This is a genomic window from Marinobacter sp. LM1 (assembly GCF_042763285.1).
GTDB lineage: Bacteria > Pseudomonadota > Gammaproteobacteria > Pseudomonadales > Oleiphilaceae > Marinobacter > Marinobacter nauticus.
Genome location: NZ_CP114373.1, coordinates 2814838 through 2872118, shown reverse-complemented (window position 1 = coordinate 2872118; position 57281 = coordinate 2814838). Strand labels below are relative to the sequence as shown.

The window sequence follows — 57281 nt, the reverse complement described above, 5'->3', positions numbered from 1 at the left end:
AGGTATTGTTGGAGTTTGCGGGGATCATCCGCCAATACCTGGAAAGGGGTGTGATGATTTTCCGTATGGATGCCGTGGCCTTTCTCTGGAAAGAGCCGGGCACGCCGTGTATTCACCTGCAGCAAACCCACGAGCTGATCAAAATTCTGCGCTTGCTGATTGAACATCACACGCCGGACGCGGTGGTGATTACCGAAACCAACGTGCCTAACCGGGAGAACCTGACTTATTTTGGCAATGCCAACGAAGCCCATGCGATCTATAACTTTTCGTTGCCGCCCCTGCTGATCAATACGCTGGTGACCGGCAATTGCCGACATCTGAAAACCTGGCTGATGAGTATGCCCCCGGCGCAGCTGGGCACCACCTATCTGAACTTTATCGCTTCCCACGACGGCGTTGGTCTGCGGCCCACAGATGGCCTGCTGACCGAAGATGAAAAGCAACGCCTGATCAACACCATGGAGTCGTTTGGGGGTAAGGTGTCCTACCGCCGGACGGCCGACGGGCGGGATCAACCCTATGAGATGAACATTGCGCTCTGGGATGCCCTCAAAGGAACCGCAGAAGGCGGTGCTGACCACTGGCAGCTCGCGAGATTCCTGTGTGCGCATACCATCATGCTGGCTCTCGAGGGCATTCCCGCCTTTTATATTCACAGCTTGCTGGCCACGGAGAACGATCAGGCGCGGGTGGAGCATACCGGGCGCCTGCGCTCCATTAACCGCAGTCAATGGCAGTTGTCGCAACTGGAGGAAACCCTCGCAGATCCACTGACCCACCACAGCAAGGCATTCCGGGAGCTGAAGCGTTTGATTGCCATACGCCGCGCTCAACCTGCGTTCCATCCGAACGCCACGCAGTTCACCTTGCACCTGGGGTTGCAGTTGTTCGGGTTCTGGCGCCAGAGCATGCGACGGGAGCAGTCGGTGTTCTGTATCCATAACATCAGTCCCGAGGTGCAGCAGGTGGCGCTCAGTGATATCAATCTGATCGGAACGGATCGCTGGGTAGACTTGATCTCCGGAATGGGGGTGGATGATCTGGCTGGGTCAATCACCCTGAAGCCGTATCAGAGTGTGTGGTTGTCCAACCAGCAGAGACGCTGAGCGTTACAGCGAATGCCTCAGGAATGAGGCATGGTTGGTTTGTATTCTGTAAGTCGGTGGTTATAATCGGGACTGCTCAGGATGAGTCAGTTCAACATAATCTTCAGGGATCGAAGTCATGCCCCAGGCAAGCGGATTGCAGTTCACCGCCCGTGTAGGCGAATTCCCCTCGGACCACTTTGTCGTTGTCGGCTTCGCGCTGACCGAACGGCTGTCCGATCTGTTCCATGGCCGGTTGCAGCTGGCCAGCACCGACCCGGATGTGGCCGCCGCCGATGTACTGGAACAGCCGGTAGACCTGGTGGTGTGGCAGGACGGCCAGCCCCTGCGCCGGTTCACCGGCGTGGTGAACGAATTTATGCGGGGTGACACCGGCCACCGCCGCACCCGCTACGAAGTCGTCATCCAGCCGCCGTTATGGCGCCTGGGCCTGATGCACAACAGCCGCATCTTCCAGACCCAGGCCACCGACGCCATCGTGCGCACCCTGCTCGAAGAGCGGGGCATCATTGATGTGGTCTTTGACTTCAAACGCCCACCGGAAGAACGGGAATACTGCGTCCAGCACCGGGAAACCGACCTGCAGTTCCTGGAACGCCTGGCCGCCGAAGAAGGCTGGCACTACCGCTACCAGCACGGCAGCGTGGATGGTGAAGAACAACCGGCACTGATTCTTGCCGACCACCACGGCGACGCCCCGAAACTGGACCCGGTCACCTGCAACACCAAAGCCGGTGGTAGCACCCAACAGGCCTGCGTATTCCAGTTCGCCTACGAAGAGCGGGTCAAAGCCGCCTCCGTGGCCATGAAGGACTACACCTTCAAGAACCCCGCCTACGCCCTGATGCATGAGCAAAGTGCCGGCGGTGTTAACCACCGGGAAGACTACCAGCACTACGACTACCCCGGCCGCTACAAAGCCGACGCCAGCGGCCAGCCGTTCACCCAGAACAAACTGGAGGCTCTCAGAAACGACGCCACCGTGGCCAACGGCAAAAGCAACCGCCCGGACTTCACCCCCGGCGCCAAAGTGGAACTGCAGGACCACGACAGCCAGACCCTGAACCGGGAATGGCTGCTCACCGCCATCACCCACACCGGCAAACAGCCCCAGGCCCTGGAAGAAGAGGGCGGTAGCGAACCCACCAGCTACCACAACGATTTCAGCGCCATCCCGGCCGACAAAACCTGGCGCCCCCTGTGCAACCACAAACCCGTGATGGACGGCCCCCAGATGGCCATTGTCACCGGCCCGGAAGGGGAAGAAATCCACTGCGACCAGTACGGCCGAGTAAAAGTCCGTTTCCCCTGGGATCGCTACTCCAAGAACGACGAACACTCAAGTGCCTGGCTGCGCGTGGCCCAGGGCTGGGCCGGCGGCCAATACGGCTTTATGGCCTTGCCCAGAATTGGTCACGAGGTCATCGTCAGCTTCCTGGACGGCGACCCGGACCAGCCCATCATCACCGGAAGAACCTACCACGCCACCAACACACCGCCGTACGCGCTGCCGGAACACAAAACCCGGACCACCCTGAAGACCAAAACCCACAAGGGCGAGGGCAGCAACGAACTGCGGTTTGAGGATGAAGCGGGCGAAGAGCAGATCTACGTGCACGCCCAGAAAGACCTGGACCTGCTGACGGAAAACAACCGTACCGAAGTCATCAAGAATGACAGCCACCTGACGGTGGAGAACCACCAGTTCAGCCACATCAAAGCGGCGGACCATTGCGCCACCGACGGCGAAAACCGGCTGTCCGTTGGCGCAGATTGCAGCCAGACCGTGGGCGGCACCTACCACCAGAAAACCGCCCGCACCATGGCCTCGGAAGCCGGCACCGAAGTGCATCACAAGGCCGGTGCCAAGGTGGTGCTGGATGCCGGGGCAGAGCTGACGATTTCCGGGGGTGGTAGCTTTATCAAGCTGGACCCGAGTGGGGTTACGTTGAGTGGGCCGGGGATCAAGATAAATTCCGGGGGCAGTCCGGGGAGTGGTTCGGGGCTGGGAGCGAGTGGGCCAGCGTTGCCGCAGGACGTGGAAAAGAATGTTCACGAGATGGTTGAACCGGTCTTCCTGCCAACCGGCTTTGCGGAATCCGAAGGGCAGGCAATAGCCATTAAACAGGCCGCTGTGAACGGAAAGCCCTTTTGCAAAATCTGCTCTGAGCGCATGACACAAAGGGGCCGCGTATGAAATGGCCGTTTTCCAGTGGCCAGCGGGCTTTCGTTGTTGTAGATGCGGCGTTACCGGGGTTAAGGGCCAAGTGGTACGAACTGGCGGGAAACAGCGACAGCATTCCCCTGTACAACGGAACACCCTTTGCACACCTCTTAGAGGTGTCCCCGATACTGGCCGAGATTAACCCCGACCATAAATTCCTGAGCTGGGCGCACCAGTCCTCCCCATCAAACAACTGGGGGGTATTGCTGACTGCCGATGCAAACTTGTCGGAGCTGGCAGCCCATTTAAGACAGTCTCTCACCGTTATTGATGAAAATGACAGCGAGGTGCTGTGCCGTTTTTACGATCCGGACATCCTGCCTGTCTTTTGGCAATCGCTGAGTGTGTCCGAGCAGCAGACCTTTGCCGGTCCCGTAACCCAGTGGGCCGCCCGACAACTGGGTGAAGAGGCCTGTTGGCTCAGTGAGCCTGTTGAACGGGGGGCGCAGTCGACTTGGCAAACGCTTAAGCCTTTATGGCTTCGGTTAACTGAGCAACACATCCAGGCCATGAGACCGATCTACCATCGCCACCGGGTGCAACAGGCGGTGGTGCAATTAAACCAGTCAATGACCTGGCGGCTTATGCATCTGGCGAATGAGATTGTCGTTCAACGGATTGACGAGACCGTACAGTCGATCTATCGATGGCATGAGGCGCCAAGTCCCCAGGAAACACTCACTTTCTGCCAACTGTGCTTAGAGCGCTGTTCCCACTTCTATCGGGCAGCCCGGGCAGAGGAGCTCCTGGCATCAGCGAATCTGGCGCAGGCCTTGGTTGACATCGAACGCGACCTGGCCGAACAGCCGGACCACTACGCCCCCCACCACGACCCGGATTGGATGCCGTCGTATGACGAAACGGCCCTGATCAGCAAGCGCCGTGAACAACGTTGGAGTGATCAAGGATGACAGCCACCGAGCAATGCCCGATCTGTAACGACATAACGCCCAAACTGGCGTTTATTTGCAGCTTCGTCTGCTTTTGCAGCGTCAACCCCATGCAGTCCCAGACCGGCCGCAACATGAAGCAGATGTGTGTCGATGCTTCCCTGGATGCGGTGAATCAGGTCTCGGATACCGGCATCCGGCCGCAGGTTGGGTATTACATGCCAGAGGATCAAATGATAGCGCCGCAGCCGCTCATGTTGAAAGATGCTGCTAGGCAGGAGACTACCGAACCGATCCGTAACTTCGGGCATATGATCAATCGGATTCGAAACCTAAAGACTCCGGCCGATGCGTTGCTCAAAGATGAGATTGAGCAATACAGTAAAGGCGAGCTTCGTATACCAGATGCCGTAGTTTTGCGAGACCCTGCCGGGTTGCCAACTCAGGACAACCTTTTGGGGGTGGTGGAGGTCAAGTTCCGGGGCGATCGTTGGGGTATTGGGCAGGAAAAAGCCTATGAGCGAATTGCTGGCCCAGATAGCGGATTACATGAATTGAACGAGGACACTTGCAAATGTGACGGCACAGAGCAGCAATTGGTACCTGAAGACTCCCTGCAGCCTGCGCGGGATTTGTATGAGCAGGAAGAAGAGCATGGGCTGGGTGATTCGTTGTTGCTCGGGTTGGAAGTGTTGGCCATCGGCGTTGCGATGACAGCGCTGGTGCTGGATGATGCCACCGGGATCGGAACGGCGGATGATGTTCTGCTGGCACCGCTGGGGGCGAGGGCAGCGCTCCAGAGCGCCCGTTTTTACCGGGGAACCTCTACTGTGGTTCGTGGAAGCAGTGAAGCCGCCAAACTCGTTGCGCAGAGGATGTCATCATTGCGTCCAAGCTTGGAGCGCATCGGAGCTGCATTTTAAGTTTCAGGACAGGGGAAGACTTACCGTGGATGAACTGAAAGAACTGATGACAGTGGAAGACGCCGATGGTGTCATGCTTAAGCTTAGCCTGAACGTGGAAATTTACTTCCGTAATGCTTGGCGTACGGATGTCCGGGAGGCGGTGCTGGCGGTCTTCAATGAATACCGGGAGTACTTCGGCCAGGAATTCAATTGGACTACCAACCCAAATACCGGCCGTTGGAAAAGTCTGAAGAAGACACCTTACCCGTACCCGGACGAGTGGCTGTTGGATGTGCCACAGGACGAGGAGTGGGAGTTTGTTTTTCATGGTGGCGAAAAGAAGACAGATGCTTCGGACATAGACTTCGTCTCATTGGGAGGCGGGAAGGCAAGAACCATAGAAGACCATCCTCTCTCCAACCAACGATCGTTGTCATATCTCTATTGCCATTTTCCGATAGATTTCTTTATCGACCGCGACGAAAAACTACCAGATATTTTTAAACGTTGGTGTAGCTTGTTAAACGCTGAGCAAGCATATGCGGGATTTGGATTAGCTATATCTCACGGTTATGAAACTCGTGTAGACCCTTTGGTCTATCAGTTGGGGCAGCGTTTCCCTGGCCTTAATGTCGGCAAAGGAACAACACACTCTCTGTATTTGCTGAGCAGCATCAAATCGCCGGCATGGCTCACTGCCATCTGCCAGCCCTATGTGAATCAACTTGGTGGAGAGGCTGCGTTGCAGGAGGCGTTACCGGATGGTTGGGTGTCACCGTATGACGGCGGTGTGATTATCCAGGCTGGACCCAAGCCCCTGCTGGGTGACCGGGAGCTGGGTCTGGATGTCGCCCCCTATCGACAAGCCGCCCAGGCCTTACGTCCGATTCGTTCAACCAAGCATGGTGGAATAGCCAAGGGCCGCGTGGACGGTCAGACTGTGTTCCATACTCAGGAATTCCGCGAATGGCTGTCCCGCTTCGATGGAGAACCGGAGGTGAGTCATGACTGACACCCTGGCAATGGATCTGATGCCAGCACAGTGGTTTCCAGACATAGAACTGTCCGAGCTTGCCGTAGGCGAGAGCAGCATTGACATCGTTGGTGCCGGCGAGTGGGCCTTGCAGGGAGATCTGGTGCTGTTTGAGGGCAAAGGCACCCTGCGTCTTTCGTTGACAGAAGCTCCAAGAGTTGAAATCTGGAATGGCGAAACCTGGCAGGTGCTCCCCGAGGATTTTCTGGAACATGCGACGACCGTCACTCACCTCCAATACGACCGGACGAGTGATAAGGTGGTGGTCAATGCCCGGGCTGGGGACAAGCAGGCCAAGATTCGGCTGGCGGGTGTTCTCACCGGTGTGGAGTGGTTGCCGGCGTCGTAGACCGGAATCAAAAGGGGCATGGGTTACATGGATGTGAGCAATGACATCAGGGTAGAAGACGCAGACGGCGTCATGCTCAAGCTCTGCCTGAACGTGGAAATTTACTTCCGTAATGCCTGGCGTACGGATGTCCGGGAGGCGGTACTGGCGGTTTTCAATGAATACCGGGAGTATTTCGGCCAGGAATTCAAATGGACCACCAACCCGAACACTGGCCGTTGGAAAAGCCTGAAGAAAACGCCTTACCCATACCCGGATGAGTGGCTGTTGGATGTACCACAGGACGAGCAGTGGGAATTTGTCTTCCATGGTGGAGACAAGAAGACCGATGCCTCGGACGTGGATGTGGGAGCCTATGGGGAGTGGATTCATGAAGGGAACGAGGCTCCAGCATCAGACGACAACTCATTGTCTTTTATCAAGATGAATTTCCCCATGGACTTTTTTGTGGACCGGGATGAGAAGCTACCATCTATCTTCGGCCGCTGGTGCAGCATGTTGATGGCTGACCAAGCTTATGCAGGTTTTGGTCTGGCCCTATCCCATGGGTATGAAACACGCGTCGACCCCCTAGTCTATCAATTAGCGCAACGTTTTCCGGGCCTAAATGTTGGCTCGGAGACTACACATTCTCTTCGCTTGTTAACTCGTACCAAAACACCCAACTGGCTCACCGCTATCTGCGAGCCTTATGTGAGCCAACTCGGTGGCGGGACTGTATTGCAGGCGGCGTTACCGGATGGTTGGGTGTCGCCCTATGACGGCGGCGTGATTATCCAGGCTGGACCTAAACCTTTGCTCGGAGATCGGGAGCAAGGATTAGATGTAGCTCCTTATCGTCAGGCGGCTCGTGTTCTGCGATCAATTCGTTCAACCGATCATAGTGGTATCGCAATGGGGAGAGTCGATGGTCAGACCGTGTTCCACACTCAGGAATACCGCGAGTGGCTGTCCCGTTTTGATGGCGAACCGGAGGTGAGCCATGACTGATACCCTGGCGATAGATCTGATGCCTGCGCAGTGGTTTCCGGACATTGAATTGACTGAGCTTGCCGTGGGAGAGCGCTGCATTGACATCGCCGGTGCTGGCGAGTGGGCCTTGCAGGGAGATCTGGTGCTGTTTGAGGGCAAAGGAACCCTGCGTCTTTCGTTGACGGAAGCTCCAAGAGTTGAAATCTGGAATGGCGAAACCTGGCAGGTGCTCCCCGAGGATTTTCTGGAACATGCGACGACCGTCACTCACCTCCAATACGACCGGACGAGTGATAAGGTGGTGGTCAATGCCCGGGCTGGGGACAAGCAGGCCAAGATTCGGCTGGCGGGTGTTCTCACCGGTGTGGAGTGGTTGCCGGCTTCACAGGGGGCAGCTTAGAAAGCTGCAATCTGCAGTAGATCAGAAAAAACTCTACAAAATCCTAAAGCAATCAGAACGCCAGACGCTTCTTGAGAGCGCAGAGAATCATCTGAACAAATCGCTGCTAACGCGGTTAAGGACACTATCTCGTCAGGGCGAGCCCTCCACTAGTCAACACCTGAAACGGCCGGGTCTATAAGGCATCAGTGCGACTGCCCAATCGACTTGAACATTGATTTAAAATGAATCCTGAGGGATTCAAAAATCCAAGGAAAGGAATAAAACGATGAAATTCATTGGTGCGCTGATCTGCGCTCTCATTCTGGCTGTTGCCGGCTATTTCTGGTTCTCTGAAACGCCTCCGGCGATTAACAAGGAAGCCCTGCTGTTTAATCCCCCGGTGGGAGATGTTCGATATTTTGCGGTTGATCAGACCACAGAAATTGGGGTGTCTGGCAGAGGTGGGTCGGTTAACAGGATGACCAGCGTTCTGCGCAGCGAAGTGCTTGGTGCGGATGCTGGGTTGGTTGAGCTCCAGTCCGGCGCCCTGAAAGTTGCAGAACGAGGACGTGGGCGGACACTTGTAGACACCGAGTCGGGCGAGCCACAAAGCAGTGGTGAAAAACTTCTGGCCGATTTTTTGCGGTCTGGAGTTGTTGAGCAGGTAAGTGTTCATGGCGTGATCAAAGAAAGTACTTACCAGAATCCGGATGCCCTGAAGAGCATTAGTGATCGGCCAGAAGTCCTGCAGACTCTACTTCTTCGCAGCCTGAGTATTTTTCCTTGGTATCCTGGCCAGTTTCCGAATGAAGATCTGGCGATTGGATTATCGTGGCAGACTGAGAATCAAGAATGGAGTGGCGCAACCCTTCAGGGAATGCAGTTCGAAGTTACTCGGTTGGATAGTCAGACGGTGACCCTGGAATTTGCACCCGTCGGAGAGCAAGACCTGCCGGCCGATGAAGATTCAACCCCAAATAGCTTTAGTGCTGCTGGCTACCTCGAACTTGAACGTGCAACAGGCTGGCCGAGGCAGGCTAGTGTTCAGATCAGTACTGAAGAAGAGCATCAAGGGGTAACCTTTCAGATTACCAGTCACTTGAAGGTCAGGCAGTCAGAGGTTGATCCAGGGCCAGACACCGACAGACTGATGTCTATGGCGAAAATATCGATGCAGGCTCGCCCCATCGATACCTCGAACACCGTCTTTAATGACTACTTCACACCCCCCTTCAGCCCGGAACCGGTGGAGACCTCCCTCAATGAGATCCAGCAAACCCTGCTTTGGTTTGGTACGGAACCGGTTGATTACCGCTATGGACGAGCCGTTGGGGTTGAGTCAAAGCTGAATTCCTCCAATCTTCAAACCGCAACGATTCATCCGGTTAACCGTGTTCGGTTGCTGGATGCTGATGGCGAGCCGGTAGTGGAAAACACAATACCGAATCCGGATTTCAGAGTCCTCAAACCTTCGATCGGTGGCAACGCTGCCAGCGCGAGAATGCCCTTCCTTCGTATGGGACTGACGGATGAACAGTTGAGGTCGATTGATGTGATTGAATTCGACGCTCAAGTAACCGTACCAGACCAAGAGTACTCGGTCCTTCTTGACAAGAAAGATAAGGCGATTGAACTGGAGAACGCCGGGCTCAAACTGATTATCGAAGAGTGGGGTGCTGAGGTAGTTCGCATTCGGGTATCCGAGACCGGCGGAACACCACCAGGGGCTCGCCCCATGATCATGGGCTATCCGGTCGACGAATCGGGAGAGCCGGTAGCTCAGTTTGGTCTGCGCATGACCCATTCCGCTTTCGAGACCGTTCTGGGTGCCATGAAGAACCCGCCCCGCGGCGCAAAAGCGATGGCAGCTGAACTAATGCAGGGTCTCGACGCAATGCCTCCCCACGAGAGAAACGGCGATTTTATCTTTGAGTTCAGTCGCACATCAGCTCCTTTGCCAGACCGGTTCAGATTCAATTACATGAGCACTCGCACCAAAGCTATGACATTCATTGCGCCCGCAGCCAGAAAAAACACGGTTGGTGACGATGTCGAGAGCAGTTGAGGGGATGGAGGAGTCTCCGTTGCTCCCTGAGCCTAGAAACAACAGGCGACGTCTCGGCCAAGATTTGCAGCCAGTAGGTGACTACGCAGGTATTCAACCTTATTACCGCGTTTGTGAGGATGTGCAAGCTGTTCACCACCAGGACAAATGTGGCCCAGAGGCATTTCAGTCCGGTGATTGGTGGTGGAGTCAGGGTCGAATTCGTTTTCTGAACGGCAAGGCATTCATTGGTCTTTCAGCCGCACAGCTGCTAATCCCTTATCTTTGGGGCGGGCTTGTCTTGGTTGGTGGAGGGATGATGCTCTTACATTATGCTTCCAAGGTTGAGCTCCCTGACGAACTAAAATCACTTTTAGGCCTCGGAGTGGTTTTGGGTTGGATAGCTCTATCTATGTTTCTAATCATAAAAACCTTACCTTGGGTTATGAGCGCCGCTGCCTTTCTGTTAAAACCGTTCGAAAAAGGCCTTTCTAGGATAACGGATCGCAGCCTTAAAGCGGGCGAAAGCTACTTCAGCCGAGAAACCGGCCAGGTAAGTTTTGCTATGCCGGGCGGCAAGAAACTGACAGCGCCCTTTGAGGAATTCGATGCCTATGTTGAGCGGGTGATAGAAGCCGGCGGGATCTTCTATCGCTTGATGTTCGTGCATCGTTACACCGCCAAACAATTCAGCCAGACGTCCCTGAGCCGGGTCGAACCCACGAAAGAAGAGGTAATGGCGCTGTGGGACATGCTTCAACGCTACATGGATACCTCTCAGCCCTTGCCGGACGTGCCAAGGCTCGAGCCGTTCCGCCATCTGGATCCCGTTACCGCTGAGCATGACGGGCGTATCGGCCGCAACCCACGCTTCTGGCGCGATCTGGATTTGGAAGCTTGGAAGCAAGGGGAGGGCAAGGAATGGCTGAAGCGGCAGATGGAATACCCATGGGATAAACGCAAATGCAGGCTCACACCGCAGTTGGGCAAGATCTCGATGGCGGAGTACCGAAAGCTGCGCCCGGCCGATGCCTGGCCGATTTGAAATGCTTGATAGTATCGGCGCAGCCACATGTCGCTCAGCAACTTCGTTTTTTGTGTTGCTTGAGGGATCTGCGTGACTGAACTGCTGCAAGGCACTGTTTTATCGAACACCGCCTTTCGGGCGATGGAGATTGTTCCACTGCCGAAAGCTCCCAACGAGCGATCGCGCATCGGCGAGGAACTCCAGCCTATCGGTACCTATGCCGGCATTATTCCCTATTTCGGGACAATGGAAGATGTTGAAGTGCTCCAGGAGCACGAACAGTCAGATCCCGAGTTCGGGTCCAAAGATTGGTGCTGGGACTACCAAAGGATTCGATTTTTGAATGACAAATTGGGACTCAAGGTTTTAGTCCTTGCATTGCCGGTCATATGGGTTTTTTTCCTATGGTTCAGCGGTATAGCGTTAGTCGGTTGGGGAATTATTGAGGCAAATAACAACTTAGATATTGCATCCGAGATTCTGGTCTTTATTGGTGGGCTTCTTTCGCTAATGTGGATTGCGTTTGCGATTTGGGTAACTCCGGTTACCACTAACTGGCTCATGAGCACCGGGATGGGATTTGTGCTCAAGCCCTTTGAAAAAGCGATCAACAAGAAACTGGACGACATCCTCGAGGACGGTTGTAGTGAGTTTAACCGAGCCACCGGGCTGGTTCGCCTGGCTCTCGGGCAAGGCCGGTTTTTCGAAGCCCCGTTCGTGGAATTCGATGCTTATGTGGATCGAGTGATCCAGCAAAGCGGTGTGTTCTATCGGCTCATTTTTGTGCATCGCTATACACAAAAGTCATTCCATAAAACGGCTTTCAGTACCATCGAATCCAGCAAATCAGAGGTCCTGGCACTTTGGGATGTACTTCAGACCTACATGGATGTGACGCAGCCCCTGCCAGATGTACCACGGCTGGAACCATTCCGACACCTGGATCCGGTCACCGCTGAACACGACCTGCGCAGCGGTCGCAACCCTCGCTTCTGGCGCGATCTGGATTTGGAAGCCTGGAAGGAAGGGGAGGGCAAGGACTGGCTGAAGCGGCAGGAGGAATATCCCTGGAATAAGCGCAAGTGCCGGCTCACGCCGCAACTCGGTAAGATCTCGATGGCGGAATACCGAGAACTACGTCCGGCCGATGCATGGCCGATTTGATAACACGCTCGATTCTGTAATGGCTGGACCGAAAACCGGCGCCATTACAGAATCGAAGTCACTTTACCAGCTCCCCACATTCTCCATACTCGCCCAAGGCTCCCGTGCTGGGAGCGCATCGCCTTTCTGCAGCAACTCAATGGAAATCCCGTCCGGCGTCTTGATGAACGCCATATGGCCATCCCGGGGTGGGCGATTGATGGTGACGCCACTGGCCTGAAGTTTCTCGCACAGGGCGTAGATATCGTCCACCCGGTAGGCCAGATGGCCGAAGTTGCGGCCGCCGGTGTATTCCTCTGGGTCCCAGTTGTAGGTCAGTTCGATCATGGGCGCCTTGTCTTCCCGGGCCCGCGCTTCGTCTTCCGGGGCGGCGAGGAACACCAGGGTGAAGCGGCCTTTTCCGTTGCTCTTACGGCTGATTTCTACCATACCCAGCAAATCGCAGAAGAAGTGCAGCGTGTCGTCCAGGTTGCTCACCCGGATCATGGTGTGCAGGTATTGCATAAGGTACTCCTTGGCTGGCCAGGTTCTGAATTGTGTCCCCCACAGTTTACGGTATTCTTCGGCTATGACTAAAAACGAGATTACCGAGACGTTGCTGGCGTTCGAGGTGCCGGCGGTCCGGCACCTGGCCTGGTTGTGTCTGTCGCCTCAGCTGTTAAAGCATGAGCTCAGTTTCGATCCTGCCGCCCATCTGCCCCCGGAATTCCTGGAGACGTTGAAACGGTGGGAGCGGAACCCTGATACCCTGCCTGTTCGGTTGACGGAAACGCCGGAGCGTCGGCTTGGCCACTATTTCGAGCGCCTGTATGAGGTGTTACTGCGGGATCTGTTGGGTTGGGACATTGTACTGCAGAATCAGCAGGTTCAGGCCGAGGGGCGAACGCTGGGTGAGCTGGATTTTCTGGTTCGCAACCGGTGCTCCGGCCAACTGGAGCACCACGAAATTGCCATCAAGTTCTATCTCGGCTTCGTAACCGAGGCAAATCAGGTCCGGTGGTACGGACCCAATGCCCGGGATCGGCTGGATCTGAAAACTGAGCGCCTGCTGAATCACCAAAGCCGCTTGTGCCAGCGACCAGAAACCCAGGGCTTGCTGGCCAGTGTTGGTGTCTGCGAAACGGTAACGCCACGAATTTTCATGCCAGGCTATCTGTTCTATCCGGTTGCTCAAACGCTGCCTGAAGCGCCGGCACAGGTGCCGAGGGAGCATCTGAAAGGTTACTGGATGAGGCTTGATCAGGCCCGGCAGGAGAATATCTCTGGCTGGGTGCCCCTGTTCAAGCCGGACTGGATCGGCCCCTGGGCTCAATCGGCTGCGCCGGATACAGCATTGGCGAGGGCGGCGCTTGATCGGGTGGAGAGCGCCGGGATCCCCCAGATGTTTGCCGTTTTGAACAGGCGGCCGGAATCCGATCGCTGGGTAGAGGCCAGTCGGGTGTTCGTTATGCCGCCTCAGTGGCCGGGTGCGGGCGCCTAAGACCATTGTAGGGGCTGTTCGGTTCACAGAAACGGGCGTTGGTCGTTGTCACATTCGTGACACGGTTCTAGAATTCCGGGCTGTTCAGGTGGCATCAGGACGATGCCCGTAAGCCAAGGAAGGAGATGCCCCGATGGAAGATTGGCAAGGATGTCTGTCTCCGGAGTGTCAGACCGCGCTGTTGATGGCCCGAGAAAATGTTGGGCGCCGGGGCGGTTCTGTGATTACTGCCGAAGATTTTCTGCTGGCATTGCTCGATGCCATCCCCGCGATTCCCCCGTTTTTGCAACGCCAGAGTATCGATCTGGACGAACTCGTTCGCACCATTCAGGGTGAGCAGCCCATCGTGACCGAGGTGGTCGGAGACGGTGATCTGTCCTCCCAGCTGATCTATTGGATTGCCTCTGCCCGCGAGTCGGCCGAGGCCCCCTGGCTCGATTGGCCGGTGCTTCTGAAAGCCCTGACGTCCCAGTGTGAACGGCTTCAGGATAAAGCCTACGTAGCTGTTCTCGAGCTTGTGACCTACTGGCCCTCGGCACATGACGTGCCTGTGCCCACCTCCGATGCTCGTTTCGTTGCGCCGGTATCGATTGCTGAACCAGAATGGCTCGCGCTGGCGGAAGATGTTGCGGTTGCCCTGGCGGCCAATCCTGAAGCACTGATTTGGGTTCGTGGGCCGAGGGGTGCCGGCAAGTCGGCCTGGCTGCACTCGCTCCTGAGCACTCCCGGCCTGGCCTGGGTTCAGGTTGATCCTCGCCGGGAGTCCGAAGTGCTGGCCTGCGATCAACCGGTTTTGCCGTCAGGTGATTCGTCCTCTGAGCATTGGCCTGCGCTGGTATTGGACAATGTCAGCCCCGCCGATTTGCTGACGTTGATAGCCGAGCCGCTGGGCCTGATCCGGGATCTGGTTTCCGGCTGGTCTGGGCCAATCCTGCTGATTGGTCGTGATTCGATGACGGATTCCAGCGGTGTCGTTCGGTTGGGTCAGTTGCTGGGTCGTGAACCCGAGGTTCTGGAGTTGCCTCCAGTGAGCGTCCGTCAGCGGAGGGCGGTACTCACCGCACATCAACCGGCAATCGAAAAGCGTTGGAATATCCAGGTTTCCCAGGCGGCTCTCGAATATGCGGCTTCCCGACAAAGCAGCTGTGTCAGCACTCCTGGTGGTATGCTGCAGTGGGTACGGCGAGCCGCCGCCCGGCTGGATTTGTTTGCCAGTCGTGGCTCGGTGTCGGCAGCGGCACTGGAAGGCGAAAAAGAGGTGTGGCACCGGCAGTCTCTGGTTGCACTGGCGCGGGGAGAAGATTGCCATCTCGCGGAGCAGAAAGCCGAGGTCCTGATGATTGAACAGGCGGCGGCGGATGTTCTCTGGCACGAGCGCAAGCGGGCCGGCACGCTGCGACGATTGCTGGTGGACGATCTGCGCGAGGAACTGGAGCGATGGGTTGCAGCGAGGCCCGGGCCGGTTCACTATGTGCGACATTGCGAACAACTGCAGGGAGAATCCTTGGGTGCAGGATCTGGAAATCTACATTCGTGACCTTGAACCGGCCGCGGTCTCCAACTGGCTGGAAGGCCAACTGGACGAATTACAGCTGGACGATACCGACGTCAGTTCGGTGGTGAAGGGCATGGCCAGATATAGCGGCGCGCGGGTGCGCATCACGCTGTATCCGGGCGCTTTCGGCAAGCGTTTCACTTCACTGGTGATGGAAGGCGATGAGCTGCCCTGGAACAGCGACCTGGATTGCGCCCGCAGTGCCTGGCGGGCAATGGATACTGAAATCCGCTGCAGCCCGGGAGACTGGAAAGAAGGGGACCCGGTGGAGGACGATAAGTGGTGGCGGCTGGATCATCGCGGCGAGCAGTTGGTGGTCTGGAACTGACAGCCACAAGGTTTTCGGCTTGAAACAAAAAAGCAGCCCCGAGAGGCTGCTTTTTTATTGGCGCGTGCGGGAGCTGTCTCAGTCGCTCAGGATAGACACGTTGTCTGCCTGCAGGCCTTTGTCTGCCTCAACCACGTTAAAGCGCACCAGTTGGCCCTGGCGAAGCACGCGGCGACCACGGCCACGGATGGCGCGGAAGTGCACAAAGATCTCGTCGCCACTGTCACGAACGATAAAGCCGAAGCCTTTCTTGACGTTGAACCACTTGACGGTGCCTTCCTCGTTACCTTCAGGAGTGCTGTCGTCAAAATCGTCTTCTTCGTCGTCATACTGATTGCTGGGCTGGGCACTGCGAGGTGCTGCTTTGCGAGCGGTTGAGTTCTGCGCGGCAGGTTGCTTGCCGGCGAGTGCAATCGCAACAAAGGCGGCAACGGCAAAGACAACAAACGCGAACAGATAGGCCGCTACGCCACCCTGGCTACCCAGAGCTTCCAGGCCCTGGCCCATTGCCAGGATTTTCAGGGGTTCCGGAGTGGTGGTAAGCAGAAGGCCGAGTACAAACGGTGCCGGAATCGCGATCAGAATGGCAACAAGGATCGCTTTGGCTGGATTACGCATTGGTTGGTTATTCTCCATGGTTTAACACTGACGATAAAAAGCCGGACATCGGGTAACATGGCATGTCTGGCCGGTGAACGCCGCCAACCCCGGGAAAACTGATTATCCCGGGCGCAGGCGGTAAAAGGCGGCATGATACCAGATTACAGAAAGGGCTGACCAAACCTCATGAGCAAAAACTCCCTGGAAGAACGACTGGCAGAACTGGAAATGCGACTTGCGTTCCAGGATGAGCTGATCAACACGTTGAGTGATCAGGTCGCCAAGCAGGAGATGGACATTCGGGAACTGTGGGACGCCAAGAAAATGCTGCACAAGCAACTCAAGGATATCTCGCCGTCCAATATCCGGCGGGAAGAAGAGGAAACACCCCCGCCGCATTATTGATCAGAGGCTCATTGTGAGCCTCTGGTTCGATGCCTTAGGCCAGCAGCTCGACCAGAATCTGTTCGTAGATCTCGGATAGTGTGTCCAGGTCCTCAGCCTTCACACACTCGTCCACCTTGTGAATGGTGGCGTTGATCGGGCCAAGTTCGACCACCTGGGCACCGGTGGGCGCAATGAAGCGACCGTCTGAGGTGCCGCCGGACGTAGACAGTTCTGTCTCACGGCCAGTCACGGTTCGAATGGCATTCTGTGCGGCCGATACCAGCGCGCCTTTGTCGGTCAGGAATGGCCGGCCACTGAGGTGCCATTGCAGATCGTATTTCAGGTTGTGCCGGTCCAGGATAGCGACCACTCTCTCTTCCAGGCTTTCCGCGGTGTTCTCGGTGCAGTAACGGAAGTTGAAGTGCACCAGGCACTCCCCGGGCACAATATTGCTGCCGACGCCGGCCTCGACACGAGTTATCTGGAAGGTGGTAGGCGGGAAGAAGTCGTTGCCGTTGTCCCAGAATTCCTTGGCCAACGCGTCCAGTGCCGGTGCAACGTTGTGGACGGCATTCTCGGCCAGATGCGGGTAGGCCACGTGGCCCTGAACGCCGCGAACGGTGAGGTATCCGTGAAGGGAGCCGCGCCGGCCATTCTTGATGACATCCCCTAACTGGTGGGTGCTGGACGGTTCGCCAATCAGGCACCAGTCCATTTTCTCATTGCGGGCTTCGAGGGTTTCCACCACTTTTACGGTGCCATCCTGGGCCGGGCCTTCCTCATCGCTGGTGATCAGCAGGGCAATCGAGCCCCGATGATTCGGGTGGTTAGCCACAAATCGTTCACAGGCGGTGATGAAGGCCGCCAGGCTTCCCTTCATGTCCGCTGCGCCCCGACCGTGCAGGTAGCCGTCCTTGATGATCGGGTCAAACGGCGGGTGCGCCCAGTTTTTCTCGGGGCCGGTGGGTACCACATCGGTGTGGCCGGCAAATGCCAGAACCGGCCCATTGTTGCCCTTTCTTGCCCACAGGTTGTCGGTTTCGCCAAAGCGCAGGTTTTCCCCACTGAAACCCAGCGGCGCCAGGCGTGACATCATGAGTTCCTGGCAGCCCGCGTCGTCCGGCGTTACGGATTGGCGGCGGATAAGGTCCTTGGCAAGTTCCAGGGTGGGGGAGAGCGACATAGGGAAACCTGTTCGATAAGGAAAGAGTAGAGGGAATAACACCACAGAACCCCCGGTGTCGGTGGGTTCTGTGGCGGGCTACAGCCTTAGTTGTTGGCGTGCAGTTCTTCGTTCAGTTCAATGGCGGTCTTGTTGGTTTTGCACTCAACCGCACCGGTCTGGCTATTGCGACGGAACAGCAGATCGTTTTTGCTGGCCAGATCGCGGGCTTTCACCACTTCCACCAGTTTGTTGTGGTCATCCAGCAGGGCCACCTTGGTGCCTGAGGTGATGTACAGGCCAGCTTCAACGGTGCAGCGATCGCCCAGCGGGATGCCGATGCCGGCATTGGCGCCCAGCAGGCAGTTCTCGCCCACGGAAATAATGATGTTGCCGCCGCCGGAAAGCGTGCCCATGGTGGAACAGCCGCCGCCCAGATCGGAGCCTTTACCGATCATAACGCCTGCGGAGATGCGCCCTTCGATCATGCTGGTGCCTTCGGTACCGGCGTTGAAGTTGATAAAGCCTTCATGCATGACGGTGGTACCTTCGCCTACGTAGGCCCCCAGACGTACCCTGGCGGTGTCGGCAATACGTACACCCTTGGGCACTACGTAATCCGTCATCTGCGGGAATTTGTCGACCGACTTCACTTCCAGAATACGGCCATCCAGGCGTGCCTGCAGTTGCCGCTCCGGCAGTTCATTCAGGTCAATGGCGCCTTCGTTGGTCCAGGCCAGGTTGGGCAGCAGGCCAAAAATGCCGTCCAGCTTCAGGCTGTGGGGCTTGGCCAGGCGGTGTGAGATCAGGTGCAGTTTCAGGTACACCTCCGGCGTGCTGGAAGCGGTATCGTCCGTTGCCAGTACGGTGACTACCACGGGGCGCTTGCTCTCAGCCGCTTTCTCGGCCAGTTTGGCCTGGTCTGTCCGGCCCAGTTGGCGAAGGGCGTTGGCAAACTGTGCCAGTTGTTCTGCTTTCACGCTGATGGCCTGGTTGCCACCCTTATAGTCCAGCGCAGACTCAACCACGTCGATCAGGTCTCTGTCGGGTGTCATGATCGGCTGCTGGTAGTACACCTCCAGCCATTCGCCCTGGTTGTTCTGGGTGCCGATTCCGATACCGAATGCAAAACTCATCTGGTGGTTGCTCCTGTTGTCATTAAATAGTCAGAAAAATTCAGCCCAGCCACGCAGACCAGTCGTCTGCGTTGAACCCCACGCTTACGCCGTCTCCGCGCTCGACGACAGGGCGTTTGATGATGGAGGGGTTGTCCAGCATGATCTGGTGGGCACTTTGGGCGCTAATGGTATCACGAACCTCGTCGGGAAGTTTTCGCCAGGTGGTCCCGCGTTTGTTCAGGAGCGTTTCCCAGCCAACGGCCTGCTCCCACTGGCTGAGCTTCTCGCTGCTCAGGCCGTCTTTCTTGAAATCATGGAACTCATAGTCCACGCCGTGTTCATCCAGCCACTTCCGGGCCTTTTTGACGGTGTCGCAGTTGCGGATGCCATATAACTTCATTGTTCAAAACCTTTTACAAACTCAACGATACGTTTCGCGGCCTCAACGCATTCCTCCAAGGGAGCCACCAGTGCCATGCGCACGCGGTTTTCACCCGGGTTGTGGCCGTTTACCGTGCGCGACAGATATCGGCCCGGCAATACGTGTACGTTCTGTCGGGCGGACAGCTCCCGGGCGAATGTTTCGTCGTCCATGGGCGTCTCCGGCCAGAGGTAGAAGCCGGCATCCGGGAAGTCGACGTTCATCACTTCGCGCAGAATGGGCACGACTGCCTCGAACTTGGCCCGGTAGGCGGCCCGATTTTCGCGCACATGGTCCTCATCCTTCCAGGCGGCGATGCTGGCCAATTGGTTATGTATGGGCATGGCGCAGCCGTGGTAGGTGCGGTATTTCAGGTAGCCTGCCAGCACCTCGGCGTCGCCGGCCACAAAGCCGGACCGCAGGCCCGGCAGGTTGCTGCGTTTGGACAGGCTGTGGAACACCACACAGCGCTTGAAATCGTGGCGGCCGATGGCGGCGCAAGTTTGCAGCAAGCCTTCCGGCGGGTTGGCTTCGTCCGGGTAGAGCTCTGAATAGCACTCGTCCGAGGCAATCAGGAAATCGTGCTGGTCGGCCAGTTCAATCACTTTTACCAGGGTTTCCCTCGGAATCACCGCTCCACTCGGATTGCCGGGCGAGCACAGGAACAGGATCTGGCAGTTCTTCCAGACCGACTCGGGCACGGCGTCGAAGTCCGGGATGAAGCCATTGCCGCCATCGCAGGGCAGATAAACCGGTGTGGCGCCGGCCAGGAAGGCTGCGCCTTCGTAGATCTGATAGAAAGGATTGGGGCTGACCACGGTGGCGGGTTTGCCAGCATCCACAACCGCCTGAACCAGGGCGAAGATGGCTTCGCGGGTTCCGTTTACGGGCACCACGTGGCGGTTCGGATCTAATGACGCCGGTGCAAGATCAAACCGGTGGGTTGCCCATGCGGCAATCGCGCTACGAAGTTCGTCCGTGCCTTTGGTCGTGGGGTAATTCGCCAGTTTATCCAGATTATCGGCAATAACGTCCTTTACGAAGGCTGGCGATGGGTGCTTGGGCTCACCAATTCCCAGGGAGATGGGCGCCAGATGTTCTGGCACCGAAATGCCGGCCTTCAGTTTGGCCAGTTTCTCGAAGGGATAGGGGTGAAGTCTTTCCAGATTGGGGTTCATTGAATCTCGTCCAGCATTTTACAGAGGTCCTGTTGCAGGGCCTGGCACACGCCCGGGTCGCGCAGGGGTTCGCCCTGTTCGTCGGTGATGAAGAACACGTCTTCAACCCGCTCTCCCAGCGTGGCAATCTTGGCGTTGGTCAGCCGCACCCGATGTTCCAGCAACACCTGGCCAATCCGCGCCAGCAGACCGGGGCGGTCCGGTGTGATCAGTTCCATCACCGTGCGCTGATTGATGGTGTCGTTGGAGAAGGTCACCTCGGTCGGGAACGCAAAGTGTTTCAACTGCCTTGGCGTTCTGCGATGGATGATGTCCGGATAGTCTTCCGGGTCGTCCAGTTCTTCAATCAGTCGCTTGCGTACGCGCTCCTTCCGGGCCGGGTCGATACCCAGCGGCTGGCCCTTGTCATCCAGAACCACATAGGAGCTGATGGAATAGGGGCCTTCGGTGGAATTGATGCGGGCATCCACAATGTTCAGGTTCAACTGCTCCAGAACAGCGGTGGTGGCGGCAAACAGGGCGACGCGATCTTTCATGTAGATGATGATCTGGGAATAGCCGTCAGTCGGGCCACCCCGGGTGTCCCGGATCAGCACCAGAGGATCCGGGTTGTCGCCGTGGCGAATGATGGCGGCTGTTTGCCAGGCGATATCGACAGTGGAATCCTGCAGGAAGTATTCGTCGTCCACGGTATTCCAGATCTGGTCGATCTGTTCGTCGGTCATGTTCTGGGCGTGGAGGATTTCCCTGGCTTCCTCCTGGGTGGCCCGGATCCAGGACTGCCGGTCTACCGGATTGTCAGTGCCGCGGCGCAGAGCCCGTTTGGTTTCTATATAAAGCTGGCGCAACAACGACGCGCGCCAGGTGTTCCACAGTTTGGGATTGGTGGCACTGATATCGCAAACCGTGAGGATGTAGAGATAGTCCAGGTGGGCGAGGCTGGGTACCGCGCGGGCAAAGGCCTGAATGATGTCCGGGTCGGAAATATCCTTGCGCTGCGCGGTCATCGACATTAGCAGGTGGTTTTCCACCAGCCAAGACACCAGCTGGGTGTCCCGTTCACTGAGATGGTGCCGCTCGCAAAAGGCTTCGGCATCAATGGCGCCAAGCTCGGAATGGTCGCCGCCCCGGCCTTTTGCCACGTCGTGGTAGAGGCCGGCAATAAACAGGGTTTCCAGTTTCGGCAGCCGGTGGATCAGACGGGAGGCCAGGGGGTATTCGGTTCGGGCCTCGGTGCTGTTGAGCCTCACCATATTACGGATCACCCGCATGGTGTGGGCGTCTACCGTATAGATATGGAAAAGGTCGTGTTGCATCTGCCCGATGATCTGGCCGAACTCCGGCAGGTAGCGGCCCAGCACGTTGTACTTCTTCATGGCCGACAGAGTCTGGTCCAGGGCATGGGGCGTGCGTAGCAGCTCCATAAACAGCGTAGTGACGGCCAGGTCAGACCGGAACGCGTCATCAATCAGATGCCTGTGGGCCCGGAGTGAGCGAATCGTGGTGGCCCGGATACCTTTGATCTCCGGGTGTTGCGCCATCAGCACGAAGATTTCCATGATCGCGTACGGGGCGTAGGCGAACACCTGATTGTTCACCGCTTCAATGTAAAGGTTGCGAACCTGGAAACGTTTGTTCAGGGGGCGAATTTCATCTTCGCCGCCGCTGCCAATGATGGCTTCGTCATAATACTGCAGGATCACGTCGGCCAGCTCCGCCAGTGCAAGCACAGTGCGGTAGTACTGCTGCATCATCAGTTCCACACCCAGGCGTTTGCCTTCGTCCTGGTACCCGAGCATTTGCGCCAGCGCTCGCTGGTGGTCAAACAGCAGGCGATTTTCGTTGCGGTCGGCCAGTAATTGAAGACCAAAGCGGAGCTGCCAGAGGAAGGTCTCTCCCTGATACAGAATCTGATGCTCTTCTTCGGTCAGGATGCTGAAGCGGGTGAGGTCGGCAATATTCTGCAGGCCGAAATGGCGTTTGGTGATCCAGCCGATGGTCTGGATATCTCGAAGGGCGCCCGGTGAGCCTTTGACGTTGGGCTCCAGGTTATATTCGGTGTCGCCGTATTTCTTGTGGCGCTGCTGCTGCTCTTCCCGTTTGGCGAGGAAGTAGTCCCGGTCCGAACTGACGTCGTCTGAATACACCTGCTCACTGAGTTGGGCTCGCAATCCATCCGGGCCTGCGATGGTGCGTGTTTCCAGCAGGTTGGTCAGGATAGTGATATCTTCCCGGGCGGCCTGAATGGATTCCGCCAGGCTGCGAACGCTGTGGCCAATATCGAGTTTCAGATCCCAGAGCAGGGTAACAAACGCGCCCAGGTCTTCCTGCCAGTCTTCTTCTATGCCGTTGCGGGTAAGAATCAGCAGGTCAATATCGGAATGGGGGTGCAGCTCGCCTCGGCCATAACCCCCGACGGCCACCAGCGCAATGTCAGCGGAGCGGGAAAATGGGTACCGGTTCCAGATCAGTCGGAGTACCTTGTCGATGGTGTTGGCCCTGGCATGAACCAGGGCCCGGACATCGGCGCCTTGCCGAAATGCCTCGGCATCAGCGTTGTAGCTTTCCCGCAACAGTTCGCGTGCGGCAAACACCGGTGAGGTGTCGTTACTGATGCGGGATTCCAGCTCGCTTCGGTCCACTTAGAACGACTCTTCCGATCGGCGGGTGAGCACCTCATAGCCATCGGAGGTTACCAGAATGGTGTGCTCCCACTGTGCCGACAGTTTGTGATCCTTGGTGACTACTGTCCAGCCATCTGCCAGTAACTTGGTCTGGTATTTGCCCTGGTTGATCATCGGCTCGATGGTAAAGGTCATGCCTTCTTTGAGTTCCATGCCGGTGCCGGGCTTGCCGTAGTGCATTACCTGGGGCTCCTCGTGAAACACTTTGCCAATGCCGTGGCCGCAATAGTCTCTGACAACGGAGTAACGGTGTTTCTCGGCATACTGCTGTATTACGTGGCCAATATCACCCAGACGGGTTCCGGGTTTCACCAGTTCAATGCCTTTATATAGGCACTCCTGGGTGATCTGGATCAGGCGTTCGGTGCCGGGCTTGGGCTTACCCACAATCCACATCTTGCTGGTGTCGCCGTGGTAACTGTCTTTGATGATAGTGACATCAATATTGATGATGTCGCCTTCCTTCAGCACCTTCTTCTCGGACGGGATGCCGTGACAGATTACGTGGTTGACAGATGTGCAGATAGACTTGGGGAAGCCCTTGTAGTTCAGGGGCGCGGGAATTGCCTGCTGTGTGTTGACGATATAGTCGTGCGCAATACGATCCAGCTCTTCCGTGGTGATGCCGGGTTTGACATGTTCGTCGAGCATTTCCAGAACTTCGGCAGCCAGGCGACCGGCCACGCGCATCTTTTCAATCTCTTCGGGGGTCTTGATAGTTACCTGCATCGGGCTTCCTGTTGATTTGTATCAAACCGGCATTTTAAGGGGCGGCGACATAAGGTACAAGGCGGGGAGCAGGCTATGCTGGCCATAGTCCGGGGCTAAAAATAATGGCGTTTGGCCTGGCAGATATGGTATAAACGCGCCCGCCGGAAACGAATCCGGCAAATTCACACACGTGTCAGCACGTTGTCCCAGGGTGCCGGCTCCTGTTTAAAGGAGGCTGGTTGGGGCAATCGGACGCGTGGAGGACTAACCCGAAGCTAAAAGGTAAATATCATGGCTCAGGTAAATATGCGTGACCTGCTCAAGGCAGGTGCTCACTTCGGTCACCAGACTCGCTACTGGAACCCGAAAATGTCGAAGTTCATCTTCGGCGCCCGTAACAAGATTCATATCATCAACCTGGAGCAGACTGTTCCGGCCATGAATGAAGCGCTGAACTTCATTCAGTCTCTGGCTGAGAACAAGAACAAGATCCTGTTTGTTGGTACCAAGCGCGCGGCTTCCAAGATCATCAAGGAAGAAGCTCAGCGTTCCGGTCAGCCTTACGTTAACCACCGCTGGTTGGGTGGTATGCTGACCAACTACAAGACCATCCGTCAGTCTATCCGTCGCTACCGTGATCTGGAAGCCCAGAGCCAGGACGGTACTTTCGACAAGCTGACCAAGAAAGAAGCCCTTGAGCGTACCCGTGAAATGGACAAGCTCGAGCGCTCCATCGGTGGTATCAAGGATATGGGCGGCCTGCCGGATGCCCTGTTCGTTATCGACGTAGACCACGAGCGTATCGCCATCAAGGAAGCCAACAAGCTGGGTATTCCTGTTATCGGTGTTGTTGATACCAACAGCGATCCCGATGGTGTTGATTACGTGATCCCGGGTAACGATGACGCCATCCGTGCTATCCAGATCTACGTGAAAGCCGTTGCTGATACCTGCATGGAAGCTTCCCAGTCTGCAGGTGCCGGTGCTGACGAGTTTGTTGAAGTCAGCGAAGATGCCGCAGGCGCCGCTCCGGCTGCCGAGTAACATCCAGGCTTAACGTTTGAGTTGTAAGGTATGCCCGCCTGTTTATGCGGGCATATCTCCCCACCGAATTCGGAAAAGACAAGAGGATTGAACATGGCTGCAATTACCGCTGCAATGGTCAAAGAGCTGCGTGAGCGTACCGGCCTTGGCATGATGGAGTGCAAAAAGGCACTGGTTGAAGCTGAAGGCAGTGTTGAAGCTGCAATTGAAGAGCTGCGCAAGTCTTCCGGTCTGAAAGCCGCCAAGAAAGCCGGCCGTACTGCTGCTGAAGGTGTTTCCCTGGTCAAGGTGTCTGACGACAACACCGTGGCGTTCATTCTGGAAGTGAACTCCGAAACTGACTTCGTTGCTCGCGACGACAACTTCATGAACTTCGCCAACGACGTTCTGAATGTTGCTTTCGAAAAAGGCGAAACCGACGTTGCGGCCTTGATGGCTGGCGATCTGGAAGCCAAGCGTGAGGCGCTGGTTCAGAAGATCGGCGAGAACATCACTGTTCGTCGCATCATCAAGGTTGAAGGCCCGGTTGTAGGTGGTTACGTGCACAGCAACAACAAGATCGCTTCTGTTGTTGCCCTGACTGCCGGTAACGAAGAGCTGGCTCGCGATATCGCCATGCACGTTGCTGCTGTTAACCCGCGCGTTGGCAAGCCTGACGACATGCCGGCTGAAGAGCTGGAAAAAGAGAAAGAGATCATCAAGGCCCAGCCGGATATGGAAGGCAAGCCTGCTGAGATCGTTGAAAAGATGATGGGTGGCCGCATCAAGAAGTTCCTGGCTGAAAACAGCCTGGTTGAGCAGCCGTTCGTCAAGAACCCGGACCAGAAAGTGGGTGAGCTGATCAAGTCGGCCGGTGGCGACCTGGTTGGTTTCATTCGCCTGGAAGTGGGTGAAGGCATCGAGAAAGAAGAAGTGGATTTTGCTGCTGAAGTGGCTGCTGCCGCTGGCACAGGCAAGGCCTGATTCCTCTTCGAGGCACTGCCGTGCAATATGGCAGTGCCACCTGAGTCTGCCACGTCAGCCGGGTTCGCCCGGCTTTCGTGGCGGGCTTGTATCTGAGATACCCCTTTTTTGAGGAGTATGTCAGATACAAGCCTGCAACGGGTTTGCGCCGGATAGCCAACAGACGAGAAGGGGACCACCATGCCGACATCTTCGAAAAACCAGCCCAGATACAAGCGTGTTCTGCTCAAGCTCAGTGGCGAAGCCCTGATGGGAGAGCACGATTTCGGTATTGATCCCAAAGTTCTTGATCGTATGGCTCTCGAAATCGGTGCCCTGATTGGCATTGGTGTTCAGGTGGGCCTGGTGATTGGCGGCGGCAACCTGTTTCGCGGAGCAGCCCTCAATGCGGCGGGCCTTGATCGCGTGACCGGAGACCACATGGGGATGCTGGCCACGGTCATGAACGGCCTGGCCATGCGGGACGCGCTGGAGCGTTCCAATATCCGTACCCGCGTGATGTCCGCTATCCCCATGAGTGGTATTGTGGAGCATTATGATCGTCGCCGTGCGGTGCGGGATCTCAAGGAAGGTGATGTGGTCATCTTCAGTGCGGGTACCGGCAACCCGTTCTTCACCACGGATTCGGCGGCCTGCCTGCGAGGCATTGAAATTGAGGCTGACGCAGTGCTGAAGGCAACCAAGGTAGATGGCGTTTACTCGGCTGATCCCCATCTTGATCCTACCGCAGTAAAATACGATCACCTGACCTATGATGAGGTTCTGGACAAGAAGCTGGGCGTGATGGATCTCACGGCCATTTGCCTGGCACGGGATCACGGCATGCCGCTGCGGGTCTTCGACATGAACCGCCCCGGTGTGCTCACGCGCATTGTGACCGGGGAACGGGAAGGCACATTGATTGAATGAATAAGGCTGCCGGCGCCTGAAGTGCCGGCTTCCTGCATGGAACCAGACGAACGAATTGAGGAAGCTGACGTGATTAACGACATCAAAGCTGAAGCCGAAAAGAAAATGAAAAAGAGCCTGGAAGCTCTGCACTCGGCTTTCAATAAAATCCGTACCGGACGTGCCCATCCGGCGATCCTGGACAGCGTAATGGTGAACTACTACGGTCAGGAAACACCGCTGAAGCAGGTGGCCAGCGTGAACGTGGAAGACAACCGGACGCTGACCGTTGCGCCCTGGGAAAAGAATCTGGTGCCCACGATTGAAAAGGCGATCATGACGTCTGACCTTGGCCTGAATCCGGCCACCAGCGGCGACATCATCCGCGTGCCCATGCCGATGCTGACCGAGGAGACCCGTAAAGAAATGGTCAAGCAGGCAAAGGCGGATGCGGAGCACGGTCGGGTGTCTATTCGTAATGCTCGTCGCGATGCCAACCACATGATCAAAGAGCTGGTAAAGGAAAAGGAAATCAGCGAAGACGATCAGCACCGTGGCGAAGATGAAATTCAGAAGCTCACCGACAAATACATCGCCGAAGTTGAAAAGATGTTGAAGTCGAAGGAAGAGGACCTGATGGCGGTTTAAGCGCCCGGGTTCATACAGGAGCAGGATCAGCGGCGGGGGAGTCCCGCCGCACAGAGGATTTCATGACGGCAAAAGTTACCGCAGAAATTCCGGTGGCAGCAGATAACTGCCCCCGGCATGTCGCCATTATCATGGATGGCAATAACCGCTGGGCCAAAGCGCACCGGCTTAAGGGAGTGGCGGGCCACAAGGCCGGGGTGGATGCGGTCAAGGCGGTGGTGGAAACCTGCGCCAAAGAGGGCGTGGAGGTATTGACCCTGTTTGCCTTTTCCAGCGAGAACTGGCGCCGGCCCAAGGACGAAGTATCAGCTCTTATGCGTCTGTTCCTGATCGCATTGGAGCGCGAAGTCCGTAAACTACATCGCAACAATATCCGCCTGCGGATTATCGGTGATCGTTCAGCCTTCAATCCAGCGCTCCAGGAACATATGGAGAAAGCCGAGGCCCTGACCCGTGACAATACCCGGATGACGGTGGTGATTGCGGCCAATTACGGTGGCCATTGGGACATAACCCAGGCGACCCGTAAGGTGGCGGAGCAAGTGAAGGCGGGTCAGCTGGAACCGTCAGATATCACCGATGACCTGATCCAGGAGCACTTGAGCATCGGTGATCTTCCCATGCCGGATCTCCTTATCCGGACAGCAGGCGAACAGCGCATCAGCAATTTCCTGTTATGGCACCTGGCCTACACCGAATTCTACTTTTCCGAGGTGTTCTGGCCGGATTTCAAGCGCGAGCAAATGCTCAGGGCGCTTGATGCCTATGCCCATCGACAGCGCCGTTTCGGTCAGACCGACGACCAGATTGCTGCTCGCGCTGCACAACAATAACGACCAAGCGACCAATACCGTGCTTAAAACCCGAATCATTACCGCACTCATCCTGGCGCCGATTGCAATCGGTGGTATTTTTTTCCTTCCGCCTCTGGGGTTCGCCCTGTTTACCGGCGCCATCATCACGTTAGGGGCCTGGGAATGGGCCAATATGTCCGGAATCGAAAGCCAGCCCGGACGCGTCGGGTATGCACTGGTTATGGCGGCGCTTCTCTATGCCCTGGGTGACCTGCCAGCATTGTTGGTGCTTTGGCTGGCGATTGCCTGGTGGCTGGTTTGTTTCTGGCTGGTCAGACGGTATCCTGCCGGATCCGAGCGCTGGGGCGCTATCCCGGTCAGGGCGCTGATGGGGTTCATGGTGCTGGTGCCCGCGTGGGTGGGCCTGAATCACCTTCGCAATGGCGGCTTCCAGTTTGGCGACGTGGCCAACAATCTGGTCGTTATTCTGTATATTTTTCTGGTGGTGTGGGTGGCCGATATCGGCGCCTATTTTGCCGGCCGCGCCTTTGGTAAAGCCAAGCTGGCGCCTCGCGTCAGTCCCGGCAAATCCTGGGCTGGCGTATGGGGAGGATTGGCTGCCGTGGCCTTACTCGCCATTGTGGCCAGCCTCCTGGCCAACGCAGGTGTCGCGGAAGCCATGCTGCTGGTGGTGGCAAGTCTGGTGACCGGTTTTGTCTCGGTTCTTGGCGATTTACTTGAAAGCATGCTGAAGCGCTTTCGAGGCATCAAGGACAGCAGTCAGCTGCTGCCCGGGCATGGCGGTATTATGGATCGTATCGACAGCCTCACCGCGGCCATTCCGGTATTTGCCCTGATGATTACTCTGTTGGGCTGGTTGACCGCCGGCCAGGTCGTGGCATGACGAAACGCTCGATTACGGTTCTCGGCGCAACGGGCTCCATTGGCTTGAGTACCCTGGATGTTATTCGCAGGCATCCAGACCGTTTTTCAGTGTATGCCCTGACCGCAGGAACCCGGGCGGATGAATTGGCAACCCTGTGCCGTGAATTTCGACCGGCCGTTGCGGTGATGGCCGATGCAGAAGCTGCTGAACGCCTGAAGGCGCTGTTGGCGGATATGCCCGAGACCCGCGTGCTGGCGGGAGAAGCGGGGCTCTGTGAGGTGGCGGCTTCGGCGGAGTCGGACACCGTGATGGCTGCCATTGTCGGCGCTGCCGGCCTGGCGCCAACGCTGGCCGCAGTCCGGGCCGGCAAACGCGTTCTTCTCGCCAACAAAGAAGCGTTGGTGATGTCCGGCAAACTGTTTATGGATGCGGTTGAGCGCCACGGGGCCGAGCTGCTGCCTATTGATTCTGAACATAATGCCATTTTTCAGTGTATGCCGGCAGACAAGGTGCGAGACCCTTGCGGCGCGGGTATTACCCGTATCCTTCTGACCGCCTCCGGTGGACCTTTCCGGGAGTATGCGGCTGAGGACTTACGGGCGGTGACGCCGGCCCAGGCCTGCGCCCACCCTAACTGGTCAATGGGTCAGAAGATTTCTGTGGACTCTGCAACCCTGATGAACAAAGGCCTGGAGTTGATTGAAGCCTGCTGGCTGTTCAATACCTCGCCGGCAAACGTGCAGGTTCATGTCCACCCCGAAAGCATCATTCACTCCATGGTTGAATATGCCGACGGCTCGGTGCTTGCCCAGTTGGGAAGCCCGGATATGCGCACCCCCATTGCCAATGGTCTGGCCTGGCCTGAGCGTATTGAGGCTGGTGTCGCGCCCCTGGATTTATTCGCCATTGGCCGTTTTCACTTTGAACGCCCGGATTTGCAGCGTTTCCCCTGTTTGCGCCTTGCGGCCGAAGCCTTTGCTGCAGGCGGTACAGCGCCTGCGGTACTCAATGCCGCGAACGAGGTTGCAGTGGCGGCGTTTCTGGAAGGCCGGCTGTGCTTTGCCGATATCCCCGTTATTATAGAGCGAACCCTGACGGCCACAGACGTTGTGCCGGCGGACAGCTTTGACACTATTTTCGCGAAAGATGCCGAGGCTCGCCGCCGGGCCAGGGAACAGATCAGCCTGCTGGCTGTCTGACGTCCCTGGGCCTGACAGGCCGCTCATTCAGCCATAAACCGGAACGTCTATGCAGATCATTCAAACCGTACTGGCACTGGCGCTTACCCTCGGAATCCTGGTAACGCTGCACGAATACGGCCATTTCTGGGTGGCACGCCGATTCGGTGTGAAGGTGCTTCGTTTTTCCGTGGGGTTCGGCAAGCCTCTGTTTTCGTGGTATGACCGTCACGGAACCGAATATGCGGTAGCGGCCATCCCCCTGGGGGGGTACGTGAAAATGCTGGATGAGCGGGAAGGGCCGGTACCGGAAGAGCTGCGTGAGCAGGCGTTTACCTCGAAACCTCCGTCCCAGCGCATCGCCATTGCGGCTGCCGGGCCTATTGCCAATTTTCTGTTCGCGATTCTCGCTTACTGGGTGTTGAGTGTTGTTGGCGTTACCACCGTCGCTCCAGTGGTTGGCGAGGTGGCTCAGGGCAGCGTTGCCGAACGGGCAGGGCTGGAAAGCGGGATGGAAATCCATGCCGTTGACGGCCATAGGGTGACCTCCTGGCGAGACGTGAACATGCGGCTGCTCGAAAGGGCGGGAGAGCACGGTCAGGTTTCGCTGGAGATTTCCCGGGATGGTTCCAGGGGCATTGTAGCGGGTCCATTGGACGGATGGCGTCTGAGTGATGATACTCCGAACCCGCTGGCGGAATTCGGGATATCCCCCTGGCGTCCGGATGTCCCCGCGGTGCTGGGTGAGGTGACTGCCGATGGCCGGGCAAATGCGGCCGGGCTTAAAGGCGGTGACCGCATATTGGCTGTTGATGGCGAGCCGGTACCGGACTGGTTCGCTCTGGTGGAGCATATTCGGAACGCCCCGGAACAGACTCTGGAACTGACCATCGAGCGCTCTGGCGATGAATTGAATGTTCCGGTAACACCTGCTTCGAGAACGCTTGAGGATGGTCAGGTCGTTGGTTTCGTAGGTGCCGGCGTAAGCGCAGTGAACTGGCCTGACGAACTGTTGCGGGAGGTCCGCTACGGGCCTTTGGCGGCGATACCGAATGCTGTGAATGAAACCTGGGCCGACACCCGCCTGACCCTGGTGGCGATTAAAAAAATGGTCACCGGGCTGCTGTCTCCGACCAATCTCAGTGGACCGATTACCATTGCCCGGGTTGCCGAGGCGAGTGTCAGCTCGGGGTTCGAAGACTTTGTGCGCTTTCTGGCGTATCTGAGTGTTAGTCTTGGCGTGCTTAACCTGCTCCCCGTTCCGGTTCTGGATGGTGGGCACATTGTGTACTACACCATCGAAGCCATTCGCCGGAAGCCACTTTCCGAGCAGGCCCAGGCCTTTGGATTACGAATCGGTATGGCTTTGATACTGACTTTAATGGTGTTTGCTCTTTACAACGACCTGATGCGGTTGTGAGAATTGCGGGCTCCTTACCGCACATTAACCAGGCGAAATAACTGAATGAGACGTTCCCTTCTAGCTGTAGCCGTTGGCCTAGCAATTACCGCAACCGGTATAAAGCCAGCGCTGGCGGATGAATTCACGGTTGCGGATATTGAGGTAGAGGGCCTTCAGCGGGTTTCAGCAGGTTCTGTGTTTTCAGCTTTTCCGGTAAACATCGGCGAGCGTATGGACGAGACCCGACTCGCTGGGGCCATCAAGGATCTTTTCCGGACCGGATTGTTTACGGATATCCAGGCCAGTCGTGATGAGGGCGTGCTGATTCTCTCGGTACGGGAACGTCCGTCGATTTCCTCTATTGAGATCGAGGGTAACAAGAACATCGAGACCGAGATGCTGATGGACGCCCTGGCCGGTGCGGGCCTGGAGGAAGGTCAGGTATTTCGGCGAGCCACGCTGGAGAAACTGGAGCTCGAAATTCTGCGCTCCTACATCGCTCAGGGTCGCTACAACGCAAGGGTAAAAGCCACAGCGGAAGAGTTGCCCAGGAACCGTGTTGCCATTCGCCTGGATATTAATGAGGGTTCTGTCGCCGCCATTCAGCACATCAATATCGTTGGAAACGAAGATTTGAGCGATGAAGAACTCATTGGTCTGTTCGAGTTGCGCACCAGTAGCTGGTGGAACTCACTGACCAACAAAGACAAATACGCCCGTGAGCGCCTGAGCGGGGACCTGGAGTCCCTGCGCTCGTTTTATCTAGATCGCGGCTATCTGGATTTCAACGTTGAATCCAGTCAGGTGTCCATCTCGCCGGACAAGCAGGAAGTCTTTATTGCCATTTCCGTTAATGAAGGCCCCCAATACACCATCTCGGACATTCGCTTGCGGGGTGAACTGATAGTCGGTGAGGAAGAGCTCCGCAAGTTCATTCCGGTAAAAGAAGGGGATGTATTCTCCCGTGCACAAATGACGGCGATCTCCGAAGCGCTTTCGTTCCGGCTCGGTCGCGAAGGCTATGCGTTCGCCAACGTCAACGCGGTGCCGGAGCCGGGTGAAGACAATACAGCTGCTGTTACCTTCTTCGTGGAGCCCGGCAAGCGGGCGTATGTCCGCCGGGTAAACTTCGACGGCAACGTGTCCACAAAGGATGAGGTGTTGCGCCAGGAAATGACCCAGATGGAGGGTGGGGTAGCCTCGTCCGACCGCATCGAATTCTCCAAAACCCGTCTCGAGCGCCTTGGGTTTTTCCAGACGGTCGATGTCGAAACGGTTCCGGTACCCGGCACCGACGATCTGGTTGATGTGAACTACAGCGTGCAGGAGCAACCAACGGGCAGCTTGTCCGCGTCGGTGGGCTTCTCGCAAAATTCCGGCGTAATCCTGGGTGCCTCGGTCTCGGAGAACAATTTCTTCGGTACTGGCAAGCGCGTCTCGTTTGGTGTGAACGTCAGCGATTCGGTGAAAAGCGCCAATGTGTCTTATCTGGATCCGTACTACACGGTGGATGGCGTAAGCCGGGGCTTCAGTTTGTTTGCCCGTGAAACCGATTACGAGGAAGAGGATATTTCCTCCTACCTGCTGGATGAGTACGGGGGCCGGTTAACGTTCGGGTACCCGACAGACTCCATCACTCGTTTGAATTTCGGTGCTGGCGTTACTCAGTCGAAGATCAAGCCCGGAGTATTCTCTGCCCAGGAAGTAAGAGACTTCATCGTTGATGAAGGTGATTCGTTTACCAACTACTTCCTCTTTGGCAGTTGGCGACGCAGCACACTCAACCGCGGGGTACTGCCAACCAACGGCTACAGTCATTCCCTGTCACTGGATGTCGCTGTACCAGGCAGTGACCTGACCTTCTATAAAGCGACCCACAGGACGGATTTCTATTTCCCGCTGACGGATTCCGCCAACTGGGTCTTCAGAGCGCGATCGGAGATCGGGTATGGGGACGGCTACGGTGACCGCAGTCAGATGCCGTTCTTCGAGCATTTCTATTCCGGGGGCTATGGCTCTGTTCGGGGATATGAAGCAAACTCTTTGGGTAACAAGGCGGAGCGTGCAGCAGGCGACTTCTCGGATCCCGATCCGTTCGGTGGTAACGTTCTGACAGAAGGCGGGCTGGAGTTGATCTTCCCGACGCCTTTTGCAGGAGATTCGCGTTCGATGCGCACGTCGTTCTTTGTCGATGCCGGTCAGGTGTTTGATACCGAAAGAGGTTTTGACCCTGAGTTGGGTGAGGTACGGACTTCAGCCGGTATCAGTTTCCAGTGGATCACCGCGGTAGGTCCATTGGCTTTCAGTCTGGCCAAGCCGCTGAACGATAAATCCGGTGACGATACCCAGGTCTTCCAGTTCTCACTGGGGCAGACGTTCTGACCGGGCTATAAAAAAAGAAAGAATGAAACAAAGGAGAAGATTGATGACCCGTTTGATGACTATCCTTGCCGCCGCTCTTATGGCCTTCTCGGCCCAGGTGGCGGCGGAGACCCGTATTGGTGTGGTGGATCTGCGCCAGGCCCTGTTCTCTTCCAATGATGCCCAGGCCTTCAGCGAAAAACTCCAGCAGGATTTTGCCGGCGACGAAGCCCAGGTGCGTGAAGCTCAGGAGGCCGCTCGCAAGTTAAAGGATCGGCTGGAGAAGGACGGCGCCATGATGAACGAGAGCGAGCGTAATCAGTTGGCCGCCGAGTTTCAGGAAAAGGTAAAGGAGTTTAATTTCCTCAAGCAGCGCCTCGACGCCACCGTTAACCAGCGCAAGCAGCAGTTTCTGGAAGGTGCGCGCCCTGAGGTGGACGCCGCTGTGAAGGAACTCCTGGAAGAAAATGACCTTGATCTGATTCTGCCCAGCGAAGCGGTGGTTTACGTTAAGCCGGAGATGAATCTGACCACACAACTGCTTGAAAAACTGAACCAGTGATGTAGAAAGGGGCTCCCCGGCCCCTGTGTTTGGAGAAAACGATGACACAGAAGTCCTATCGGCTGCAGGAGATTGCCGAGGCATTGGGAGCGAGCCTCCGGGGAGACCCCGATATCCGTATTACCGGGCTTGCCACCTTGCAGGCGGCGGTTCCGGGCCAGATCAGTTTTCTGGCAAATCCCTCCTATGCCAAATACCTGAAAGATACCCGGGCGTCAGCGGTGATTGTGTCCTCGGCTGCGGCGGATGATGTTCCGACCAATGTCCTGTTACTGGACAATCCCTACCTGGGCTATGCTCACCTCAGTCATTGGTTTGATCCGGCTCCCAAGGCTTCCCCGGGCATTCATCCAACTGCCGTGGTTGATGAGTCTGCCAGTATTCCTGAATCTGCATCCATAGGCCCGCATGTTGTGATTGAGGCCGGGGTTTGTATTGGTGAGCGCGTAGCGATCGGTGCAGGTGGTTTTGTCGGTGCGAGAGCGAGTATCGGGGACGACAGTATCCTTCGGCCCCGGGTCACGCTTGCACATGATGTGGTAGTCGGTAAGCGCTGTCACATTCTCAGTGGTGCGGTGGTTGGTTCCGACGGCTTCGGCTTTGCCAACGAAAAAGGCGTCTGGCACCGCATCGCGCAGCTTGGTGCCGTGGTGCTGGGCGATGACGTGGAGGTTGGCGCCAATACCACCATAGACCGTGGCGCCCTGGACGACACCACAATAGGCAACGGCGTAAAGCTGGACAACCTGATTCAGATTGCCCACAACGTACAGATTGGTGATCACAGCGCAATGGCGGCGAAAGTCGGAATTGCAGGTAGCACCCGGATTGGCAATCACTGCGTGTTTGGTGGCGCCTCTGGCGTGGCTGGTCACCTTGAAATAGCCGACCAGGTTCACCTCACCGGCATGACCCTGGTAACCGGTGATATTCGTGAATCGGGGGTCTACTCCTCCGGCACCAGTGCGGATACCAATCGCCAATGGCGGAAAAATGCCGTCCGTTTTCGTCAACTGGATGCTCTGGCGCGACGGATCAAAGAACTGGAAAAGAAATTAGAGGGCTGAGGCCGATCAAGATGATGCACATCGATGAAATTCTGGAGTACCTGCCGCACCGTTACCCCTTTTTGCTGGTGGATCGGGTGACTGAGGTCGAAAAAGGGAAGTCGATCAAGGGGTACAAGAATGTATCGTTCAATGAGCCCTTTTTTACCGGTCACTTTCCGGACAATCCGATTATGCCGGGTGTCCTGATTATTGAAGCCATGGCGCAACTGTCGGGGATTCTTGGTTTTGTGACTGTGGAACGGAAACCGTCGGACGGCGTGGTACAATATCTGGCTGGATCCAGTAAAGCGCGTTTCAAGCGCCCCGTTTTACCGGGTGATCGCTTGGATATGGAGTCTGAGTTTATCTCTGGCAAGCGCGGTATCTGGAAGTTTGATTGCCGTGCCCTCGTAGATGGCGAGGTAGTGTGCGTGGCAGAAATACTTACCGCTGAGAGAGAAGTTTGATGGCGACAAATGACTGGTCGGGTGTCCATCCTCAAGCGATTGTGGACCCGTCAGCCAAACTGGCGGATAACGTGACGGTTGGCCCCTGGAGCTATATTGGTCCGGGGGTGGAGATTGGTGAAGGTACCGAGATTCTCTCTCACGTGGTCATCAAGGGGCCGACGGTGATTGGCCGCAACAACCGAATCTTCCAGTTCTCCAGCATCGGCGAAGAATGCCAGGACAAGAAATACGCTGGTGAGCCGACCACGCTGGTCATTGGTGATGACAATGTTATCCGCGAGAATTGCACTATTCATCGTGGCACCATTCAGGACCGGGGTGAGACCAGGATCGGTAATGGTAATTTGCTGATGGCTTATGTGCACGTGGCCCACGACTGTATTGTCGGCGACCATACCATTCTGGCCAACTGTGCCACGCTGGCAGGGCATGTATCGGTAGGAGATCATGCCATTCTGGGCGGCGGTACCATGGTGCATCAGTTCTGCCATATCGGGCCCCACAGCATGGCTGCCGGGGGCAGTATCGTGCTCAAGGATATTCCCGCCTATGTCATGGCTAGCGGCCAGTCTGCCCAACCTCATGGAATGAATGTGGAAGGGCTGAAGCGTCGTGGTTTTGCCAAGGATACGCTCCTGAGTCTCCGCAGAGCCTACAAGGTGGTCTACCGCCAGGGTCTGACGACCGAGCAGGCCATCGAAGAGCTTGAGCGCAACTTTGCCGATGTCCCTGAGGTTCTCCCGCTGATTGACTCGCTCAAGGGAGCGGATCGCGGCATCATCCGTTAAGCCAGCCGGAGGCCGCTGGTGACACAGCTAAAGGCCAATTCGGCCACATTCTCAGGGCGAACCATCGCCATCATTGCCGGCGAGGCATCGGGAGATATTCTCGGTGCCGGACTGATTCGTGCGCTAAGAAAGCGTTACCCGAAGGCTCGTTTTGTCGGAATCGGCGGTGATGAAATGATCGCTGAGGGGTTTCACTCGCTGGTGCCAATGGAACGGCTTTCCGTGATGGGGCTGGTGGAAGTGCTTGGCCGGATCCGTGAGCTGTTCAGTATCCGTGCGCGCTTGCTGGATTATCTGTTTACTACCCCTCCGGATGTTGTGATTGGAATCGATTCACCGGATTTTACGTTGGCCATCGAACGTCGGTGCCGGGAAGCAGGCATCCCCTCGGTACACTACGTAAGTCCTTCGGTTTGGGCCTGGCGCCAGAAGCGTATCTTCAAGATTGCCAAGTCTGTGGACCTTATGCTGACGTTGTTCCCCTTTGAGGCCCGGTTTTATGAGGAGCATCATGTGCCCGTGTCGTTTGTGGGGCACCCCCTGGCTGACAGGATAGAGCTGGAACCGGATACTCTGGCTGCGCGTGAGAGCCTCGGTCTTGAGGTGGATAAACCTGTGCTGGCGGTGTTGCCGGGTAGTCGGGGTGGTGAGGTTGAGCGTCTCGGCACTCTGTTTCTCGAAGCGTCCCGTTGGCTCCAGGCACGTCGCCCGGATCTGCAGCTGGTTATTCCCTGCGTCAATCGGGATCGTGAGCGGCAGGTGCGTGAGCTGGTTGAATCCCTGGAGGTGAGCTTGCCGGTCACGCTGGTTCGTGGTCGGTCGAGGGAGGTGATGGCTGCCAGCGATGTGGTGCTGCTGGCGTCCGGTACCGCGACACTGGAGGCGATGTTACTGAAAAAACCGATGGTGGTAGGTTACCGGCTCAGCGATTTCAGTTACAAGATACTGTCCAGATTGGTCAAGGTTCCCTGGGTGGCGCTTCCTAATTTGCTGGCCCAGGAGCAACTGGTGCCCGAGTTGTTACAGGACGACGCAACGCCGGAGAAGTTGGGGGCGGCGGTTCTGGAAAGGCTGGAAAACGAACAGGAGCGCGACAGGCTGCATCAGGCGTTTCTGGAGTTGCACCAGGCGCTGCGCCAGGGCGCCGACGAACGTGCGGCGGCAGCGGTGTCTGAGCTGCTGGAGTCCCGAAGCTGATGGCGGCCAAGGCATTACCTCCTTTTGAATGTTCCTATCGCGGCTCGCTGCTGGCCGGTGTGGATGAAGTGGGGCGCGGCCCGCTCATCGGAGCGGTTGTGACGGCCGCTGTGATTCTTGATCCAGCGCGGCCTATCCCCGGGCTGGCGGATTCCAAAAAGCTTACCGAAAAGAAACGCCTGCGATTATATGACGATATTCTGGAAAACGCGGCTGCCTGGAGCCTGGGCCGATGCGAGGCCAGTGAAATCGACGAGCTGAATATCTATCAGGCGACAATGCTGGCCATGAAGCGTGCCGTTGAAGGGCTCTCGATAGCCCCGGAGTACGTTCTTGTGGACGGGAACCGTTGCCCGAAGTGGCAGTGGCCATCCGAGCCCGTGATCAAAGGTGATAGTCGGGTTGAGGCGATCAGTGCTGCCTCTATCCTGGCAAAGGTGACGCGAGATCGCGAGATGGAGGCGTTGGATGTCCGGTTTCCGGGTTTTGGGCTCTCCCAGCACAAAGGGTACCCCACGCCTGTGCATCTCGAGGCGCTCAATCGCCTTGGGGTGACCCCGGAGCATCGCCGATCCTTTCGGCCGGTAAAAATGGCGCTGGATGCCGTCGGGGTTTATGGAGGTTCGTCCGCGTCTGTTCAGGAGTTGAACTATCTTGCCGATTTATTTGAAAATATCGATTGACAGGGTGCGGGGCCGGCGGTAGTATACGCGCCACGTTGACAGGGGCAACCCAGTTAACAAACAGTTTGATGCGGGGTGGAGCAGTCTGGTAGCTCGTCGGGCTCATAACCCGAAGGTCGTTGGTTCGAATCCAGCCCCCGCTACCAATCCAGAAAAGCCAGCTTTTGCTGGCTTTTCTCGTTTCCGGGGCCAGTGTTTTGTTCTGGCCCTGATTCTTGCAAGGCAGGCCAGTTTTACTGGTCTGCCTTTTTTGTTTCCGCTTCTCTGCGATGTGCCGGTGTCCCCTCAATTCCTTTCGATTTCCGTCTTGTATTATGGTGACGGAAAAATGACGATTTTTTATCTATAAAAATGACATTTATCGCATCATCATCGGCGTCGATTTTATAGAATTTCACAAAATCGACGGAAATATGGTGGTGAATAACCGTGAAACGCGTCATTTATATGTCAAGGGCATGGATTGCCGCGTTGTTGGTAGGGATGGTGCTCGCGGGGTGCGGCGGCGGTGGTTCCGGGGGTAGTGAATCCGCGACTCAATCTGGCAGCCTACCCAATACCGGAAGTAGTGTTGGCAGTGCTCAGCCGGTTGCAGAGCGCTCTGCTGTATTGAGCTGGTCTGCGCCTATGACTCGTGTAAACGGTGAGTCGATCGCGATGGGAGAGCTGGACAGATACGTGATTCGTTACGGGCAGGATGCTGATGATCTGTCCAGAGAGATCACCGTAGATGGTGCCAGTGGTGAGGCAGAGATGTCCTATGTGGTCGATAACCTTGATGCGGGTACCTGGTATTTCACCATCCAGGTTCAGGACACTGCCGGTCTTCTGAGTGAGCCTTCTGAGCCGGTCAGCAAGACCATCCAGTCCTGAGCAGGCATACCGGTTCAGAACATCGGGTCTGCGATTGGTAGCTTCAGAGTGAAAGTGGTGCCTTCGCCCGGCCGTGAGTCGACGTTGATCTCCCCTCGGTGTTTTTCCACCACCGTTTTAACGAACGAAAGCCCCAGGCCGGTGCCATGCGCTCCGGCTATCTCGCTGCGCTTCTGTCGATGATAGCGGTCGAACAGTAAAGGCAGTTCCTCCGGATCAATGCCATAGCCCTCGTCTGATATGGCCAGACAGGCCAGATGCGCTGCCTGATAGACGTGAACGCTGACTGCAGAGTCCGGGTGGCTATATTGCACGGCGTTGGTCAAAAGGTTGATGACGGCCCGTTCCAGAAGTTCGGCGTTGCCTTTCAGCCAGAGGTCTTCGGTACCGTTCAGCACGATCGAAATGCCCTTTTCCTGGGCCTGCTCGCACACACTGTCCCGAGCGTTCTCAACAATCGCCAGAAATTCGCATTCGTAGAACCGGGTTTCGGTCAGTTGCTCGGCGCGAGCCAGCTGCACAAACTCTTCGGCCAGATGATAGCTACGCCGCGCCAGCCGCCCCAACTGGTCGAGTTGGTTGGCGTCAATATGGCTGGGATCCCGTTTCAGTTGTTCAATCAGGGCCAGCTGAGAGACCAGAGGTGAGCGAACATCGTGTGAGATGAAGTCGATCGCCTCACGATGCTGCCGTTGCTGCTCCCGGAGTTCGGAGATGTCTGAGATGTTGGCAATAATGCCAAACTGGCGACTGTTTTGCAGGGCAAAAGGTGCCAGGTGGATGAGAAAATCTTTACCGTTCAATGTCAGGTCTACGGTTCGGCTTTGTCTCAGGGTCAGCGCCTCTGAAATGGTTTCGAACCAGGGCGGCAAGTCCCGGGGGTCGTGGCCATCAAGGAGGGTGGCCAGGGGCATGCCGCTGAGACTTGGCATAGGCTCGCAAAACCAGTCTTCAATGTGACGGTTGGTAAACCGTATAACGCCTAATTCATCGGTCACGATGATGCCATCGGGCATGTGCTCGAAGCTGTGGCGAATAAACGCCTGCATTTCTGCCAGCTTCTGGGTGGCAATGCGCACTTTCTCGATCCGGGCCGAAATGTTTTCCCGGGGCCCCTTCTGGCGTTCACTGTCTGCATGGGGCTCCAGCTCCAGCTGGTTCAGATAGCGCTGGATGACCTCCCGACTGAGGTCGTTCGGCAGTGTCAGGCCGAGCAGGTAGCTGGTGCCGCCACGAATCAGCGTTATCCAGCTTTGGTTCTGCTGGTGTTCCCACCGTCCTGGCGTTTCCGTGGGTGGGGCCTGGACAAGGGTCATTTCCTGTACTTCCAACAGGTCATCCTCTGCTGCCAGCAGCCATCCGGGTGGGTGGAACAGCGCACGCAAGTGCATCAGCAGTTGGTGAGGATGCCGGTTCGAAGGTTCAGGGAGGGATAGCCGCGGCGTTCTGGTCATCTCGTCCAGTTGCCGGTTGAGAAAGCGATTGGTCATGGCAAGCCGGAGTGCACTGGCAATGGGCATCGCGGCCATCGGCAGAATCAGGGCGTTGGCTACGGACAGCTGAACCCGGGCCCCAATTAGCAGCAATACATAACCGGCTACCAGTCCTGCGGCAATGGTTGCACATGCCAGCAAGGTGGCAGCAGGGCGCAGGCGAGGAAGAAGCAGAGCTAACAACAACAGCACGAGCAGGTTCAGTGCGGGTGCTACCCAGGGCTCCGCCGGCACGATCAGTATATTCTGCTTACTCGCGGAATAGACATTGGCATGGAATTCCACCCCGGACATTGGTCGGCTCAGACCGGAAAACGGCGTTGGCAGTATGTCGCCAAACCCCGCAGCGGTAGCGCCGACCAGAACGGTTTTGCCGGCAAACTCCTGCGGTGAGGGCGGGTGGCTCAGCACGCTCGCGTAGGAGTAGGTGGGTAAGGTGCCGGCCCCGCCTGCCAGGGGCACCAGCCGATAATCCTCCCGGACGTTGATGTAGTTCGGCAATTGCGCCTGCATCTGATTCGATATTGGCAGGTGAGCGGCGAGTGACAGGGTCGGCCATAATCGGCCGGCAAGGCCGTTGTACAGATAGAGCCCGCGGGCGACGCCATCTGTGTCCAGCTCGATATGGGCATGCCCGATTGCCCCTGCGGCACCTGCCAGGCTGGGTGTGGGGAGTTGTTCACTGATCAGCCGTTCCCGGGTTGGAGCGGTAAGATAGGCTGGTAGAACAACGTTGCCATGGCGGGCCATGGCGCTAGCCAGTTCCTCATCGCCCGGCCCGGCTTCCGGAAACAGGATGTCGAGTACAATGGTTTCTGCGCCCGCTTGCCGCAAGGTGTCGATCAGCGAGGCATGCAGACTTCGGTCCCAGGGCCATCGGCCAACCTGTTCCAGGCTGAACTCGTCAATGGCAATGATGGCCACCGAATCATCCATGGGCGCTGGCCAGGTTGTGATCGCCCTGTCATACATCCAGTCATTGATTCGACTCGGCAGCTCAGTCGCCTGAATCAGTAGCAGGGTGGTGACGAGTAGCAGGCCCAAGGACCACGGTGTTGTTGTTATCGGTAACCAGTCCCTTCGCATCGGCCTTTTTGTCGTAGAAGGTTAGTCGAGATACAGCTCCCTGCCCGGGCCCCAGCGACTGGCAAGAGGGCCGTCAGAAAGCGCTTTGACGCGGACAAAATACCTTCTTCCGGGAATCAGGCGCAAGGCCGCAGTGGTATCGGCGATATCGGCTTCCTTGATGATATTGCGAAACGCCGGCTCTTCAGCCAATTGCAGACGGTAATCCGTGGCGGTGTCGATGTTTTCCCAGAACACCCGAACCTGGCTGTCCAGATAGTTCACGCTGATAATCCGGACTGGCGGCAGAGTGCCGTTAACAACGATCTTGCGCGGTTCGGAGGTGGCAACAGAGCTGCCTCCCGCCTCCGTAACCACGCGCCAGTAATACTGGCCGGGGCTCAGGGGGCGCGACGGAAGCGCCTGGCTTTCCGGCGCCCACTCGCTGGTTGTCACCAACTGCCGGAAGCTGTCATCTTCGGCGATCTCCACCCGGGCAACTTCGTTGGCGCCATTGAGTTGCCAGCGGAATTCCGGCATGTCGTCGTTCACGCTCTCGCCATCAGCCGGTGCGGTGAGGTCCGGCTTTTTTGCCTGAAGGTCTACCTCAAGTTCCGCGGTACCGGGCATTCCGGCAATACCGCGCTGATCAATCGCGGCGAGCTGGATTTCGTAGCGGCCATTGTCAAGTTGGGCGATGTCGAAACGGGTACCAGCCACATCACGACTCTGCACCCAGGTGCCTGATGCCTGGTCAAAAATGTCCAGCCGATAGGCCGGGTAACCGCCTGCCTGCCAGGACAGTTCGGCCGGAAGCTGAGTAAGCACCGATGGCAAGGGATTCATGGTTGGCGCTGGCGGAAGTTGCCGAATATTCAGGGCGCCTCCGTTGGCGGTGGAAACACTCGCGCCATAGCCGGCTGGAATGCGGCGGGTGTTGCCTGGCTGGCCGAAGTCCACCACACCTTCGGTAACCTGCACGCTGCTGCCGTTGGTGGTGGCTTGAATGGCAAATACCGTACCCCGGACCGCGGCGACAGCGGATGGTGTTTCGATTTCGAAGCGGGCTCCGCCCTCAATGACCGGGCGAACACGGGTGTGAACCTCGCCCCGTTGCAGGCGAAGCCGGGTGTCGACCATGCCCGATTTGCCAAACTGGGTCAGGCGATTGAACATGAGGCGGGAGTTCGGGGAGATCCGGAGTTCCGAACCGTCGGCCAGTTCAATGGTTGCCGATCCGGCACCGGAGAGAATTTCGTCGCCAACCCGGACAATCGAATCTTCGGACAGAGGGAGTTTTCGCCCATCCATTCCGGAGATCTGTTGCACGTTGCCGGTGACCGCAATCACCCGGGCCGGTTCGGGCTGACGTTTCAGCCAGTTTACGGGAATGCGCAGGGTATCCCCGGCGCCGAGTTTGGCGTTGCTGGCCAGGCCATTATGCTCCAGCAGTTGTTGCTGTGTGGTCTGCTGGGAAAGCAGCGTCTGGGTTATGCTCGCAACCGTATCACCCTGGCGTAAGGTATAAACCCACTCCGGGGCATTGTCCCGTTGTTGGCTGCCGGATACCGCAGAACCCCGTGCGATTGACAGCTCCGCGACAGTGGTCGCTGGTACCATGAACGCCAGTGCAAGGAAGGCCAGGGTTTTCAGTTGCTTGCTCAGAGCGTCAGGCATTTGCAGTGTCATCGTTCCGAATTTCGTTTGCGTCACCGGGCTTGATGGCTTCGAGCCGATAGCCTCGCTGGTAGATGGTCTTGATGCGAAATCCGTTTTCAGGGTTGAGCCCGAGCCTTCTGCGAAGGCGGCTCATATGCGTATCCACCGTGCGGGTATTGATGTCCCTGGTCAATCCCCACACCCGCTCCAGCAGCATCTCCCGGGTGAGCAGGCGGCCCTGGTTCTGGAACAGGAACAGCGTCAGATCGAAGTCCTTGTCGGTGAGCGTGAGTGGCTCGCCATGCAGGAGGATAATGCGCTGGTTGGTATTGATCTCAAAGGGCCCGTAGACCAGCACTTCCTTTTCACTTTCCGGATTGCTGCGCCGGGCCAGTGCATTGATGCGGGCGACCAGTTCAGCCGCCCGTGCCGGTTTGGCGATATAGTCGTCGGCGCCGGCATCCAGGGCGCGAACGATGTCGGTTTCACTGTCACGCTGGGTCAGGAAAATGGCGGGTACGGGCCAGTTAAGCTGTGCCCGGATGTTCTCCAGTACCTCGATGCCGGTCATGTCCGGAATCTGCCAGTCCAGAATAATCAGATCATAACTGCGGTGCAAAACGGCACCGAGAAACGATTGGCCGGTCGGAAAGCTGTCACAGTGATGTCCTTTCTCTGAAAGGATGGACTGGATGTGCTGCGCCTGTTCGTGTTCGTCTTCCAGCAGAGCAATGCGCATTAAGCCGGGCCCTCGATCGTGTTGCCTGGTTTATATACCGTAGCGCAGAGCCCTTGGTCAGACCCTGCAGTGTCGGGGATTATCCCAAAAAATGAGTTCCCGTTCAGTATCGTTATGTAGAATTCCGTAAGTCCACCGCTGGCCGGCCGTTGTGATCATCAACTGTTTGTCGGCAGCCGGGGAAATTGCTGCAGCCCCAGAACCAGCCTTTTTTGCTTTTGCGCCGCACCAGGGGCGAGAAACAGTGGGGGCAGGGTACCGGTTTCTGGCTGGTTCCGTCCTCGGGTTGATAGTCTTCCAGGGGGCGGGTGCCCTTGCAGGCGGGGTATCGGGTGCACGCAAAAAACGCACCGAACTTGCCCTCCCGTTCAACCATCGGTGCCCGACATTTCGGGCAGTGAATGGCGGTGCCGGACGTCTCTGCATTCGCCAAACCCGCAGCGGGCGCTTGCGCCATGAATCCGCGGATTTCATCTTTGAGGGATTCCAGAAATGCTCTTGGGTCCTCTTCGCCACGGCGAACGCCCTCGAGAGTGGCCTCCCAGACAGCGGTGCGATCCGGCGTACGAATCGATTCCGGTAGCGCCGCGATCAGGGATTTCCCCTTGTCGGTGGCGCGGATGAAGCGTTTTTCCCGGAACAGGTAATCGCGCCGGAACAGCGTATCGATAATGGCTGCACGAGTCGCTTCGGTGCCAAGGCCATCGGTTTCCCGCAGCGTTTTTCTCAGCTCGTTGTCGGCGACAAAACGGGCGATATTGGTCATGGCCGATAGCAGCGTGGCATCGGTGAAGTGTTGTGGCGGCTGGGTTTTGCGCTCGTTAGTCTGGGGGTCAGTGCAAAGGACCGGCTCGTTTTTTTCCAGTCTTGGCAACGGAGCTTTTTCTGGCTCTTGCCCGGGTTCCCGCTTGCGGATTTCCAGCGTTTTCCAGCCTGGCTCGATCACGGCTGTCTCGGTGGCGCGAAAGCGATAGTCCTGAATCGCGACCGTCAGCCGGCCCTCCCGGTGCACGGCGTCAGGTGCAAACTGCATCAGATAGAATCGACTGATCAGATCGTAGATTTTCTGTTCGGCCGAAGACAGCTTGCCGTTTGGTGCGGGCCGCACTGTGGGAATGATTGCGTGGTGGGCATCCACTTTTTTGTCATTCCAGGCGGCAGAGCGGCGTTCTGTCCCGGTTTTCTCGCAGAATCCGGACAAATCCGGGGCGACACGGGCGATGGCACGAATCACCGCCTCCCGTTGGCTGAAATGCTCCTCTGGCAGGTAGCGGCTGTCTGACCTTGGGTAGGTAATCAGTTGATGGCGTTCGTACAGGTTTTGGGCGGTGTCGAGCACGTCTTTCGCGCCCATCCGGTATAGTCGTCCAGCCTCTATCTGGAGTGCAGACAGCGACAGAGGTAACGGCGGCGGTTCCGGGCGATCGCGAAACCGGGCTTCATCAATTCTGCCGGGTCGGCCGCTGATGGCGGAGACAATCTGCTCGGCTACCGACTTGTCCAGCAACCGGTTTTCTTCATCCAGATGATCCTGAAATTCGTCACCGGGTAACCAGCGAGCAATGAACGGTCGCTGGTCGGCCTCCGGCTCGCTGGCCTGGAAGGTGGCTTCGACCCGGTACCAGGGCCTGGGCTGGAAGTGCTCGATGGTGTTGTCTCGATCCACCACCAGGCCCAACACCGGAGTTTGCACCCGACCCACGGAGAAGACGCCCTGTTCGCCCCGGGTTTGATAGCTGAGGGTATAGAATCGGGTGAGATTGATGCCATAGAGCCAGTCGGCCCGCTGTCTCGCCAGCGCAGAATGGGACAGTGGGCGGAACTCCCGGTTGTCTCGGGGGTTCTGTATGGCGCGGGCTACCGCCTTGGGGGTAAGGTCGTTGATCAGTATCCGTTTTACCGGTGCCTTGGTGCCGAGATAGCGCAGGACTTCGTCGACCAGTAGCTGGCCTTCACGGTCGGGATCACCGGCGTGGGTAATGAGATCGGCCTTGCGAACCAGGGCTTCGAGCACTTTGAATTGCAGGCGCACGCTGTCTTTGGGCACCAGTTGCCAGGGTTCGGGGAACATGGGCAGGTCTTCAATGCGCCATTTTTTCCAGGCCGGGTTATAGCGGGCCGGCTCGGCGGGCTCCAGCAGGTGGCCTATACACCAGCTTACCGTGGCAGCATCCGGTCCTTTACCGCAGCGTATCCAGCCCTGGCCTTTCTCGTGGGGGCCGGGAAGTGCTGCGGCAATGGCTCGGGCCAGGCTTGGCTTTTCGGCGATGTACAGGTGCATGGGTAACTGGGGGTTGGTTGCTGGCAGGGGAATGTGTCGCTTTGGCGCTTTTGTGTCAAGGGCTTCGGGGTTCCGAGGCGTACTGTAGTAGACTGTTTACACAGCAGGTCGGGACATTGATGCTTAAAGTCCGGAGTAGGTGTTTTATGAAAGTACAGAAAAGCATAGAGGAAAAGCTGGTCGCGGGCTTTAACGCCAGCGTGATTTCTGTGGAGAACGAAAGCCATATGCATTCGGTGCCACCCAACTCTGAAACCCATTTCAAGGTAACGCTGGTGTCAGCGGATTTTGAAGGGCAGATGAAGGTGCGGCGCCACCAGGCAATTTACAAGGTTCTGGCGGATGAACTGGCGGGGCCGGTGCATGCTCTGGCATTGCATCTGTATACGCCGGAAGAGTGGACGGCCAGTGGTCAGGCGTCTCCGGTTTCGCCCAACTGTATGGGTGGGTCGAAAGGTGATGCAGCAATGGACAAGAAGCTTCAACAAGGAGCTAATGGATGAGCCAGTTTTTCCAGATTCACCCGGAAACACCGCAAAAACGTTTGATCAAACAGGCGGTGGAGATTTTGCGCAAGGGTGGGGTGATTGTGTATCCCACCGATTCAGGTTACGCCCTGGGCTGTCACCTCGGCGACAAACAGGCGGCAGACCGCATCAAGCGGATTCGGCGCCTGGACGACAAGCATAACTTCACCCTGGTGTGTCGTGACCTGTCAGACATCGGGGTTTATGCCAAGGTGGACAATACCCAGTACCGGTTACTGAAGAATTTTACGCCGGGCCCGTACACCTTCATTCTGGACGCGACCAGTGAGGTGCCCCGCCGTTTGTTGCATCCCAAGCGTCGATCCATCGGCATTCGGGTCCCGGACAATGAGATTGTCCGGGAATTGCTGGGTGAACTGGGTGAGCCGATTATGAGCAGCACCCTGATTCTGCCGGGTGAAACCGAGCCGTTGACCGATCCTTACGACATCCGGGAGACCCTCGGGCATGAGCTCGATCTGATTATCGATGGCGGCTTCTGCGGTATGGAAGCCACCACGGTGGTTAACTTTACCGGTGATGTGCCCGAAGTTACGCGGGTGGGCAAGGGCGATCCGGCGCCGTTTCAGGTTTGATATCGCTGATTTGAACCCGGGCTTCAGGCCCGGGTGTTCAGGCTGAAGGCGTAGCGTTGCTGTGCTGTGATACCCGTCTCGGCGGGTGTGGCTGTGCGACGAAGGCTGTCGTAGCGGTGAATGACGTCTTGCAGCCCATTGAACTGCTGGTTCTCACTGAGCAGTGAATCCAGCAGGGAATTGTTCACACCATAGGCCTGATTGAGCTTGAGTGCGTTATCCATGAAATGCAGGGTGGGTTCGGTCACACTCAAACGGCTCAGCGCCTCACCAAATCCCCGGTTGTTGTTGAGATCCTGTTGTATCTTTTCCCGCACCTGGTCAGGAATTTTGCCGTCCAGCTGAATGCTGCCTTGCTCGTTTTTACTCACGCTCAACGCGGTTGCCGGGTGCACGTTGTACTCGGCAAGTTTGTGCCGCAGGGTTTCACGAACGTAGGACAGATCCTGGGCAACCGTCTGCTTGTACTGGGTTAGTGGCAGTTGCCGGGTTTTCTGACTGGCCGGGTTGCGCTCCTGCCACTGTGACGGCGTGAAGCGGTCGTCGGTGCTGCTCTGGGGCTCGCCTGTGGCGGCGCCTTCATTGCTTTTACCGGTGGGTACGTCAGTGCGCGGCGCACGGTTGTCCATGGCTTGCTGAAAGCGCGTGCTGGCCTGTAACAGTGATGTCAGCAATGACATGGTTGTCTCCCCTGAACGGAAAATCTCTGCCGGATATCACGGAATTAGCCCGTGATGCATCAGACTTTGCAGGTTTCGGGCCAACCTGACTTGCCTCCTGGTCCGGAGGCGCCGGGATGAATGTAAAACATTGCAAGGAATGTCATAGAGCGCGCGTCGGGATGATCTGCGTCATAAAAAAATTGATGCATATCTATAAAGTTATGCGCCAATTCGCCGTCATTACTCTTGGATGTCCAGATCATCTTCCGTTGTCGGGGTCACATGAAAAAACAATACTCAATCCGTTTTCTGTTGCTGGCAGCACTGGCAGCGGCTTTCACCGTCATTCTCGTGTTTACGGTTGTTTACAGCGCCCAGTCCCAGCGAGCCCACCTCGAAGAGTACAGCCACAAATATGTGGACGGTCTGGCAAAGTCCTTTTTCGATGGCCTGAACACCATGATGGTGACAGGTACCATTAATAACCGCGATGTTCTGCGGGAGAAGGTGATGGCTCCCGAGGACGTACTGGATGTTCGGGTGATCCGCAGCGATCAGCTGAATGCCATGTACGGTGCAGGGAATGCCGCCGAACAACGCCGTGAGCCACTGGACATGAAAGCGCTGGGTGGTGAGCGGGTTGAACACTATTCCGAGAACGACGCGGGTCGTGTCTATACCCTGATCGAGCCGGTCATTGCCAGCGAAAACTATCAGGGTGTGAACTGCCTCGGCTGTCACCAGGCCCAGGAAGGGGACGTGCTGGGCGCCATTCGGGTCGACTATTCTCTGGCGAAAAGTGACGCGCGCCTGCAGCAGCAGTTGATGGTGAGTGGCGGTATTCAGATTCTGATCTTCGTGGTTATTTTCATACTGACTACCGTGGTATTGGGGCGGCTGGTGTTTTCCCGCTTGCGTCGGTTGCACGACCGCATGGATGAAATTTCCCGTAATTCGGATCTCTCCATTGAACTGGACGTAACCCGAAACGACGAGATCGGCTCGGTCTCCCGCGCTTTCAATCGGATGGTTGCAAAGATTCGCGCCAGCATGCATACCGTGATGGATAACGCAGAGCAGGTTGAAGCGGCGGCCCGTACCATTGCCGGTAAAGCAGAGACCACAGAAAGGGAAGTTCTTGCCCAGAAAGACAACACCGACCAGGTGGCCAGCGCGACCACCGAGATGGCAGCTTCCGCCGTACAGGTTCGCGAGAACGCGGTGACCACTGCACGGAAATCGGCGGATACCACCAAATCTGCAGAAACGGGGGAACACCTCGCACGCAATGCGGTGCAGGGTATTGAATCTCTGAATGCAGAGGTTCAGAACGGTGCGCAGCGTATCGAGCAGCTGGATCAGCGGACAACGGAAATGGCTTCACGGCTGGAGTTGATTTCCGAGATTGCCGACCAGACTAACCTGCTGGCTCTGAACGCGGCGATTGAAGCGGCCAGAGCCGGTGAGCAGGGCCGGGGATTTGCCGTGGTCGCGGACGAGGTCCGGGCGCTTGCCTCGCGCACTCAGGCGTCCACTGAGGAGATTCGCCATACCATTGAGGGGCTGAAGAAAGAGGTGGTGGATTGTGTCGGTACCATGCGCCATGCCTCGGAACTCGCCCAGCACCAGGTGGATTCAATTCTGAAAGTGGAAACCGAGCTGCAAACCATTGCTGCAGCGGTGCGTGAAATCACGGGGCTGAATGAGGAAATGGAAAGTGCGGCTAACGAGCAGAGCGAAGTGTCGGACTCCATTAATCAGAACGTGATTGAAATCAGCCGCTCTGCCGAGCAGACCTCCAGCGATGCCCAGGAGACCGCGCGAATTGCAGGGGATCTGCTGGCCATGGCGGAAACCCTGCGCAAAACCATCGAGCAGTTCCGCCTGTCCCAGAGCTGAAATGGGCGATATACCGGGGCACTCAGCCCCGGTGATCAGACACAAACGGATTGGTGGCGCGTTCCTGGCCAAACGTAGACATGGGGCCGTGGCCACAGATAAAGCTAACGTCATCCCCGAGCGGGAACAGCTTTTCCCGGATAGAGTGAATCAGGGTGTTGTAATCGCCTTTCGGGAAATCCGTGCGGCCAATGGATCCATTGAACAGCACGTCACCCACCTGGGCCAGCTTTGATTCGCGATGGAAAAATACCACATGGCCAGGGGTGTGGCCCGGCGTGTGCAGCACTTCCAGGGTTTCATTGCCCACGGTGACTGTGTCGCCGTCTTCCAGCCAGCGATTGGGCGTGAACACCTCCGGCGCCGGGAACCCGAACATCTGTGCCTGCATGGCCAGGCCCTGAATCCAGAAGTTGTCGTCCTTGTGTGGGCCTTCAATGGGCAGCCCCGCTGATTTGGCCAGCTCCGCCGTGCCGCCGGCGTGATCTATGTGGGCGTGGGTGAGCAGGATCTTCTCCAGAATCACGCCTTCGTCCTCGGCTGCCGCCAGAATGCGATCCAGGTCCCCGCCAGGGTCGACCACCGCTGCTTTGTGGGTTTCGGTACACCAGAGCAGGGTGCAGTTTTGCTCAAAGGGAGTGACGGGTACGATCTTGTACTTCAGCGACATACTGTTCCAGTTTGTTCAGATTTGATTTTGCGGTAGAGAGCATCCGGGGCAATGTCTGCTTCATTGGGCCAGCAGATGGCTCCGAACTCATCAACCTTTGCTTGAGCAAAGAATGCCGGGTCTTTCAGGGGCTCGAACATCGGGCCAAACAAACGATCGGCAAGGCTGATCTCGCCATGAGTACCATCATCGAAGGTGACGGCCAGTATGTAATCGGCCTTGGCTTCCACATGGGTGACTCTGGGCATGCTGTTCATTCCAATGGCTCTATCTTCTTCAGTGGCTGGTGCAGCTCGGCAAGGCGCCAGTCTGCGATAAGGTCCTGTCGGTGTTCAAAGGCCCATTCGATAACCATCGCTTTGGCTCTTTTGGGCAGTTTGCCCTCAACAATCTCCAGCGTTTCGATCAGAATGATGGCCTCGTGTTCCCCATAATAAGCGTGAAAATGGGGAGGATTATGGTCATCGTAATACATCCGTATCAGAATGCCGAAGAATTCACTGATGGTTGGCATGGGCCCTCCGTGGCTCATAAGGTGTCATATTTTGGTAGACCGATAATAACAATCTGCGGACAGGTGAGCTATTGAAGAACTACCTCCAGAAAATCCTTCAGGGACAGGCCATCAACTACGACGCCTTTGTGAAGAAGCTGCCGGATTCCCAGCGTCGGCGGCATCGGGAGCTGTTCGCAACGGAGAAGGTTGGCGCCAATCGCTGGCAGGTAACCATTCTTGATGAAGCTGCGTTTGCGGAGTTACATCGACAGGCCGCTTCACCCGTTAGCAGAGTAGATGCGGCGAAGAAGGGCGATTCCCACCGCCACGGCACCGATGTGAGTTTTCTGCTGGTATATCATCACGCCCTGACAGGCAACCGGCCGGATTCGGTGGTGATTACCGGAGATTCGGTGGATATCGGTTTTCGGCCAGCGCCCCGGGTGCTGGTGGTGGAGAATGAGCGAAATTTTTATTACTACCGACAGATGCTGGCCTTTGCCGGTGACTGCCTGGGCCAGACAGTTGATCTCACAAACAGCGATGTCGTGCTCGGTGGCGGCAATCGGATTACCGGTACTGCGGATTTGAACTGGCTGACCAGTTACGATGAGGTGCTCTGCGCCTTTGATTACGATGCCGGCGGCCTGCAGATGTTTTCATCGGTGCGATCGGCACTGGGCGACAAGGCCTGCTATCTGCAGCCGGCTGACTGGCAACCTTGGCTGAGCCGTTTCCGCAAAACCCCGGACTCCACCGAAAGGTTTACAAAAGCCCTGTCGCTGGCGGAAGATCTGGAGTTTGTGTCGCTGGCGCAGGCCTTCCGGGCCACCGGCAAATTCATGGAACAGGAGATGATTCTGGATGAGTGATTCACAGGCGAGCGCGAGCACGTTCACCTTCGGCATTCGCCGCCTGGTGCTGGTGGACTCCGCCGGCTTCTGTTACGTGGAAATTCCGGTAGACAACCACGGCCTGATTCTGGGGCCGGGCAACCTGGGTAAATCCAGCTTGCTGAACTCCCTGCGCCTGTTCCTGTTGCCAGAGAATAACTTCAAGAACAGCCGCAAGAAATTTGCCTTCCGCAACGCCAGCGCCGGCAGCTTCTACACCAACGAAGAAAGCTACCAGCATTATTTCCCCAGCCAGTTCAGTTTCCTGATCATGGAAGCAGAGAACCCGGCCGGCACCCACTGCCAGATTCTGTACCGGGACAACGCCAGTCAGCTCAGCTACGGCCGGGCTTTTGTTCCGGTCAGTTATGACCAGTTGCGACCTTTGTTCTGGAACGGCGACGATGAAGATGGCATTGGCCAGGCGGTGCCGGAGCTCTCATTCACCCGCCTGTCTGAGGCACTGAAAAAGCTCTCGAAAGAGACCAGGCTGGTCAACGACCCGGCCAAATTGAAAACCATGCTCTACAGCAGCGAGCTGATGAACGCCGACGCGGTGCGTTATTCCGTGCTGCCCCTGGGCGAATCCGACGAGCGCCGGGTGCAGTCGCTGCGCACCCTGATTCTGCTGCTGTTCGAGATGAAAGCCGACGACCAGGCCATGGCCAATGCGGTGGCCAGCATCATCGAAGCGGACAAGAAGTTTGCCGATGATGCCTTCGATTTCAACATCGACGATTTCCTGAATCGCCATGACCAACTGAAACAGCAGCAAAGCCAGCTCAACCGAATCGAGAAAGAGCGACCAAGGTTTGAGAAGCTGAACCGGGACTACCAGGCCTACCAGAATCTGCTGCGCAGCCAGCACGAGTTCGCCGCCTTCCGGGACGGGGTGACCAACGCCTTGGCTGATATTGCTGCCAAGCGCCGGGTGGCTCTGGAAACCTATAACGAACAGAACGAAACTCTGCGCCACGTGCTGCAAACCCTGAAAAAACTGGAGCAGGATGCCAGCGGTTTGAAGGGCGAGATTCGCTCCGCAGATCGGCGTATCAAGCAGGCCGAACAGAGCCAGAAAGACGGTGAGCTGCTGATCTCGCAGTATGGCGACATGACCCTGCAGGAAATTGCCGAGATCCAGACCGAAGAACTGGAAAGCAAGAAAGGCCACCTTGCTGCCCTGAAAAGCGCCGCCCAGGCGGAGATCCGACTGGAGCAGATTCAGCGCAAGAAGCAGGAGCTGGAGCGCAAGCTGGATACTCTGAAAGACCGGGAAAGCAAACAGCAGTGGCAGCTGCAGAACCAGCTGGACGAAGCCACCGCCGCGCCATTGCGGGCGGTTGATCCCCGGCTGATGATGGCGAGCCCCGGCCAGGATCTGGATGCCGATAGCAAAGCCACCATTGAAGCCTTCGCTCGCTTGTTTGCCCCCAACGATCGCGGCTTTGACTGGTTTGATACTGAGTACCAGAGCCAGCCGGCCCGGCACACCAACTTTGCCGAGCAACGCCATCATATTGAAGGTGAGCTGCACGGCCTGGAGAAAGAACGTTCAGAGCTGGCCGACACCTCCAACCAGGAACATGACCGACCTCAGCTGATTGAGCGCACGGAGAAGGAAATCCGGTCTATCGAGAAAGATCTGGAAACGCTCCAGCGCTATCCGGCTGCGGCCACGACCCTGAAAGACGCCACCGAAGAAAAGCAGGCAGCCGAGGAGCAGTTAGCCAAGCTGGAGGAACAGGCCCGGCTGGAGCAGGAAAAGCAGGACGCGCTACAGCAGAAAGCTGCCAGGGCCAGGGCTGAGAAAGAGCGTATTGAAGACCGGGAGCGGGAACTGGCTGCGCTGAGCAAAAGCGTGGGCACCGTAGAGCATCGTTTCCCGCATCTGAAAGCGGTGCAGGCAGAACAACCGTTAGGCATCGAGCAGGTATCTGCCGCCGCGTTTGATGACCTGCAAACCCAACTGGACGACCTGGAAGAGCGCCGCCGCAATATCCTCGACCACCTGCGCCAGTTTGTGTACCTGGGTATCCACGAAGACAGCGACGGCGAACTGCAGAAAGACAGCCCGACATCGTCTGTTATCCGAAGCACCTTCAAGAGCCTTTCAGACCTGTTCGCCGGCATGGCCGAGCGTTGGAGTGTGCTGGAGCAGCAAGTTGGCATCCATAACGAAACTGTGGCCAGTTATCGTCAGGCCCTGAAATCCAACCACGAACACATTGCACGGTTTGAGGCCCAGCTCAATCGGGAACTGGACGGTGTGCGCATCAACGACCTGGTGGAAATCCGGGTGGACATCCACACCGACCCGAAATTCCGCAACCTGGTGGAAGAAGCCAACAACATCGACCCTTACGGCAACCAGTTGCAGTCCGACGCCTTCTACGACCGCCTGCGGGTGTTCGTGGCCGACTTTTTCGGGGAGCAGGGCGGCAGCAAACGCCTGACCATGGACAAAGTCATCACCGGGATTTCCTACCGCACCCGCAAGGAAAACGCCGCCAACCTGGACAAGAAAGGCCAGTCCACCTCCACCACCGCCCTGATCAACCTGGAACTGGTGTACCGGCTGCTCAAGAGGGTGCTGTACCCGGGCGTGCGGCTGTCCTTCCCCATGGTGCTGGATGAGCTGGCCAGCGTGGATATCAGCCAGATGCCGTCGTTGCTGGAGCGGCTGCGTAAGCAGGGTTTCAACCTGTTCTCCGCGGCCACCCACAGTGCCAGCGCCGAAGTGATCTACCTGATTGGCCGGCACCTGGAAGTGGGGCAGATGCGCACCGCGCGGCCCTACAGCAAGGAACGCACCCTGGTGTTCTGGGGCGGCGCGGAAGGCTTTACCAACGGCGAATCCCTGAGCCACTGGGCAGACCAGACCCAGAACAGCCTGCTGGAGCCTGCGGATGAGTAAACGCTTCAGCACCCTGGACACCACCCGGCTGCTGTTCGAACACCCGAAGATCCTGTTCCGGATGATCGAGCGCATGGACCGCAACGAGGCCCGGTTCATCCGCGAAAGCGATCTGGTGGCTGAAGTGATGGACTACACCCGCAGCCTGGGCAAGGCCGACCGGGAACGGGTGCGGCTGGCGATGAACACCGACAACCTGTTCCGCAGTGGCTTGATCATCGACATTATCAAAGCCGATGGCGAGCGCCGGCTGGTGTTCCAGGATGCCCTGATCAACCTGATGCGGGCCTGCAACGCCTCGCTCTATCAGGAACTGACCGACGCCCGCCTGCGGGGCCACCTGGTGACCCTGCGGGACGTGCGCAACCGCCTGGAAATCAGCAGCTTCAGCGAAGCCGATCCGGATTACACCGAACTTCGGGACGACCTGAACGAGCGTGTCAGCCAACTGATCGGCCTGCTGCGCCAGAACGTGCTGCGCATGCAGACCATCAGCGCCCAGCTGGCGGATCTGTCCGGCGACGCCAGCCGGGCGCCGGAGAAATACCTGGAGTTCCGCCAGAACCTGTTCGAGCAGATCGTCACTCTGTATGAGCGCCACATCAAGCCCACGCTGGTGTTCCTGAACCCGGACACCCGCCTGCCAGATGGCAGCAACCTGTTCGAAACCCTGGAAGCCATGGTGCGGCTGCTGGAGAGCCATGACGACCACAGCCTGGCGGATCAGTTGTTCCGTTCGTCTATCAGCCTGAACGCCCTGTACAAGCCCATCCAGGCCGTCGCCCAGGAGGTGGAACACTTCCTGCGCAAAACTCGCCGGGGCATGGCCCAGTACAACGCCATGGAGCATTTCTACGGCAAGCTGCGTGCGCTCAAAGACGACACCGAAACCCTCAGCCTTCGTCGTAAATGGCTGGAAGGCGGCGACTTTGCCCGCAGCACCGGGTTCCTGGTAGGCCTGCGGGCACAGCAGCGGCCCAAGCACTACGCCTTCGGCCAGTCGTCCAGCTATTACCAGTTGCTGTTCAGTGAACTGGAGCTGCGCCTGAGCGATTTGCGCCGGAAAGCGGACGTGCCAGTGCTGGAGCAAGTAGACGGCAGCGGCCGCGAAAGCCGCATCAACGTTCAGCGCATCAACCAGCTGTACCAGTGGCTGGAAACGCTGGAACTACGGCCCACGGCGGACCTGGTACGGGAGCTTCATGGTCGGCTGGACGGTTTTATTCCGGGCTATCGCTTCCCGGACCTGCTGGCGGCATTGAACCGGCTGGTTAATTCTCCGCCCGAGGGTATGCAGGTGACGACGACCAACCGCTTCCGCACCCTGGAACAGGCGCCGGACAGCGAGCAGTTTGTTTACCGAAAACGCCGCCTAGAAACCACTACGACCCACACCGAACAAGAGCCAGAACATGCCTGATTTCGTAGAAACCCGGGATGCAGAAAACAACCTGAACGAACCACAAGCCAGCAGCTTTGAGCAGATCCTGCCGGCTCACAGTGCTGCTATCTACCGGGAATTCCAGGCTGGCCGCGTGATCGTTCGGGATGTATGGGATGCCAACCGTTCCGAACTGCGGGCCAATCCGTTATACAACCTGCTATACAATCATCTTTCGCATTTCCGCACCTTCTATGAACACCTGGGCAGCGAACTGGTGTTCAACGAAACCGGCGCGTTTTTCTTCCTGAAAGAAAGCAGCGACGATGAAAGCGAAGAGCACGACGAAAATGCCTTCCGGGTGCAGGTGGTATTGCTTTTGATCGGCCGTTACTTTGCCCGAAGCGGGCGGGACCTCGATTATCTGGGGCGACCGGAAGCCGGTTTAAACGAACAGGATCTGGCCAACCTGGGGGCGGATGAGGAGTATCAGGATA

Annotated in this window: 54 protein-coding genes and 1 tRNA gene (2 of these 55 only partly in view); 39 read left to right on the top strand and 16 right to left on the bottom strand. The window is 57.2% G+C overall.

What is annotated here, in order from left to right; translation table 11 throughout:
- From OZ656_RS13425 to OZ656_RS13375, 11 genes are all read left to right on the top strand, one after another.
- On the top strand, positions 1-1109 hold the 3' portion of the coding sequence (locus OZ656_RS13425; RefSeq protein ID WP_379944599.1) for a sugar phosphorylase. 628 nt of this gene lie to the left of the window's left edge; only the last 1109 of its 1737 coding nucleotides appear in the window; its start codon lies off the left edge, out of view; its stop codon occupies positions 1107-1109.
- Between the two features lie 118 nt (positions 1110-1227).
- Positions 1228-3306 (top strand): type VI secretion system Vgr family protein, encoded by a 2079-nt coding sequence (locus tag OZ656_RS13420; protein ID WP_379944598.1) that lies wholly within the window; start codon positions 1228-1230, stop codon positions 3304-3306.
- Positions 3303-4244: a DUF4123 domain-containing protein gene (locus OZ656_RS13415; protein ID WP_379944597.1), complete on the top strand. Its 942-nt coding sequence runs from the start codon at positions 3303-3305 to the stop codon at positions 4242-4244. Before OZ656_RS13420 ends, OZ656_RS13415 begins: the two co-directional genes overlap by 4 nt.
- A complete protein-coding gene (locus tag OZ656_RS13410) occupies positions 4241-5146 on the top strand; it encodes a hypothetical protein (RefSeq protein WP_023009696.1) in 906 nt (301 codons plus the stop codon). The genes OZ656_RS13415 and OZ656_RS13410 overlap by 4 nt, the downstream gene beginning before the upstream one ends.
- A gap of 25 nt (positions 5147-5171) precedes the next feature.
- The gene (locus tag OZ656_RS13405) at positions 5172-6140 is read left to right on the top strand and encodes a type VI immunity family protein (protein ID WP_379944596.1); all 969 of its coding nucleotides are present in this window, start codon (positions 5172-5174) and stop codon (positions 6138-6140) included.
- Positions 6133-6510, top strand: coding sequence for a hypothetical protein (locus OZ656_RS13400; protein ID WP_278350122.1), 378 nt, complete (start codon positions 6133-6135; stop codon positions 6508-6510). Before OZ656_RS13405 ends, OZ656_RS13400 begins: the two co-directional genes overlap by 8 nt.
- A gap of 18 nt (positions 6511-6528) precedes the next feature.
- On the top strand, positions 6529-7500 hold the full coding sequence (locus OZ656_RS13395; protein ID WP_379944595.1) for a type VI immunity family protein: 972 nt from the start codon (positions 6529-6531) through the stop codon (positions 7498-7500).
- Positions 7493-7882 (top strand): hypothetical protein, encoded by a 390-nt coding sequence (locus tag OZ656_RS13390; protein ID WP_278350120.1) that lies wholly within the window; start codon positions 7493-7495, stop codon positions 7880-7882. Before OZ656_RS13395 ends, OZ656_RS13390 begins: the two co-directional genes overlap by 8 nt.
- A 268-nt stretch (positions 7883-8150) precedes the next feature.
- Positions 8151-9929 (top strand): hypothetical protein, encoded by a 1779-nt coding sequence (locus OZ656_RS13385; RefSeq protein WP_023009270.1) that lies wholly within the window; start codon positions 8151-8153, stop codon positions 9927-9929.
- Positions 9913-10953: a hypothetical protein gene (locus OZ656_RS13380; protein ID WP_286715084.1), complete on the top strand. Its 1041-nt coding sequence runs from the start codon at positions 9913-9915 to the stop codon at positions 10951-10953. Before OZ656_RS13385 ends, OZ656_RS13380 begins: the two co-directional genes overlap by 17 nt.
- 72 nt (positions 10954-11025) lie before the next feature.
- Entirely contained in the window at positions 11026-12099 is a 1074-nt protein-coding gene (locus tag OZ656_RS13375) for a hypothetical protein (RefSeq protein WP_286715086.1), read from the top strand.
- A 63-nt stretch (positions 12100-12162) separates the two neighbouring features.
- Here OZ656_RS13375 and OZ656_RS13370 read toward each other — a convergent pair whose 3' ends face one another.
- Positions 12163-12603, bottom strand: coding sequence for a VOC family protein (locus OZ656_RS13370; protein WP_286715089.1), 441 nt, complete (start codon positions 12601-12603; stop codon positions 12163-12165).
- A 64-nt stretch (positions 12604-12667) separates the two neighbouring features.
- On the opposite strand from OZ656_RS13370, the gene OZ656_RS13365 reads away from it, so the two are divergent.
- The 3 genes from OZ656_RS13365 to OZ656_RS13355 all read left to right on the top strand — a co-directional run bounded on the left by OZ656_RS13365 (position 12668) and on the right by OZ656_RS13355 (position 15462).
- On the top strand, positions 12668-13579 hold the full coding sequence (locus tag OZ656_RS13365) for a DUF1853 family protein (RefSeq protein WP_379944594.1): 912 nt from the start codon (positions 12668-12670) through the stop codon (positions 13577-13579).
- A gap of 133 nt (positions 13580-13712) precedes the next feature.
- On the top strand, positions 13713-15116 hold the full coding sequence (locus tag OZ656_RS13360) for a hypothetical protein (RefSeq protein ID WP_379944593.1): 1404 nt from the start codon (positions 13713-13715) through the stop codon (positions 15114-15116).
- Positions 15088-15462: a hypothetical protein gene (locus OZ656_RS13355; protein ID WP_011786016.1), complete on the top strand. Its 375-nt coding sequence runs from the start codon at positions 15088-15090 to the stop codon at positions 15460-15462. The genes OZ656_RS13360 and OZ656_RS13355 overlap by 29 nt, the downstream gene beginning before the upstream one ends.
- A 78-nt stretch (positions 15463-15540) precedes the next feature.
- Here the strand turns inward: OZ656_RS13355 and OZ656_RS13350 are convergent, their stop codons facing one another.
- On the bottom strand, positions 15541-16080 hold the full coding sequence (locus tag OZ656_RS13350) for a cold-shock protein (protein ID WP_379944592.1): 540 nt from the start codon (positions 16078-16080) through the stop codon (positions 15541-15543).
- A gap of 168 nt (positions 16081-16248) precedes the next feature.
- On the opposite strand from OZ656_RS13350, the gene OZ656_RS13345 reads away from it, so the two are divergent.
- Positions 16249-16467, top strand: a complete 219-nt coding sequence (locus OZ656_RS13345; RefSeq protein ID WP_011786014.1) for a SlyX family protein — start codon at positions 16249-16251, stop codon at positions 16465-16467.
- A gap of 34 nt (positions 16468-16501) precedes the next feature.
- Here the strand turns inward: OZ656_RS13345 and dapE are convergent, their stop codons facing one another.
- From dapE to map, 6 genes are all read right to left on the bottom strand, one after another.
- Positions 16502-17632, bottom strand: coding sequence for a succinyl-diaminopimelate desuccinylase (dapE, locus tag OZ656_RS13340; protein ID WP_199451979.1), 1131 nt, complete (start codon positions 17630-17632; stop codon positions 16502-16504).
- An 86-nt stretch (positions 17633-17718) separates the two neighbouring features.
- Positions 17719-18747, bottom strand: coding sequence for a 2,3,4,5-tetrahydropyridine-2,6-dicarboxylate N-succinyltransferase (gene dapD / locus OZ656_RS13335; RefSeq protein WP_022991540.1), 1029 nt, complete (start codon positions 18745-18747; stop codon positions 17719-17721).
- Between the two features lie 40 nt (positions 18748-18787).
- Positions 18788-19129, bottom strand: coding sequence for an ArsC family reductase (locus OZ656_RS13330; protein ID WP_011786011.1), 342 nt, complete (start codon positions 19127-19129; stop codon positions 18788-18790).
- Positions 19126-20328 carry a succinyldiaminopimelate transaminase gene (gene dapC, locus OZ656_RS13325; protein ID WP_199451980.1) on the bottom strand — a complete coding sequence of 401 codons (1203 nt, stop codon included), beginning with the start codon at positions 20326-20328 and terminating at the stop codon, positions 19126-19128. The genes OZ656_RS13330 and dapC overlap by 4 nt, the downstream gene beginning before the upstream one ends.
- Positions 20325-22970, bottom strand: coding sequence for a [protein-PII] uridylyltransferase (locus OZ656_RS13320; protein ID WP_153741594.1), 2646 nt, complete (start codon positions 22968-22970; stop codon positions 20325-20327). Before OZ656_RS13320 ends, dapC begins: the two co-directional genes overlap by 4 nt.
- Complete coding sequence (map, locus tag OZ656_RS13315) at positions 22971-23741, bottom strand: type I methionyl aminopeptidase (RefSeq protein WP_153741593.1); 771 nt, start codon at positions 23739-23741, stop codon at positions 22971-22973.
- A gap of 273 nt (positions 23742-24014) precedes the next feature.
- Between map and rpsB the strand changes: the two genes are divergently transcribed.
- The 17 genes from rpsB to OZ656_RS13230 all read left to right on the top strand — a co-directional run bounded on the left by rpsB (position 24015) and on the right by OZ656_RS13230 (position 39509).
- Complete coding sequence (gene rpsB, locus OZ656_RS13310; RefSeq protein ID WP_222562979.1) at positions 24015-24767, top strand: 30S ribosomal protein S2; 753 nt, start codon at positions 24015-24017, stop codon at positions 24765-24767.
- Positions 24768-24860: 93 nt separating this feature from the next.
- A complete protein-coding gene (tsf, locus tag OZ656_RS13305; protein ID WP_222562978.1) occupies positions 24861-25730 on the top strand; it encodes a translation elongation factor Ts in 870 nt (289 codons plus the stop codon).
- A 180-nt stretch (positions 25731-25910) separates the two neighbouring features.
- Positions 25911-26639 carry a UMP kinase gene (pyrH, locus tag OZ656_RS13300; RefSeq protein ID WP_011786005.1) on the top strand — a complete coding sequence of 243 codons (729 nt, stop codon included), beginning with the start codon at positions 25911-25913 and terminating at the stop codon, positions 26637-26639.
- Between the two features lie 69 nt (positions 26640-26708).
- A complete protein-coding gene (frr, locus tag OZ656_RS13295) occupies positions 26709-27266 on the top strand; it encodes a ribosome recycling factor (protein WP_031210096.1) in 558 nt (185 codons plus the stop codon).
- Positions 27267-27328: 62 nt separating this feature from the next.
- Entirely contained in the window at positions 27329-28099 is a 771-nt protein-coding gene (uppS, locus tag OZ656_RS13290; RefSeq protein ID WP_379944589.1) for a polyprenyl diphosphate synthase, read from the top strand.
- A 19-nt stretch (positions 28100-28118) separates the two neighbouring features.
- Entirely contained in the window at positions 28119-28964 is an 846-nt protein-coding gene (locus OZ656_RS13285; protein ID WP_113880663.1) for a phosphatidate cytidylyltransferase, read from the top strand.
- A complete protein-coding gene (ispC, locus tag OZ656_RS13280; protein ID WP_199451982.1) occupies positions 28961-30145 on the top strand; it encodes a 1-deoxy-D-xylulose-5-phosphate reductoisomerase in 1185 nt (394 codons plus the stop codon). Before OZ656_RS13285 ends, ispC begins: the two co-directional genes overlap by 4 nt.
- Positions 30146-30194: 49 nt before the next feature.
- A complete protein-coding gene (rseP, locus tag OZ656_RS13275; protein WP_153741588.1) occupies positions 30195-31544 on the top strand; it encodes an RIP metalloprotease RseP in 1350 nt (449 codons plus the stop codon).
- 45 nt (positions 31545-31589) lie between these two features.
- Positions 31590-33908 carry an outer membrane protein assembly factor BamA gene (gene bamA, locus OZ656_RS13270; protein ID WP_379944588.1) on the top strand — a complete coding sequence of 773 codons (2319 nt, stop codon included), beginning with the start codon at positions 31590-31592 and terminating at the stop codon, positions 33906-33908.
- Between the two features lie 43 nt (positions 33909-33951).
- A complete protein-coding gene (locus tag OZ656_RS13265) occupies positions 33952-34449 on the top strand; it encodes an OmpH family outer membrane protein (protein ID WP_014421992.1) in 498 nt (165 codons plus the stop codon).
- 41 nt (positions 34450-34490) lie between these two features.
- On the top strand, positions 34491-35516 hold the full coding sequence (gene lpxD, locus OZ656_RS13260) for a UDP-3-O-(3-hydroxymyristoyl)glucosamine N-acyltransferase (protein WP_011785997.1): 1026 nt from the start codon (positions 34491-34493) through the stop codon (positions 35514-35516).
- Positions 35517-35527: 11 nt separating this feature from the next.
- Complete coding sequence (gene fabZ / locus OZ656_RS13255; RefSeq protein WP_011785996.1) at positions 35528-35965, top strand: 3-hydroxyacyl-ACP dehydratase FabZ; 438 nt, start codon at positions 35528-35530, stop codon at positions 35963-35965.
- The gene (lpxA, locus tag OZ656_RS13250; RefSeq protein WP_121208628.1) at positions 35965-36756 is read left to right on the top strand and encodes an acyl-ACP--UDP-N-acetylglucosamine O-acyltransferase; all 792 of its coding nucleotides are present in this window, start codon (positions 35965-35967) and stop codon (positions 36754-36756) included. Before fabZ ends, lpxA begins: the two co-directional genes overlap by 1 nt.
- 18 nt (positions 36757-36774) lie before the next feature.
- Positions 36775-37953, top strand: a complete 1179-nt coding sequence (gene lpxB, locus OZ656_RS13245; protein WP_121208629.1) for a lipid-A-disaccharide synthase — start codon at positions 36775-36777, stop codon at positions 37951-37953.
- The gene (gene rnhB, locus OZ656_RS13240) at positions 37953-38636 is read left to right on the top strand and encodes a ribonuclease HII (protein ID WP_379944587.1); all 684 of its coding nucleotides are present in this window, start codon (positions 37953-37955) and stop codon (positions 38634-38636) included. Before lpxB ends, rnhB begins: the two co-directional genes overlap by 1 nt.
- A 69-nt stretch (positions 38637-38705) precedes the next feature.
- A tRNA-Met gene (locus OZ656_RS13235) sits at positions 38706-38782 on the top strand.
- Between the two features lie 283 nt (positions 38783-39065).
- Entirely contained in the window at positions 39066-39509 is a 444-nt protein-coding gene (locus OZ656_RS13230; RefSeq protein WP_014421988.1) for a fibronectin type III domain-containing protein, read from the top strand.
- Between the two features lie 14 nt (positions 39510-39523).
- On the opposite strand, the gene OZ656_RS13225 is transcribed toward OZ656_RS13230, so the two are convergent.
- The 4 genes from OZ656_RS13225 to OZ656_RS13210 all read right to left on the bottom strand — a co-directional run bounded on the left by OZ656_RS13225 (position 39524) and on the right by OZ656_RS13210 (position 46746).
- A complete protein-coding gene (locus OZ656_RS13225) occupies positions 39524-42088 on the bottom strand; it encodes a CHASE2 domain-containing protein (RefSeq protein WP_379944586.1) in 2565 nt (854 codons plus the stop codon).
- 21 nt (positions 42089-42109) lie between these two features.
- Positions 42110-43756, bottom strand: a complete 1647-nt coding sequence (locus OZ656_RS13220) for a FecR domain-containing protein (protein WP_379944585.1) — start codon at positions 43754-43756, stop codon at positions 42110-42112.
- A complete protein-coding gene (locus OZ656_RS13215; protein WP_153741578.1) occupies positions 43737-44465 on the bottom strand; it encodes a response regulator transcription factor in 729 nt (242 codons plus the stop codon). The genes OZ656_RS13220 and OZ656_RS13215 overlap by 20 nt, the downstream gene beginning before the upstream one ends.
- A gap of 112 nt (positions 44466-44577) precedes the next feature.
- Positions 44578-46746: a DNA topoisomerase 3 gene (locus OZ656_RS13210; RefSeq protein ID WP_153741577.1), complete on the bottom strand. Its 2169-nt coding sequence runs from the start codon at positions 46744-46746 to the stop codon at positions 44578-44580.
- Between the two features lie 146 nt (positions 46747-46892).
- On the opposite strand from OZ656_RS13210, the gene OZ656_RS13205 reads away from it, so the two are divergent.
- Both OZ656_RS13205 and OZ656_RS13200 read left to right on the top strand, forming a co-directional pair.
- Complete coding sequence (locus tag OZ656_RS13205; protein WP_023008798.1) at positions 46893-47249, top strand: BolA family transcriptional regulator; 357 nt, start codon at positions 46893-46895, stop codon at positions 47247-47249.
- Complete coding sequence (locus tag OZ656_RS13200) at positions 47246-47869, top strand: L-threonylcarbamoyladenylate synthase (protein ID WP_011785986.1); 624 nt, start codon at positions 47246-47248, stop codon at positions 47867-47869. The genes OZ656_RS13205 and OZ656_RS13200 overlap by 4 nt, the downstream gene beginning before the upstream one ends.
- A gap of 23 nt (positions 47870-47892) precedes the next feature.
- Here the strand turns inward: OZ656_RS13200 and OZ656_RS13195 are convergent, their stop codons facing one another.
- On the bottom strand, positions 47893-48549 hold the full coding sequence (locus OZ656_RS13195; RefSeq protein WP_379944583.1) for a hypothetical protein: 657 nt from the start codon (positions 48547-48549) through the stop codon (positions 47893-47895).
- Between the two features lie 264 nt (positions 48550-48813).
- On the opposite strand from OZ656_RS13195, the gene OZ656_RS13190 reads away from it, so the two are divergent.
- The gene (locus tag OZ656_RS13190) at positions 48814-50430 is read left to right on the top strand and encodes a methyl-accepting chemotaxis protein (RefSeq protein ID WP_379944582.1); all 1617 of its coding nucleotides are present in this window, start codon (positions 48814-48816) and stop codon (positions 50428-50430) included.
- A gap of 22 nt (positions 50431-50452) precedes the next feature.
- Here the strand turns inward: OZ656_RS13190 and OZ656_RS13185 are convergent, their stop codons facing one another.
- Genes OZ656_RS13185 through OZ656_RS13175 form a run of 3 tightly spaced genes read right to left on the bottom strand, consistent with a single transcriptional unit; the run spans position 50453 to position 51614 of the window.
- Complete coding sequence (locus OZ656_RS13185; protein ID WP_379944581.1) at positions 50453-51100, bottom strand: MBL fold metallo-hydrolase; 648 nt, start codon at positions 51098-51100, stop codon at positions 50453-50455.
- Positions 51091-51357, bottom strand: coding sequence for a DUF2442 domain-containing protein (locus tag OZ656_RS13180; protein WP_379944580.1), 267 nt, complete (start codon positions 51355-51357; stop codon positions 51091-51093). Before OZ656_RS13180 ends, OZ656_RS13185 begins: the two co-directional genes overlap by 10 nt.
- Positions 51354-51614, bottom strand: a complete 261-nt coding sequence (locus tag OZ656_RS13175) for a DUF4160 domain-containing protein (protein WP_022992877.1) — start codon at positions 51612-51614, stop codon at positions 51354-51356. The genes OZ656_RS13180 and OZ656_RS13175 overlap by 4 nt, the downstream gene beginning before the upstream one ends.
- Positions 51615-51685: 71 nt before the next feature.
- On the opposite strand from OZ656_RS13175, the gene OZ656_RS13170 reads away from it, so the two are divergent.
- The 4 genes in view from OZ656_RS13170 to OZ656_RS13155 are tightly spaced (each overlapping or abutting the next) and all read left to right on the top strand, a layout consistent with a single transcriptional unit that may run on beyond the window.
- The gene (locus OZ656_RS13170; RefSeq protein ID WP_379944579.1) at positions 51686-52468 is read left to right on the top strand and encodes a Wadjet anti-phage system protein JetD domain-containing protein; all 783 of its coding nucleotides are present in this window, start codon (positions 51686-51688) and stop codon (positions 52466-52468) included.
- Complete coding sequence (locus OZ656_RS13165) at positions 52461-55403, top strand: hypothetical protein (RefSeq protein WP_379944578.1); 2943 nt, start codon at positions 52461-52463, stop codon at positions 55401-55403. The genes OZ656_RS13170 and OZ656_RS13165 overlap by 8 nt, the downstream gene beginning before the upstream one ends.
- A complete protein-coding gene (locus tag OZ656_RS13160; RefSeq protein WP_278350481.1) occupies positions 55396-56823 on the top strand; it encodes a hypothetical protein in 1428 nt (475 codons plus the stop codon). Before OZ656_RS13165 ends, OZ656_RS13160 begins: the two co-directional genes overlap by 8 nt.
- Positions 56816-57281: the 5' portion of a hypothetical protein gene (locus OZ656_RS13155; protein WP_286893152.1), read on the top strand. 158 nt of this gene lie beyond the right edge of the window; only the first 466 of its 624 coding nucleotides appear in the window; it begins with the start codon at positions 56816-56818; its stop codon lies beyond the right edge, outside the window. Before OZ656_RS13160 ends, OZ656_RS13155 begins: the two co-directional genes overlap by 8 nt.

What these genes read in the sequence shown, in the direction of transcription:
- map (WP_153741593.1), bottom strand. Translation starts at nt 23,741, where the DNA reads ATGCAGGTAACTATCAAGACCCCCGAAGAGATTGAAAAGATGCGCGTG.
- dapD (WP_022991540.1), bottom strand. Translation starts at nt 18,747, where the DNA reads ATGAGTTTTGCATTCGGTATCGGAATCGGCACCCAGAACAACCAGGGC.
- OZ656_RS13410 (WP_023009696.1), top strand. Translation starts at nt 4,241, where the DNA reads ATGACAGCCACCGAGCAATGCCCGATCTGTAACGACATAACGCCCAAA.
- OZ656_RS13370 (WP_286715089.1), bottom strand. Translation starts at nt 12,603, where the DNA reads ATGCAATACCTGCACACCATGATCCGGGTGAGCAACCTGGACGACACG.
- OZ656_RS13215 (WP_153741578.1), bottom strand. Translation starts at nt 44,465, where the DNA reads ATGCGCATTGCTCTGCTGGAAGACGAACACGAACAGGCGCAGCACATC.
- OZ656_RS13265 (WP_014421992.1), top strand. Translation starts at nt 33,952, where the DNA reads ATGACCCGTTTGATGACTATCCTTGCCGCCGCTCTTATGGCCTTCTCG.
- OZ656_RS13220 (WP_379944585.1), bottom strand. Translation starts at nt 43,756, where the DNA reads ATGACACTGCAAATGCCTGACGCTCTGAGCAAGCAACTGAAAACCCTG.
- fabZ (WP_011785996.1), top strand. Translation starts at nt 35,528, where the DNA reads ATGATGCACATCGATGAAATTCTGGAGTACCTGCCGCACCGTTACCCC.
- OZ656_RS13185 (WP_379944581.1), bottom strand. Translation starts at nt 51,100, where the DNA reads ATGTCGCTGAAGTACAAGATCGTACCCGTCACTCCCTTTGAGCAAAAC.
- OZ656_RS13205 (WP_023008798.1), top strand. Translation starts at nt 46,893, where the DNA reads ATGAAAGTACAGAAAAGCATAGAGGAAAAGCTGGTCGCGGGCTTTAAC.
- OZ656_RS13195 (WP_379944583.1), bottom strand. Translation starts at nt 48,549, where the DNA reads ATGTCATTGCTGACATCACTGTTACAGGCCAGCACGCGCTTTCAGCAA.
- bamA (WP_379944588.1), top strand. Translation starts at nt 31,590, where the DNA reads ATGAGACGTTCCCTTCTAGCTGTAGCCGTTGGCCTAGCAATTACCGCA.
- OZ656_RS13385 (WP_023009270.1), top strand. Translation starts at nt 8,151, where the DNA reads ATGAAATTCATTGGTGCGCTGATCTGCGCTCTCATTCTGGCTGTTGCC.
- dapE (WP_199451979.1), bottom strand. Translation starts at nt 17,632, where the DNA reads ATGTCGCTCTCCCCCACCCTGGAACTTGCCAAGGACCTTATCCGCCGC.
- OZ656_RS13365 (WP_379944594.1), top strand. Translation starts at nt 12,668, where the DNA reads ATGACTAAAAACGAGATTACCGAGACGTTGCTGGCGTTCGAGGTGCCG.
- OZ656_RS13345 (WP_011786014.1), top strand. Translation starts at nt 16,249, where the DNA reads ATGAGCAAAAACTCCCTGGAAGAACGACTGGCAGAACTGGAAATGCGA.
- OZ656_RS13380 (WP_286715084.1), top strand. Translation starts at nt 9,913, where the DNA reads ATGTCGAGAGCAGTTGAGGGGATGGAGGAGTCTCCGTTGCTCCCTGAG.
- OZ656_RS13415 (WP_379944597.1), top strand. Translation starts at nt 3,303, where the DNA reads ATGAAATGGCCGTTTTCCAGTGGCCAGCGGGCTTTCGTTGTTGTAGAT.
- OZ656_RS13180 (WP_379944580.1), bottom strand. Translation starts at nt 51,357, where the DNA reads ATGAACAGCATGCCCAGAGTCACCCATGTGGAAGCCAAGGCCGATTAC.
- rnhB (WP_379944587.1), top strand. Translation starts at nt 37,953, where the DNA reads ATGGCGGCCAAGGCATTACCTCCTTTTGAATGTTCCTATCGCGGCTCG.
- OZ656_RS13200 (WP_011785986.1), top strand. Translation starts at nt 47,246, where the DNA reads ATGAGCCAGTTTTTCCAGATTCACCCGGAAACACCGCAAAAACGTTTG.
- ispC (WP_199451982.1), top strand. Translation starts at nt 28,961, where the DNA reads ATGACGAAACGCTCGATTACGGTTCTCGGCGCAACGGGCTCCATTGGC.
- OZ656_RS13400 (WP_278350122.1), top strand. Translation starts at nt 6,133, where the DNA reads ATGACTGACACCCTGGCAATGGATCTGATGCCAGCACAGTGGTTTCCA.
- OZ656_RS13350 (WP_379944592.1), bottom strand. Translation starts at nt 16,080, where the DNA reads ATGCGTAATCCAGCCAAAGCGATCCTTGTTGCCATTCTGATCGCGATT.
- tsf (WP_222562978.1), top strand. Translation starts at nt 24,861, where the DNA reads ATGGCTGCAATTACCGCTGCAATGGTCAAAGAGCTGCGTGAGCGTACC.
- rpsB (WP_222562979.1), top strand. Translation starts at nt 24,015, where the DNA reads ATGGCTCAGGTAAATATGCGTGACCTGCTCAAGGCAGGTGCTCACTTC.
- OZ656_RS13175 (WP_022992877.1), bottom strand. Translation starts at nt 51,614, where the DNA reads ATGCCAACCATCAGTGAATTCTTCGGCATTCTGATACGGATGTATTAC.
- lpxA (WP_121208628.1), top strand. Translation starts at nt 35,965, where the DNA reads ATGGCGACAAATGACTGGTCGGGTGTCCATCCTCAAGCGATTGTGGAC.
- uppS (WP_379944589.1), top strand. Translation starts at nt 27,329, where the DNA reads ATGACGGCAAAAGTTACCGCAGAAATTCCGGTGGCAGCAGATAACTGC.
- OZ656_RS13390 (WP_278350120.1), top strand. Translation starts at nt 7,493, where the DNA reads ATGACTGATACCCTGGCGATAGATCTGATGCCTGCGCAGTGGTTTCCG.
- rseP (WP_153741588.1), top strand. Translation starts at nt 30,195, where the DNA reads ATGCAGATCATTCAAACCGTACTGGCACTGGCGCTTACCCTCGGAATC.
- OZ656_RS13160 (WP_278350481.1), top strand. Translation starts at nt 55,396, where the DNA reads ATGAGTAAACGCTTCAGCACCCTGGACACCACCCGGCTGCTGTTCGAA.
- OZ656_RS13225 (WP_379944586.1), bottom strand. Translation starts at nt 42,088, where the DNA reads ATGCGAAGGGACTGGTTACCGATAACAACAACACCGTGGTCCTTGGGC.
- lpxD (WP_011785997.1), top strand. Translation starts at nt 34,491, where the DNA reads ATGACACAGAAGTCCTATCGGCTGCAGGAGATTGCCGAGGCATTGGGA.
- pyrH (WP_011786005.1), top strand. Translation starts at nt 25,911, where the DNA reads ATGCCGACATCTTCGAAAAACCAGCCCAGATACAAGCGTGTTCTGCTC.
- OZ656_RS13330 (WP_011786011.1), bottom strand. Translation starts at nt 19,129, where the DNA reads ATGAAGTTATATGGCATCCGCAACTGCGACACCGTCAAAAAGGCCCGG.
- OZ656_RS13395 (WP_379944595.1), top strand. Translation starts at nt 6,529, where the DNA reads ATGGGTTACATGGATGTGAGCAATGACATCAGGGTAGAAGACGCAGAC.
- OZ656_RS13165 (WP_379944578.1), top strand. Translation starts at nt 52,461, where the DNA reads ATGAGTGATTCACAGGCGAGCGCGAGCACGTTCACCTTCGGCATTCGC.
- dapC (WP_199451980.1), bottom strand. Translation starts at nt 20,328, where the DNA reads ATGAACCCCAATCTGGAAAGACTTCACCCCTATCCCTTCGAGAAACTG.
- OZ656_RS13420 (WP_379944598.1), top strand. Translation starts at nt 1,228, where the DNA reads ATGCCCCAGGCAAGCGGATTGCAGTTCACCGCCCGTGTAGGCGAATTC.
- OZ656_RS13210 (WP_153741577.1), bottom strand. Translation starts at nt 46,746, where the DNA reads ATGCACCTGTACATCGCCGAAAAGCCAAGCCTGGCCCGAGCCATTGCC.
- OZ656_RS13360 (WP_379944593.1), top strand. Translation starts at nt 13,713, where the DNA reads ATGGAAGATTGGCAAGGATGTCTGTCTCCGGAGTGTCAGACCGCGCTG.
- OZ656_RS13190 (WP_379944582.1), top strand. Translation starts at nt 48,814, where the DNA reads ATGAAAAAACAATACTCAATCCGTTTTCTGTTGCTGGCAGCACTGGCA.